This window comes from Stetteria hydrogenophila (assembly GCF_054657575.1).
Genome location: NZ_BAAHYL010000001.1, coordinates 56339 through 113205, shown reverse-complemented (window position 1 = coordinate 113205; position 56867 = coordinate 56339). Strand labels below are relative to the sequence as shown.

At 65.9% G+C, this 56867-nt stretch carries 54 protein-coding genes and 2 tRNA genes (2 of these 56 running past the window's edge); 22 read left to right on the top strand and 34 right to left on the bottom strand.

All coding sequences use genetic code 11. The features are described 5' to 3' along the window. Positions 1 to 746, top strand: partial view of a hypothetical protein gene (locus ACYQ3J_RS00560; protein WP_460123021.1) — the 3' portion only. It extends 670 nt beyond the left edge of the window; only the last 746 of its 1416 coding nucleotides appear in the window; its start codon lies off the left edge, out of view; the stop codon is at positions 744 to 746. 43 nt (positions 747 to 789) lie between these two features. On the opposite strand, the gene ACYQ3J_RS00555 is transcribed toward ACYQ3J_RS00560, so the two are convergent. Next, positions 790 to 1281, bottom strand: a complete 492-nt coding sequence (locus ACYQ3J_RS00555; RefSeq protein ID WP_460123018.1) for an SEN2-like domain-containing protein — start codon at positions 1279 to 1281, stop codon at positions 790 to 792. Positions 1282 to 1346: 65 nt separating this feature from the next. On the opposite strand from ACYQ3J_RS00555, the gene mtnA reads away from it, so the two are divergent. The 4 genes from mtnA (at position 1347) to gcvH (ending at position 6075) form a co-directional block, all read left to right on the top strand. After that, the gene (gene mtnA, locus ACYQ3J_RS00550; protein ID WP_460123015.1) at positions 1347 to 2426 is read left to right on the top strand and encodes an S-methyl-5-thioribose-1-phosphate isomerase; all 1080 of its coding nucleotides are present in this window, start codon (positions 1347 to 1349) and stop codon (positions 2424 to 2426) included. Positions 2427 to 2539: 113 nt separating this feature from the next. Beyond that, positions 2540 to 3805 carry an NADP-dependent isocitrate dehydrogenase gene (locus tag ACYQ3J_RS00545; protein WP_460123012.1) on the top strand — a complete coding sequence of 422 codons (1266 nt, stop codon included), beginning with the start codon at positions 2540 to 2542 and terminating at the stop codon, positions 3803 to 3805. Positions 3806 to 4501: 696 nt separating this feature from the next. Then, a complete protein-coding gene (locus ACYQ3J_RS00540; protein WP_460123009.1) occupies positions 4502 to 5623 on the top strand; it encodes a glycine cleavage system aminomethyltransferase GcvT in 1122 nt (373 codons plus the stop codon). 20 nt (positions 5624 to 5643) lie between these two features. Beyond that, positions 5644 to 6075 carry a glycine cleavage system protein GcvH gene (gene gcvH, locus ACYQ3J_RS00535; RefSeq protein ID WP_460123006.1) on the top strand — a complete coding sequence of 144 codons (432 nt, stop codon included), beginning with the start codon at positions 5644 to 5646 and terminating at the stop codon, positions 6073 to 6075. Here gcvH and ACYQ3J_RS00530 read toward each other — a convergent pair. Both ACYQ3J_RS00530 and ACYQ3J_RS00525 read right to left on the bottom strand, forming a co-directional pair. Continuing rightward, the gene (locus ACYQ3J_RS00530) at positions 6072 to 6728 is read right to left on the bottom strand and encodes a FumA C-terminus/TtdB family hydratase beta subunit (RefSeq protein ID WP_460124524.1); all 657 of its coding nucleotides are present in this window, start codon (positions 6726 to 6728) and stop codon (positions 6072 to 6074) included. The two genes, gcvH and ACYQ3J_RS00530, sit on opposite strands and share 4 nt — an antisense overlap. Positions 6729 to 6756: 28 nt before the next feature. Next, a complete protein-coding gene (locus tag ACYQ3J_RS00525; protein WP_460123003.1) occupies positions 6757 to 7662 on the bottom strand; it encodes a fumarate hydratase in 906 nt (301 codons plus the stop codon). Between the two features lie 278 nt (positions 7663 to 7940). Between ACYQ3J_RS00525 and ACYQ3J_RS00520 the strand changes: the two genes are divergently transcribed. Continuing rightward, positions 7941 to 8576: a class II aldolase/adducin family protein gene (locus ACYQ3J_RS00520; protein WP_460123000.1), complete on the top strand. Its 636-nt coding sequence runs from the start codon at positions 7941 to 7943 to the stop codon at positions 8574 to 8576. Here the strand turns inward: ACYQ3J_RS00520 and ACYQ3J_RS00515 are convergent. Then, the gene (locus tag ACYQ3J_RS00515; protein ID WP_460122996.1) at positions 8573 to 9106 is read right to left on the bottom strand and encodes a class I SAM-dependent methyltransferase; all 534 of its coding nucleotides are present in this window, start codon (positions 9104 to 9106) and stop codon (positions 8573 to 8575) included. The genes ACYQ3J_RS00520 and ACYQ3J_RS00515 overlap by 4 nt on opposite strands. Before the next feature lie 136 nt (positions 9107 to 9242). Between ACYQ3J_RS00515 and ACYQ3J_RS00510 the strand changes: the two genes are divergently transcribed. Beyond that, positions 9243 to 10637 (top strand): MATE family efflux transporter, encoded by a 1395-nt coding sequence (locus tag ACYQ3J_RS00510; protein WP_460122994.1) that lies wholly within the window; start codon positions 9243 to 9245, stop codon positions 10635 to 10637. Here the strand turns inward: ACYQ3J_RS00510 and ACYQ3J_RS00505 are convergent. From ACYQ3J_RS00505 to ACYQ3J_RS00495, 3 genes are all read right to left on the bottom strand, one after another. After that, positions 10580 to 11215 carry a hypothetical protein gene (locus ACYQ3J_RS00505; RefSeq protein WP_460122992.1) on the bottom strand — a complete coding sequence of 212 codons (636 nt, stop codon included), beginning with the start codon at positions 11213 to 11215 and terminating at the stop codon, positions 10580 to 10582. The two genes, ACYQ3J_RS00510 and ACYQ3J_RS00505, sit on opposite strands and share 58 nt — an antisense overlap. A gap of 150 nt (positions 11216 to 11365) precedes the next feature. Further along, a complete protein-coding gene (locus ACYQ3J_RS00500) occupies positions 11366 to 11674 on the bottom strand; it encodes a hypothetical protein (protein ID WP_460122989.1) in 309 nt (102 codons plus the stop codon). A 62-nt stretch (positions 11675 to 11736) separates the two neighbouring features. Continuing rightward, positions 11737 to 12261 carry an NUDIX hydrolase gene (locus ACYQ3J_RS00495; RefSeq protein WP_460122986.1) on the bottom strand — a complete coding sequence of 175 codons (525 nt, stop codon included), beginning with the start codon at positions 12259 to 12261 and terminating at the stop codon, positions 11737 to 11739. Between the two features lie 207 nt (positions 12262 to 12468). Between ACYQ3J_RS00495 and ACYQ3J_RS00490 the strand changes: the two genes are divergently transcribed. Continuing rightward, a complete protein-coding gene (locus ACYQ3J_RS00490; RefSeq protein WP_460124521.1) occupies positions 12469 to 14109 on the top strand; it encodes a P-loop domain-containing protein in 1641 nt (546 codons plus the stop codon). Here ACYQ3J_RS00490 and mgtE read toward each other — a convergent pair. From mgtE to ACYQ3J_RS00455, 7 genes are all read right to left on the bottom strand, one after another. After that, positions 14092 to 15681 (bottom strand): magnesium transporter, encoded by a 1590-nt coding sequence (gene mgtE, locus ACYQ3J_RS00485; RefSeq protein WP_460122983.1) that lies wholly within the window; start codon positions 15679 to 15681, stop codon positions 14092 to 14094. The genes ACYQ3J_RS00490 and mgtE overlap by 18 nt on opposite strands. Positions 15682 to 15868: 187 nt before the next feature. Next, entirely contained in the window at positions 15869 to 16810 is a 942-nt protein-coding gene (locus ACYQ3J_RS00480; protein ID WP_460122980.1) for a 2-oxoacid:ferredoxin oxidoreductase subunit beta, read from the bottom strand. Continuing rightward, the gene (locus tag ACYQ3J_RS00475; RefSeq protein WP_460122977.1) at positions 16800 to 18737 is read right to left on the bottom strand and encodes a 2-oxoacid:ferredoxin oxidoreductase subunit alpha; all 1938 of its coding nucleotides are present in this window, start codon (positions 18735 to 18737) and stop codon (positions 16800 to 16802) included. Before ACYQ3J_RS00475 ends, ACYQ3J_RS00480 begins: the two co-directional genes overlap by 11 nt. A gap of 236 nt (positions 18738 to 18973) precedes the next feature. After that, the gene (gene mobB, locus ACYQ3J_RS00470; protein WP_460122974.1) at positions 18974 to 19408 is read right to left on the bottom strand and encodes a molybdopterin-guanine dinucleotide biosynthesis protein B; all 435 of its coding nucleotides are present in this window, start codon (positions 19406 to 19408) and stop codon (positions 18974 to 18976) included. A 171-nt stretch (positions 19409 to 19579) separates the two neighbouring features. Further along, on the bottom strand, positions 19580 to 20749 hold the full coding sequence (locus ACYQ3J_RS00465; protein ID WP_460122971.1) for a radical SAM protein: 1170 nt from the start codon (positions 20747 to 20749) through the stop codon (positions 19580 to 19582). Between the two features lie 25 nt (positions 20750 to 20774). Beyond that, on the bottom strand, positions 20775 to 21743 hold the full coding sequence (locus tag ACYQ3J_RS00460) for an Lrp/AsnC family transcriptional regulator (protein WP_460122968.1): 969 nt from the start codon (positions 21741 to 21743) through the stop codon (positions 20775 to 20777). Between the two features lie 6 nt (positions 21744 to 21749). Beyond that, positions 21750 to 22982 (bottom strand): TIGR04053 family radical SAM/SPASM domain-containing protein, encoded by a 1233-nt coding sequence (locus tag ACYQ3J_RS00455; protein WP_460122965.1) that lies wholly within the window; start codon positions 22980 to 22982, stop codon positions 21750 to 21752. 193 nt (positions 22983 to 23175) lie between these two features. Between ACYQ3J_RS00455 and ACYQ3J_RS00450 the strand changes: the two genes are divergently transcribed. Next, positions 23176 to 23853: a precorrin-2 dehydrogenase/sirohydrochlorin ferrochelatase family protein gene (locus tag ACYQ3J_RS00450; protein ID WP_460124518.1), complete on the top strand. Its 678-nt coding sequence runs from the start codon at positions 23176 to 23178 to the stop codon at positions 23851 to 23853. Here the strand turns inward: ACYQ3J_RS00450 and ACYQ3J_RS00445 are convergent. The 8 genes from ACYQ3J_RS00445 to ACYQ3J_RS00410 all read right to left on the bottom strand — a co-directional run bounded on the left by ACYQ3J_RS00445 (position 23815) and on the right by ACYQ3J_RS00410 (position 31492). Further along, entirely contained in the window at positions 23815 to 24420 is a 606-nt protein-coding gene (locus ACYQ3J_RS00445; RefSeq protein ID WP_460122962.1) for a hypothetical protein, read from the bottom strand. The two genes, ACYQ3J_RS00450 and ACYQ3J_RS00445, sit on opposite strands and share 39 nt — an antisense overlap. Positions 24421 to 24451: 31 nt before the next feature. Further along, positions 24452 to 25426, bottom strand: a complete 975-nt coding sequence (locus ACYQ3J_RS00440; protein WP_460122959.1) for an AbrB/MazE/SpoVT family DNA-binding domain-containing protein — start codon at positions 25424 to 25426, stop codon at positions 24452 to 24454. A 97-nt stretch (positions 25427 to 25523) separates the two neighbouring features. Beyond that, positions 25524 to 26315, bottom strand: coding sequence for a uroporphyrinogen-III synthase (locus ACYQ3J_RS00435; protein ID WP_460122956.1), 792 nt, complete (start codon positions 26313 to 26315; stop codon positions 25524 to 25526). Next, a complete protein-coding gene (cobA, locus tag ACYQ3J_RS00430; protein ID WP_460122953.1) occupies positions 26279 to 27031 on the bottom strand; it encodes a uroporphyrinogen-III C-methyltransferase in 753 nt (250 codons plus the stop codon). Before cobA ends, ACYQ3J_RS00435 begins: the two co-directional genes overlap by 37 nt. Beyond that, complete coding sequence (gene hemC, locus ACYQ3J_RS00425; protein WP_460122950.1) at positions 27028 to 27930, bottom strand: hydroxymethylbilane synthase; 903 nt, start codon at positions 27928 to 27930, stop codon at positions 27028 to 27030. The genes cobA and hemC overlap by 4 nt, the downstream gene beginning before the upstream one ends. Before the next feature lie 6 nt (positions 27931 to 27936). After that, entirely contained in the window at positions 27937 to 29214 is a 1278-nt protein-coding gene (gene hemL / locus ACYQ3J_RS00420; RefSeq protein ID WP_460122947.1) for a glutamate-1-semialdehyde 2,1-aminomutase, read from the bottom strand. Positions 29215 to 29229: 15 nt separating this feature from the next. Beyond that, positions 29230 to 30267 (bottom strand): porphobilinogen synthase, encoded by a 1038-nt coding sequence (hemB, locus tag ACYQ3J_RS00415; protein ID WP_460122944.1) that lies wholly within the window; start codon positions 30265 to 30267, stop codon positions 29230 to 29232. Positions 30268 to 30274: 7 nt separating this feature from the next. Next, on the bottom strand, positions 30275 to 31492 hold the full coding sequence (locus ACYQ3J_RS00410; RefSeq protein WP_460122942.1) for a glutamyl-tRNA reductase: 1218 nt from the start codon (positions 31490 to 31492) through the stop codon (positions 30275 to 30277). A gap of 194 nt (positions 31493 to 31686) precedes the next feature. Here ACYQ3J_RS00410 and mpgS point away from each other — a divergent pair, with 194 nt between their 5' ends. After that, positions 31687 to 32859 carry a mannosyl-3-phosphoglycerate synthase gene (gene mpgS / locus ACYQ3J_RS00405; protein WP_460122939.1) on the top strand — a complete coding sequence of 391 codons (1173 nt, stop codon included), beginning with the start codon at positions 31687 to 31689 and terminating at the stop codon, positions 32857 to 32859. A 17-nt stretch (positions 32860 to 32876) separates the two neighbouring features. Here mpgS and ACYQ3J_RS00400 read toward each other — a convergent pair whose 3' ends face one another. Both ACYQ3J_RS00400 and ACYQ3J_RS00395 read right to left on the bottom strand, forming a co-directional pair. Then, positions 32877 to 34103 carry a methionine adenosyltransferase gene (locus ACYQ3J_RS00400; RefSeq protein ID WP_460122936.1) on the bottom strand — a complete coding sequence of 409 codons (1227 nt, stop codon included), beginning with the start codon at positions 34101 to 34103 and terminating at the stop codon, positions 32877 to 32879. A gap of 83 nt (positions 34104 to 34186) precedes the next feature. After that, positions 34187 to 34495 (bottom strand): hypothetical protein, encoded by a 309-nt coding sequence (locus ACYQ3J_RS00395; RefSeq protein WP_460122933.1) that lies wholly within the window; start codon positions 34493 to 34495, stop codon positions 34187 to 34189. A gap of 87 nt (positions 34496 to 34582) precedes the next feature. Between ACYQ3J_RS00395 and rqcH the strand changes: the two genes are divergently transcribed. Then, complete coding sequence (rqcH, locus tag ACYQ3J_RS00390) at positions 34583 to 36556, top strand: ribosome rescue protein RqcH (RefSeq protein WP_460122931.1); 1974 nt, start codon at positions 34583 to 34585, stop codon at positions 36554 to 36556. A gap of 11 nt (positions 36557 to 36567) precedes the next feature. Here the strand turns inward: rqcH and porB are convergent, their stop codons facing one another. The 6 genes from porB to ACYQ3J_RS00360 form a co-directional block, all read right to left on the bottom strand. Next, positions 36568 to 37533, bottom strand: coding sequence for a pyruvate synthase subunit PorB (porB, locus tag ACYQ3J_RS00385; RefSeq protein ID WP_460122928.1), 966 nt, complete (start codon positions 37531 to 37533; stop codon positions 36568 to 36570). After that, entirely contained in the window at positions 37533 to 38690 is a 1158-nt protein-coding gene (locus tag ACYQ3J_RS00380) for a ferredoxin oxidoreductase (RefSeq protein ID WP_460124515.1), read from the bottom strand. The genes porB and ACYQ3J_RS00380 overlap by 1 nt, the downstream gene beginning before the upstream one ends. A gap of 52 nt (positions 38691 to 38742) precedes the next feature. After that, positions 38743 to 39063, bottom strand: a complete 321-nt coding sequence (locus tag ACYQ3J_RS00375; protein ID WP_460122924.1) for a 4Fe-4S binding protein — start codon at positions 39061 to 39063, stop codon at positions 38743 to 38745. Positions 39064 to 39066: 3 nt separating this feature from the next. Continuing rightward, positions 39067 to 39696 (bottom strand): 2-oxoacid:acceptor oxidoreductase subunit gamma family protein, encoded by a 630-nt coding sequence (locus tag ACYQ3J_RS00370; protein ID WP_460122921.1) that lies wholly within the window; start codon positions 39694 to 39696, stop codon positions 39067 to 39069. 200 nt (positions 39697 to 39896) lie between these two features. Beyond that, a tRNA-Tyr gene (locus tag ACYQ3J_RS00365) sits at positions 39897 to 40015 on the bottom strand. Positions 40016 to 40326: 311 nt separating this feature from the next. Further along, entirely contained in the window at positions 40327 to 40848 is a 522-nt protein-coding gene (locus ACYQ3J_RS00360) for a hypothetical protein (protein WP_460122918.1), read from the bottom strand. 79 nt (positions 40849 to 40927) lie between these two features. On the opposite strand from ACYQ3J_RS00360, the gene ACYQ3J_RS00355 reads away from it, so the two are divergent. Continuing rightward, positions 40928 to 41479: a hypothetical protein gene (locus ACYQ3J_RS00355; protein WP_460122915.1), complete on the top strand. Its 552-nt coding sequence runs from the start codon at positions 40928 to 40930 to the stop codon at positions 41477 to 41479. Positions 41480 to 42239: 760 nt separating this feature from the next. On the opposite strand, the gene ACYQ3J_RS00350 is transcribed toward ACYQ3J_RS00355, so the two are convergent. Then, on the bottom strand, positions 42240 to 43613 hold the full coding sequence (locus ACYQ3J_RS00350; RefSeq protein ID WP_460122912.1) for a 4Fe-4S binding protein: 1374 nt from the start codon (positions 43611 to 43613) through the stop codon (positions 42240 to 42242). Between the two features lie 208 nt (positions 43614 to 43821). Here ACYQ3J_RS00350 and ACYQ3J_RS00345 point away from each other — a divergent pair, with 208 nt between their 5' ends. The 5 genes from ACYQ3J_RS00345 (at position 43822) to ACYQ3J_RS00325 (ending at position 49924) form a co-directional block, all read left to right on the top strand. Continuing rightward, positions 43822 to 46386: a molybdopterin-containing oxidoreductase family protein gene (locus ACYQ3J_RS00345; protein ID WP_460122909.1), complete on the top strand. Its 2565-nt coding sequence runs from the start codon at positions 43822 to 43824 to the stop codon at positions 46384 to 46386. Between the two features lie 14 nt (positions 46387 to 46400). Further along, complete coding sequence (locus ACYQ3J_RS00340) at positions 46401 to 47051, top strand: 4Fe-4S dicluster domain-containing protein (RefSeq protein ID WP_460122906.1); 651 nt, start codon at positions 46401 to 46403, stop codon at positions 47049 to 47051. A gap of 6 nt (positions 47052 to 47057) precedes the next feature. Continuing rightward, positions 47058 to 48242 carry an NrfD/PsrC family molybdoenzyme membrane anchor subunit gene (gene nrfD, locus ACYQ3J_RS00335; RefSeq protein WP_460122903.1) on the top strand — a complete coding sequence of 395 codons (1185 nt, stop codon included), beginning with the start codon at positions 47058 to 47060 and terminating at the stop codon, positions 48240 to 48242. A gap of 259 nt (positions 48243 to 48501) precedes the next feature. Beyond that, on the top strand, positions 48502 to 49359 hold the full coding sequence (locus ACYQ3J_RS00330; protein ID WP_460122901.1) for an ABC transporter substrate-binding protein: 858 nt from the start codon (positions 48502 to 48504) through the stop codon (positions 49357 to 49359). Positions 49360 to 49411: 52 nt separating this feature from the next. Next, complete coding sequence (locus tag ACYQ3J_RS00325) at positions 49412 to 49924, top strand: 50S ribosomal protein L11 (protein ID WP_460122898.1); 513 nt, start codon at positions 49412 to 49414, stop codon at positions 49922 to 49924. A gap of 159 nt (positions 49925 to 50083) precedes the next feature. Here the strand turns inward: ACYQ3J_RS00325 and ACYQ3J_RS00320 are convergent. Then, positions 50084 to 50159 (bottom strand) — tRNA-His (locus ACYQ3J_RS00320). A gap of 228 nt (positions 50160 to 50387) precedes the next feature. Between ACYQ3J_RS00320 and ACYQ3J_RS00315 the strand changes: the two genes are divergently transcribed. The 3 genes from ACYQ3J_RS00315 (at position 50388) to ACYQ3J_RS00305 (ending at position 53575) form a co-directional block, all read left to right on the top strand. Then, complete coding sequence (locus tag ACYQ3J_RS00315; protein ID WP_460122896.1) at positions 50388 to 50843, top strand: hypothetical protein; 456 nt, start codon at positions 50388 to 50390, stop codon at positions 50841 to 50843. Then, positions 50809 to 52422, top strand: coding sequence for a DEAD/DEAH box helicase family protein (locus ACYQ3J_RS00310; RefSeq protein ID WP_460122893.1), 1614 nt, complete (start codon positions 50809 to 50811; stop codon positions 52420 to 52422). The genes ACYQ3J_RS00315 and ACYQ3J_RS00310 overlap by 35 nt, the downstream gene beginning before the upstream one ends. A 112-nt stretch (positions 52423 to 52534) precedes the next feature. Beyond that, positions 52535 to 53575, top strand: coding sequence for an asparagine synthetase A (locus ACYQ3J_RS00305; protein WP_460124512.1), 1041 nt, complete (start codon positions 52535 to 52537; stop codon positions 53573 to 53575). Between the two features lie 113 nt (positions 53576 to 53688). Here the strand turns inward: ACYQ3J_RS00305 and sucD are convergent, their stop codons facing one another. After that, positions 53689 to 54561: a succinate--CoA ligase subunit alpha gene (gene sucD, locus ACYQ3J_RS00300; protein WP_460122890.1), complete on the bottom strand. Its 873-nt coding sequence runs from the start codon at positions 54559 to 54561 to the stop codon at positions 53689 to 53691. A 14-nt stretch (positions 54562 to 54575) separates the two neighbouring features. Further along, positions 54576 to 55751, bottom strand: a complete 1176-nt coding sequence (sucC, locus tag ACYQ3J_RS00295; RefSeq protein WP_460122887.1) for an ADP-forming succinate--CoA ligase subunit beta — start codon at positions 55749 to 55751, stop codon at positions 54576 to 54578. 238 nt (positions 55752 to 55989) lie between these two features. Here sucC and ACYQ3J_RS00290 point away from each other — a divergent pair, with 238 nt between their 5' ends. Then, a complete protein-coding gene (locus tag ACYQ3J_RS00290) occupies positions 55990 to 56562 on the top strand; it encodes a hypothetical protein (protein WP_460122884.1) in 573 nt (190 codons plus the stop codon). 41 nt (positions 56563 to 56603) lie between these two features. After that, a protein-coding gene (locus ACYQ3J_RS00285) for a hypothetical protein (RefSeq protein WP_460122881.1) crosses the window boundary here: on the top strand, positions 56604 to 56867 show its 5' portion. The gene runs 39 nt beyond the window's last position; 264 of the gene's 303 nt are visible here — the first part of the coding sequence; the start codon lies at positions 56604 to 56606; its stop codon lies off the right edge, out of view.

Here is a 56867-nt window from a genome sequence, read left to right as displayed (position 1 = left end):
CCCTAGCCCGCGTCGACCCCTCCCTGCTCTCCTTCATCCTCGCAGCCCCGCCGGCGCTCGCGCTGGTGCTCGCAGCCGCCCAGCCCACGCTGGGGCTGCCGCAGACCAGCCTGGCCCTCAGGGTGGCGCCGCTCGCAGCCGCCTGGCTCGCCGGGCTCCTCGTCGCCGAGGGCGCCGGCTACGCCGCGCTCGCTTTCCTCGCCGTCGCCGCGGTTGCAGTCGAGGCCTACGCCAGGGCGCAGTCGGCAAGGCAGTCCAGGGCGTGGCAGAGCCTCGCCAGGGCGATGGAGAAGGCCAGGCTAGGCCTCAACGTTGAGGAGGAGCTAGCCGACGCGGAGCCGGTGGCGCCGGGGGTGCTCAGCGCCCTCCTGGAGGCTTCTAAGACCGCCGGGGGCAAGGGGCTGACGAGAGCGATCCAGGGCGTCTACAGGGTCATAGCCGAGGCTAGGAGCCTGGCCAAGTCGTACTCCACCCAGTTCGGGGTGCTCGCACTAGTATCCGTGGCCTCAGTCGCAATCGCCGTCTACTCCATCGAGGCAATCGCGCAGCTCGCCGGCGAGGGCTACGAGCTAGTCAACCCCTCAGTGATGGCGGCGGTTGAGAGGATCCTCCTAGCCACCGCCCCCCTCGTGCCGCTGCCGGCAGCCGCAGCCGCCAGGCCCTGGGCCCCCACGCTCGCCCCGAGCCTGGCCTCGCTCGCCCTAGCCCTCTACACCAGCGGAGCTCTGAGGATCCCTCTAGGCTAGCCAGCCCGCCCCCGCCCACGGGGGCCTCCCCGGGGGCTGGCTGCTATGAGAGGCTCTTCACCGCCCTCGCCTCGTAGTAGGTCACGTCTCCGTTCCTGTCCACTATCGCTATCACCGGCTGCCTCCCATCCGCCACGGCGGACCGGCTCCACTCCGCGAGGAAGCCGTACGTCGTGGTCTCCCCCTCCTCCAGTATGAGGACCTCGTAGACCTTCTGCCCCCTCGCCACTTCAAGCGTCCCCGGCCTCACCCCCCTCCGGGGCAGCCTCCCCCTCCTCCTGAGGTCGAGGTACGTGATGAAGGCCTTAAAGGGGACGTCGCAGGCCTCGACGACTGCGAGCGCGGCGGACCAGCCGGTGAGGCCTTGGAGGCTCAGCCTCCCCGCCACGGCCTGGTAGAATGCCTCCAACCCGTCGAGGACCCCGTTCTCGATGTAGCCCCTCTCCTCGAGTAGCCTGCACACCCTGGGATCCCCGCAGCCCGTGATCCTCACGCCGCAGCCCTCCAGCACTCCCTCAATCGCTGCGCCCGGCAACCCAGCCTACACCTCGATTTAACCCTCCCCGCAGCCCGCGCCTCTAGGCGTCGGGGTGCAAGAGCTTGAGCCTCCCACCCGAGCTTGAGAGGTTCGTCAAGATAAAGCCTCTCTACTGGGACCCGGACGCTAAGGAGTTCCACTGGCTCGACACGAGGCTCATACCCTTCAAGGAGGTCTACAGGAGCACCAGGGACTACAGGCGGGTCGCCCAGGCGATTCGGGACATGGAGATCAGGGGGGCGCCCGCGATAGGCGTTGCGGCCGCCTTCGGCATGGCCCTCGCAGCCGTCCACTCCAAGGCGTCCAGCCTCGAGGGCCTCATGAGGGACCTCCGGGAGGCCCGCGACACCCTCGCATCCACGAGGCCCACAGCCTACAACCTCTTCTGGGCGCTCGACAGGGTGATGAAGGCCGCCGAGGAGGCGGCGGCCCGGGGAGACCCCGGCGAGGTGAGGGCCCGCGTCGAGGAGGAGGCTGTGAGGATCTACGTGGAGGACGTGAGGGCTAACGTTGAGATGGGCAGGATAGGCTCCAAGCTCATAGAGGACGGGGACACGGTGCTCACCCACTGCAACACCGGCGCCCTCGCCACGGCGGGCTTCGGCACGGCGCTGGGCGTGATAAGGTACGCCTACTACGAGGGCAAGAACGTGAGCGTGATCGCGACCGAGACCAGGCCGCTCCTCCAGGGGGCCAGGCTGACGGTTTGGGAGCTCAAGAAGGAGGGGATCCCCGTCAAGCTGATAACTGACAACATGGCGGGCCTCGTCCTCAGCAGGGGGATGGCTGACGAGGTGATAGTCGGGGCTGACAGGATAATACTCACCGGCCACGTCGCCAACAAGATCGGGACCTACATGATAGCACTGGCGGCCTGGCACAACTCCAAGCCATTCTACGTCGCCGCGCCCACGAGCACCATACAGGCCACCAGCAACCCCGAGGAGATAGTGATAGAGGAGAGGAGCCCCGACGAGGTCAGGAAGGTACTGGGCCAGCACCTCATAACGGTTCCAGACGTCGACGTCTACAACCCAGCCTTCGACGTGACCCCGCCGAACCTCGTCACAGCGATAATAACCGAGAAGGGGGTGGCGAGGCCGCCGTACGAGAGGAGCCTCAGGAAGCTCCTCCAGCAATAACCCGGCGGGGATCCCTGGGGCGCCCACGCTGGTGGAGGGGGTTACACAGATAACCCGCCCGCCGAGGAGGCGCCTAGGGATCCCTGAGGGCATGGCGGTGGGGCGGTTCCGGCTTGGCTAGGCCTCCCTGCAGCGTGGGCGAGGTCAGGCCTCCCCCCGAGGGCGGGCTGGTGGAGGTCCGCGACGGCAGGCCCGTCGCCCCCGACAACCCGGTCGTGGCCTACATTGAGGGGGATGGCATCGGGCCTGAGGTGGTTAACGCCGCGAGGCAGGTCCTCGACGCTGCGGTGAGGAAGGCGTACGGGGGCAGGAGGAGGATAGTCTGGTGGGAGGTCGTCGCGGGATCCAAGGCGGTAGAGGTCTGCGGCGAGCTCCTCCCCCAGGCGACTATTGAAGCCATCAGGACGGCTAAGGTCGCCCTGAAGGGGCCCCTCGCAACCCCAGTCGCCAGCGGGCACAGGAGCGTTAACGTCGCCCTCAGGCGGGCCCTGGACCTCTACGCTAACATCAGGCCCGTCAAGTACTACGGGCAGCCTGCCCCCCACAGGTACGCCGACAAGGTTAACTTCGTCATATTCAGGGAGAACACTGAGGACGTCTACATGGGGATCGAGTGGCAGGCGGGGAGCAGGGAGGCGGGGAGGGTGAGGGAGTTCCTGAGGAGGGAGTTCGGCGTCGATCTCAGGGAGGACGCCGGCATCGGGGTCAAGGCGATAAGCAGGTTCGCGACGCAGAGGCTGATGAGGAAGGCGCTGAGGTGGGCGATCGAGCACGGGAACAGGGTGGTGACGATAATGCACAAGGGCAACATTATGAAGCACACCGAGGGCGCCTTCATGAAGTGGGCCTACGAGGTCGCCACCACCGAGTTCAGGGACTACGTGGTGACGGAGCAGGAGCTCTACGAGAAGCACGGGGGACGCCTCCCAGAGGGCAAGATCCTGGTCAACGACAGGATAGCGGACAACATGCTGCAGCAGATAATAGTGAGGCCCTGGGACTACGAGGTCATAGTGACGCCGAACCTCAACGGGGACTACCTCAGCGATGCCGCCAGCGCCCTCGTTGGAGGCGTGGGCATGGCGGCCGGGATGAACGTTGGAGACGAGGTCGCGGTAGCCGAGCCCGTCCACGGCACAGCACCCCAGATAGCCGGCATGAACAAGGCGAACCCGACGGCGGCGATACTCAGCGGCGTCCTACTCATAGGGGAGCACCTAGGCTGGAGGGAGGTGAAGGAGGTAGTGGAGGAAGCCGTGAGGAGGGCCATGAGGGACGGGAAGGTGACCGAGGACCTAGCCATACACATGCCCGGCGCCACGCCGCTCAAGACAGACGAGTACACCCAGACCCTAATAGACTACATCGAGTCAATGTAGAACGCACCCCCAGAAGCCCCCCGGGAATAGGAGTAGCCCCCGAAGACGGGGCTGAACCCCTCAAATACTATCCCACCCCAAACACGTACCCCCGGGGGCCGCGGGCGCGGGAAACCCTACAGGGGAACCGCAGCAACCCGCTGCGCGCAGGCGCCCAGGCAGCCTCGAACCCCCAGGCCCCACGGGAGCCCGCCGCAGACCCTGCGCCCGCCAGGGAGGCAAGGCCCGAGACGCGGGGATCACCCGCGTCAAGGCCCCCAGGGAAGGGCGCCGCTGAGGCCCTGAGCCCAGGGCGGCCCTGAAGAGTCCGAAATGGAAACCCACGGCCAAGCCACGCCCGGGGGTGCTCCCCTAGGCGGGCAGCGCCGTGGGGGAGGACTCTAGGGGTCGCCCGGGGGCCCCAGTCGGCCCCTTCCCTGGAGGGCGTGCCTGGGCCTTGCTCTCCCAGGCGCTGGCGCCCTGGGTTGCGGCGGCGCCTCCCCGGGGGCTGGTGGGGGTGGACCGGGCCCGGGGGCTGCCTGGGCGTGGTCCCCGGGGCCGGGTTGCTGGCCTGGTTCCCCTGCAGGGGCCCGGGGCGCCCAGTCGGCCCCCTTCCCTGATTGCTGCCTTGTCCTGCCTCCCTCCGGGTGGGTGTCCTTGGGCTCTGGTGCTTATTAGCTGGGGCGGGGCGTTCCTCGTGCGGCGCGGGTGGCGGGTATGGTTAGGGATTCCCCCCTCCTGTCCTTCCACGTTGAGAGGCTTGGGGCGGTCGTCGGTGAGTTTGCTGGGTGGCGCGTGCCGATGTCTTACACTAGCACGCTGGAGGAGCACATGGCCGTCCGCACGGGGGTTGGGGTTTTCGACATAAGCCATATGGGTAGGCTTAGGGTGAGGGGTGCCGGCGCGCTCGAGCTCCTCGAGTATGTCTTCACTAGGAGGATTTCGAAGACTAAGGAGTGGTTCATGAGCGGCCCGGCCCTAGCGTTGAACGTGTACGCCAGGGTTAGGGATGACGAGATGCCGTATAAGGTCAGCGATGAGGAGTGGCTGCTGGTCCCGAACGCCGCCTACACCGAGGCGATGAAGAGGCACCTGGCCAGTAAAGCCAGGGAGCTCGGGCTGCAGGTCGAGGTCGAGGACCTCACCGAGAGGTACGCGATGATAGCGATCCAGGGCCCGAAGGCGGTGGATGTCATGGAGAAGCTCGGCGCCCCGTGGGCGGCTGACTTGAAGCCCCTCGAGTTCCGGCTCAACGAGAAGCTCGCCGGGGTCGACGTTTACCTCGTGAGCAGGAGCGGCTGGACGGGGGAGGACGGCTTCGAGGTCTGGGCCGAGCCGGGGGCCATGGCTAGGGTGATCGAGGAGGCCGTGAAGGCCGGGGCGAAGCCTGCGGGTATAGCGGCGAGGGACACGCTCAGGATAGAGATGGGGTTCGTGCTCGGCGGCCACGAGTACGGGGAGGACCCCGTGAGGTACCCCTGCGCCCTCAGCCTGCGCTACGGCATGGGGGCGATAGACTGGTCGAAGAAGGGCTTCGAGGGGGAGGAGGCGCTGAGGGCCTGCAGGAGGGAGGGCGTCAGGTGGATCAGGGTAGGCCTGGTGATGAAGAAGAAGCACGCTAGAGTGATACCGAGGCAGGGCTACAGGATCCTCGTCGAGGGGGAGCCCGTTGGCTGGGTGACGAGCGGCACCTTCAGCCCAGTACTCAAGAGGGGGGTGGGCATGGGGTACATAGACGTCAGGTACGCTATAACCGACGAGCCAGTCGAGGTCGAGGCGAGGGGGAGGGTGGCCGAAGCCAAGATAAGCGACTTCCCCCTAATACCTGGGAAGAGGTAGAGCGGCAGGGGTGCGCGGTTGTGGCCAGGTACAAGGTCGAGGTCAAGGGGCTCACCGTGGAGGTGGACGATGAACTACTCTACACCGAGACCGACGAGTGGGCCAGGAGGGAGGACGGCAGGGTCAGGGTGGGCGTCACCGACTACGCCCAGAAGATGCTGAAGGACGTGGTGGGCGTCGATCTCCCTGAGGTCGGGGACGAGGTCGAGAAGGGCGGGGTGGTGGCGACGCTGGAGTCGATAAAGGCCACGGCTGAAGTGTACGCCCCAGTCTCCGGCAGGGTGGTCGAGGTCAACGAGAGGCTGCTGGAGGAGCCGGAGCTAGTGAACAAGGACCCCTACGGGGACGGCTGGATAGTCGTGATCGAGGCCAGGGACGAGTCCGAGCTGGAGGGCCTCCTCGACCACAAGGCGTACGTGGAGAAGCTGCGCAGGGAGGGCGGGGGCCACTAGCGCCCGCGGGCCCCTACCCCCCTCGCCCTCCCGAGTATTTCCTCGATCCTAGCCGCGAGCTCCTCCGCCACCCTGGGAGCCCTGGCCCTCACCTCCCTCATCCTCTCCTCGTAGTAGTTCCGCCCCGTCGAGTCGATCACCACGGTGAGGGGGCCGAAGTCCCTCACCTCGAAGACCCACATGGCCTCGGGGATCCCGAGCTCCTCCAGCCAGTACACGCCCACCACCCTCTCTATCATCTCAGCCGCCAGCGCGCCCGCGCCCCCCGTGAAGACGGCGTAGGCCGCCTTGTGCCTCCTCAACGCTTCAGCGGTCCTCCCGCCCATGCCGCCCTTGCCCACGACAAGCTTCACCCCCGTCCTCGCGATGAACTCCGCCTCAACACCCTCCATCCTCATGCTCGTCGTCGGGCCCGCCGCGACGACCTCCCACGACCCCCCGGGGCCCCTCCGGACGACGGGGCCACAGTGGTAGAGCACGAGCCCCCTCAGGTCCACGGGGAGGGGCTCCCCGGCGTCGAGTGCTTCGAGGACGCGCCTGTGGGCCTCATCCCTGGCAGTGGCCACGAGCCCCGTAACGTAGACTACGTCCCCAACCCTGAGGCGCTCGACGTCGGAGTCGCTCAGGGGGGTCCTCAGCCTGTGAACCCTCACCGCCACCCTCAACACCCTCCCCGGGGGCTCAGGGCCTGCACTCGCCTGGGGAGAGGTGCTTGGAGGTTATCTCCCACGACCCGTCGCTCCTCACCACCAGGGATCCCCGCCTCGTCGCCCAGCAGCTGACCACTACTCCAATGGCGAACGTGGCCGGGTGGCGGTGGGCGTACTCCATCTTCACGTCCAGCACCGTGTGGCGGCCGCCGAAGCCGTGGGGGCCCACGCCGAGCCTGTTCAGGTGCTCCAGGATAGCCTCCTCCAGCTCCGCCACGACTGGGTCCTCGTGCCTGACCCCGACCGGCCTGAGGAGGGCCCTCTTCGCGAGGGCCAGCGCCATGTCAGCCCCCGCGGCGACTGCGACCCCCACGATGAGCGGGGGGCAGGGGAGGGGGCCAGCCTCGGCTACGGCCTGCGTGACTGCCCTCGCAAGCTCCCTCCACCCTGAGAGCGGCGGGGCCATCCTCAGCACGGCGGGGGCCTCGCTCCCCCCGCCCTTGCTCATGTAGTGGACCCTCAACTCGTCCCCGGGGACGAGGTCCCAGTGGATCCAGGGGGTGAACCTGCCAGTGTTGTCCCCGCTGTTCCTGAGCCTAACAGGGTCGACGGCGTTCGGCCGGAGCAGCCCCTCCCGAGTCGCCCGCCTCAGCGCCGAGGCGAAGGCCTCCGCGACCCCGCTCCTCACCGGGAACCCGTCCCCGAGCTCGACGTAGACGTAGGGGGTGCCCGTGTCCTGGCATATTGGCCTTGACCTGGCGCAGGCCACCTCCATGTCCCTCAGTATAGCCCCGAGCTGCGCCTTCGCGGGGCCCTCGTCCTCCTCCTCATACGCCCTCCTCACAGCCATGTACACGTCGAGGGGGATCCTCGTCGCCGTGACCCTCACCAGCTCGTAGAAAGCCTCCTCCAACACGTTGAGCGTGACGCCCGGCAAGGGAGGAACGCCGTCCCGGCTAGCCGTGGCATTCACTGCTTTTACCCTTTCGCCACGGCCAGCCTTCCCCCTCCCATCTTCACCGGGGGCTTTCGGGGGGAACGGTGCTCCCCACATCCTCGGCTTCCGGGATCCCGCGCCCATTCGGGCTTAGCCCACCCCACATACCGGGCGCGGGCCGCATATCATCATTCACGAAAATATCGTATATGTCTGCCCCCGTGGCGGCGCTGCCTGCTTAAAACGCGAGGCCCCACGTATCACCGTGAGGCTCTCGAGTGCCGGAGGGCGGCCTAGCCTTGGCCGAGGCCTGGGATCCCAGGGAGCAGGTTGCTGAGGTCATGCAGCTCCTCTACCGGAGGGGGCTCGTTAGCATACTCGGTGGCAACGCCAGCGTCATCGACAGGCAGAGGAGGCTGGTCTACATCAGCCCCACCGCCAAGCCCAGGACTAGGGTGACCCCGCGCGACGTGGCGGTGATCAAGCTTGACGGGAGCGTGGTTGAGGGGAGGCCGAGCAGCGAGTGGAGGATGCACGTCGAGATCTACAGGAGGGTGGCGGAGGCCAGGGCGGTGGTCCACGCCCACCCGCCCTACACGCTCCTCGTCTCTAGGCTCGCCCCCAGGGGGCTCGCGCCCAGGCTCGGCGACGCCATCAGTGTTCTCGCGGAGGCGGGGGTCAGCGCTGGGGGCTGCATAGCCGAGGCCCCCTGGGCGCCCCCGGGCACGTGGGAGCTGGCCGAGAGGGTGGCGGAGGCGCTCGCGGGCAGCGGGTGCAGGGTTGCGGTTATGGAGAGGCACGGGGTAGTCGCCTACTCAACGGAGTCCATCTACAGGGCCCTCGACGCCGTAGAGGCAGTCGAGGACCTGGCGCGGATAGTCTACGCGGAGGCCCTGGCGTCGAGGCTTGGCTAGACGTTCGACTTCCCTATCACGTAGACGTAGATCGTCCTCTGCCACCCGGCCCCGTCGCCCAGCACCCTCACAGGCTTCCAGCCGGGTATGCTGAAGTCGAGGGTCACCACCCTAGTGCCGGGCCTCAGCTCCCTCTCCAGCTTGGGCTTCAGCCTCTCATTCACACTCGTGAGGAGGTACATGTAGACCACCGTCGCCTCGGAGATGTCCTCCTGGAAGAAGTCGCCGTGGATGAACACGAGCTTATCGTAGACCCCGGCCTCCTTGGCCTTAGCTATCGCCTCCTTTATCAGGTGCTCCCTGGCCTCGATTCCGACGCCCTTCTTTATCGGGTACCTCTTGGCGGCCTCTATCAGGATCCTGCCGTCGCCGCAGCCGAGGTCGTAGAGCACGTCGCCTTCCCGGAGCTCCATGGCTTCGAGGACGGTGTTGATCACGTGCTTATTGGTAGGGACGTAGGGGACGACGATGTTGCCGGCAATCCCGTAGGGCCAGGTGAAGTTACTGCTATACCTTCCCCCCTCAACCATGCGTCCAACGCCCGGCCTAGGCTACATCGACCGAGACCTAAAAACGATGCCTCGAACCCCCGGCGTTAGCCGCGGCCATCCACCGGCTCTAGCCATGGCCACGACGTAGTCGAGGCAATGGGCTCGGTGGGCTCCATTGGAGGGTCTCAAGGGCAGGGTGTGGAGGGAGGCCCTGGGGATAGCGGTACCCCTAATGCTAGCGGAGTCCGTGGACAGCGTGCTCTGGATAGTGGACGCGTACTTCGTGGGCAGGCTGGGGGAGAAGGCTTTAGCCGCGGTGTCCCTAGGCGGCTACCTGAGCTGGATGATGTTCGTCCTCGGCTTCATGTTCTACGTGGGCGTCTTCGTACTGGTCTCCCAGGCGGTCGGGGCTGGCAGGAGGGGCTTAGCTGTCAGGGTTGCGGGGGAGGCGCTCTCGGCCAACCTGCTCCTGTCGGTGCCGATCTCGCTGGCGGCCTACGCGGCCTCACCACTGCTCGTCGGCACGCTCGCGGGCAGCGGGGCGTCCGCAGAGGTTAGGGAGCTGGCGGTGGAGTACTTCAGGGCCAGGCTTGCAGGCCTGCCGCCCGCGTACGCCGGACTAGTCCTGGGGGCGGCGTACAGGGGGTTCGGGCTCACGAGGCCCGTCCTGGCGTCGACCGCCGCGGCGGCCGTGGTCAACGCGGTCCTCGACCCAGTGCTGATCTTTGGCTGCCTAGGGGCGCCGGCGCTGGGCCTGGCGGGGGCTGGCTACGCCTCGGCGATAGCCAGCGCTGTGGATGCGGCGATCCTCCTAGCCCTAGCCCCCCGCTACCTGGGGGTTGCGGTGAAGCCCGCGCTTTGGGGGAGGTGGGCGGCGAAGGCGGCGTCCGTGGGGGCCCCGTACCTCGCGGAGAGAGTAGCTACCGTGGCGGCGCACCTAATCTACGTGGGCGTGATCGCGCGCTGCGGCGACGTAGCCCTGGCGGCTCACACCATAGGGGTGAGGATTGAGTCGCTAGCCTTCCTCCCGCTATTTTCCATGGCCGAGGCCTCGGGCAGCCTTGTGGGCCAGCGCCTGGGCGCCGGGGACGTGGAGGGCGGGGAGAAGACTGGCTGGCTCGTCTCCCAGCTATCTCTGGCCACCAGCCTCGGCGTGGCGGCCGTGCTGGCCGCAATTTCGGGCCTGGCACCTAAAGCGTTCACGGACGACCCTAGAGTAGCCGGCCTGGCCCGCCTCTACCTGCTAATAGCCGCGGCGACCGAGCCCCCCTACGCCGTCTCGGAGGCCCTCCTCATGTCGATCAGGGGGGCCGGGAACACGCTCATACCCACGCTAGCCAGCACCGGCAGCATTTACGCCCTCAGGATACCCGTAGCCGTGGTGCTCTCGAGGAAGCTGGGCCCAAGCCACTGCGCGGTGGGGGCCTGGCTGGGGATGGCCGCGGACATGGCGGGCAGGCTAGCGCTGGCCCTGTTCCTGTACAGGAGGCTCTTCAGAAAGCTGGCCCGGCTCTACTTCACTCCCGAGCCGTCCCCTCTCGCCGCGGAGTACGGGCACACCGTCGAGTAGGGGCACGCCCGGCACTTCGCCGGGGACGGCCGGGGCACTGGGCCCCTCTCACCCCTCCAGTAGGCTAGGAGCCGCCCGACCCTCTCGAGGGCCTCCTCGCGGTTGAAGAGCCACGTGGAGACCGCCCAGCCGCTCCCGAGCGCCGGCCGGGGGCTGCGCTTGAGCCTCTCAACCGCCTCCCGGAGCCCCTCCACGCTCCCCGCGGAGATGAAGGCGAGCACCGCGCTCTCCACCCCGACGGCGAGCGCGGAGGCCTCAAGGTAGACCCTGTCGCGCAGTCCCGGCCTCCGCAGCCCGCCGAGGCTGGCCCTAACCACGACCGTGGAGCCGGCGGCCTCGAAGACGGCGTGCGGCCTCGCGACTATAGTCACTCCCCCAACCTCCGCCCTGTAAGTGGAGCGGGGGACGCCCAGCATGAGCGACACAAGCTCGCCCACGTCGCTAGCCCCGCCCCTCGCCTGCATCCTCCCGCCGCTCTGGACGTCGAGGTGGACCCTGTACTCGCATACAGCCTGGGAGGCCAGCATGGAGGCGCTCACGGAGCCCACGAGGTCTACAGGCCTCAGCCTCAACGGCAAAGCCACGCACTCTCCCCGGGCCGGCGAGGGTCATGAAGCCGTCTAACCGGGTCAGCGGTGCACGTAGTACCACTTAAACCTCGTGCTGGGGCAGCCGCTGGTCCTGGGAACTGGCGGCCCCCGGCCCACCGGGGTTGCCCTGATTTGCTGCTATGCCTTGCCCTGCTCGACTTTGATCGTGATGCCGTACTCCGCGTCTTCCAGGAGCTTCCCAGCGAGGGCCTCGACCAGCTTCGGCTCGAACTCTATGCCGGCCTCGCTGAGCCTCCTCACAATGCTGGAGGCACCGTTGAGGGCGTCCTCGACGAGGCCCCTCAACTCCGTCGCGGTGCTCACGATGCTCTCGAGGTCCAGCTCCACCGTAGCGCAGGCGCTCGCCTTAATGACGGTGTCGCCCTCCCTCACGGAGCCGGTCGAGCACACCTCAACCTCCCCGCTCTCCTCGTTGTACCTAGCCAATGATTTAACCTCCGCCACTAGAGGTCCACCTCTACGCCTATCCCGTAGGGGGGCTCCACTATTTAAGAGTGGTAGAGCCGGCCCTCGACGAGCTCCCTGGCCCTGCAGAGGAGGAGCATCGTCTTCAAGTCCCTCACCCTGGCGAGCGCCTCCCGGAGGGGGAGCCTGACCGCCTCTATAACCTCGTACTCCTCCGGCCTCGCCTCGGACTCCTCGGGGTCCAGGGCTATGAAGAGGCTCATCACCTCCGTCGAGTAGCCCGGGCTCACGTACCCCTCCCCGACCTCTATGAGCCTGCCGGGGTCGGCCCTGAGCCCGGCCTCCTCCTCTAGCTCCCTAACCGCGGCGCTCCTGGGATCCTCGCCCGGCTCCACCGTCCCGGCTGGGGCCTCTAGCACCCAGTCATCCACCGCGGGCCTGTACTGCCTAACCAGCACCACGCTCCCATCCCTGAAGACGGGGAGAACGGCGACGCTACGCGGGAACTTGACCCTGTCAACCCTCACACGGGCACCGTTGGGGAGCCTGATCACCCCGCTCCAGAACTCCACCCTCCTACCCCTACACGAAACCTCTCCGCCCTCCAAGGCCCCGATTACACCCCGCAACAAGCTGGATGAGGCGCCCCGCGTTTAAGACGAGCACCCGCCGCCCGCAGGGCCCCGGCTGCCCGGGAAGCCCTCCCCACCCGGGACCCGGAGGGTCCCTCTCGTGGCGCCTGCACGGCCCGGAGCCCCCGCGGGGCTGCGGGGGCAAGCTTAAGGCCCGGTTGGGGGGGCCGGCTAGGGGGGTGGCTGGGCCTGGCTAGGGTCAGTGATGTCCTCAGGAGGATTAGGGGGAGGGGCTTCAAGGCTTACAAGGAGTTGAGGGGCGCCGAGGAGGTCGTTGACGGCGTCAAGCTGAGGGTGGTCAGGGTTCAGGGGGATCCCTTCGCGCCCCCGAGCGTGGTGAGGGTTGAGACCCAGTGGAGGGGGCCTCGTGGGGCGCTCGAGTACCCCGTCCCCCTCGCCGACTGGATCGCCCGGAGGCTCTACGCCTCGCTCAGGAGGAGGTCTAGGAAGCTTGGTGAGGGTCACAGCGGCCTCCTAGCAATACCGAGGCCGGGCCCCGTGATCATTAGGAGGAGCAGCGTGGAGGTGAAGGGGGCCAGGGTAGTGGCGAGGGTCTGGGTTGGCCTGCCGAGCAGGGGCAGGAGGGTGCTCGCCGACCGCGCCGAGGAGCTGCTCCTAGAGGCGCTCCCCGAGGCGGTGAGGGAGGCCCTCACGCCCCTCGACGGGCTGGAGGAGCACGTGTACGCTTGGAGGCTCCAGGAGGCCCTGCGCTCCCAGCTCAAGGCGAGGGGGCTGGTCTCCTTCATCGGGGACGGGAGCATCCTGCCGCGGAGGTGCGGGGGCTGCGAGGACCCCCTCCCCGGTGCGGTCCCCTTCGAGTCCCCGCCCAGCCTCAGGGTCTCCCTCGAGGGCCCCCGGGGGGAGGAGGTCACGGGCATGGGGATCCCCCGCGGGTTCACGGTGATAGCTGGGAGCGCCTTCCACGGGAAGAGCACGCTGCTGGAGGCCATCGCCGCCGGGGTGTGGAACCACGTCCCCGGCGACGGGAGGGAGAGGGTGGTCACCATCAGGAACGCCATGTACGTGAGGGCGGAGGACGGGAGGTTCGTCTCATGCGTCGACGTCAGCCCGATGATCCACGACCTCCCGAGCGGGGGGGACACTAGGTGCTTCACCACCACCGACGCCAGCGGGGCGACGAGTACAGCTGCGTCGATACAGGAGGCCGTGGAGGCCGGGGCGGAGCTGGTGCTGCTCGACGAGGACACCGCCGCCTCAAACATCCTGTACATGGATGAGAGGGCGAGGCCCATCACCGAGGCCCACACCGTCACGCCGATCTCGATGCTGGCCCGCTCCCTCGCCGAGAACGGGGTCTCGGTGGTCGTGGTGTCGAGCGGGAGCCTGCCGCTCCTGGCGGTGGCCGACACCGTGGTAGTGATGGAGGCCTACAAGCCCCGCGACGCCACGGAGGTCGCGAGGAGGCTCGCGGAGGAGCACGGCGTGAGGATCCCCCAGGAGGAGTACAGGAGGCCCACGCCGCGGGTGATAGTGGACGTGCCCCGCCTCGTTAAGCCCAAGCTTCGCGGGGGCCGCCTCGAGGACAGGGCCCTCCCAGCCCCGGTCGACCTGAGGCTCAACATGCACCTCGCCGAGGAGAGCCAGTTCAACACCCTCCTCCGCATAGCCGCCGAGGTGGAGAGGTTCAAGGGCAAACCCGTGGCGCTCGAGGCGGCCAGGGTGGAGGAGCTCATCGAGAAGGGCTTCGAGAACCTCGGCGGGGAGCCGGGCCCGGCCCTCGGCGAGGTCAGGGCGTTGGACGTTGCATTCCTCGTCAACAGGATACCGGGGGTTAAGGCCAGGCTCTCACGGCCGGCCTCCTAGGAGGAGCTTCGACACTACAGCCATGTAGATGAATGCGACGCTCACATCCATGATCGTCGTTATGAGCGGGCCCGAGATGGTGGCCGGGTCTATCTTAAGCTTCCTGGCAGCGACGGGTAGGAGGGCGCCCGTGAAGTCCGCGAGTATGGTGACCGCCACCAGGGCGACTGCGACCGCGCAGGCGAGCTGGGTGGAGCCGCTCATAGCCAGCGCGAACGCGAAGCCGAGGACCCCCATCACCAGGGCTATGATTAAGGCGGACACGGCCTCCTTCGCGATGATCCTGAAGACGTCGCGCCTGCTCGCCTCCGAGACCTCGCCCAGTGCCAGGGCGCGGAGGACGAGGCTCGCCGCCTGGCTGCCCACGTTGCCGCCCATGTCCATTATCAGAGGGATGAACGCCGCCACCAGCGCAACCCTCTCAATAAGGCTCTCGTAGCTCTTGATCACGCTCGCAGTAACGCTCTCGATGAGGTATATCATGACGAGCCAGGGGAGCCTGCTCCTCACGAGGTCGAGGGCCTTCACCGCTATGTACCTCTCGCTCGGCTTTATACCACCCAGTATGCCTCCCAGCTTCGCTATGTCCTCAGCCGCCTCCTCGGCGAGGACGTGGGCCACGTCCTCTATAGCCACCAGCCCGAGGAAGGACCCCTTGCTATCAGTGACGGGGAGCCTGCTCGCGTCGTACTTAACCATGAGCTTGGCCGCCTCCTCCCTGTCAGTCATGGGGTTCACGGTGACCCTCGGCTTCTTCGCTATCTTTCCAAGCTTCTCGCCGGGCTTGTAGAGGAAGAGCTCGCTCACCGGTATGATCCCCACGAGCCTCCCCTCATCGTCTACTACCACTATCACGTCTCTGATCTCGTAGTCCATGCTCCTCACGGCCGACAGGGCGTCCTGCACCGTCGCATCGGCCTTCAGCACCGGCACGCTCGTGGTCATAATGCCGCCCGTGGACTCGGGCGGGTAGGCTATGAGCCTGAGCACGTGCCTCCTAACCTCGTGCGGGAGCCTCGCTAGCACCTCCTTCCTGAGCTTGGAGTCGAGCGCCTGGAGAACGTCCACAGCCTCGCCGGGGTCCATGTACTCCAGGATCCTGGCCAGCCAGTGGGGCCCTATGGACTCGGCTATCTCCCTCGCCGTGTGCTCGTCCGCCTCGGAGAGTATCCCGGCGAGGCCGTTCACGGAGAGGAGCCTGTAGACCTTCCTCCTCTCCTCCTCGGGGAGCCTAAGGATGACGCCGAGCAGGTCTGAGGGGGGCAGGTACAGCTCCAGCATCGCGATGATGGCCGGCCTCTCGGCGACAAGCTTCGCCAGCTCGTCGACTATCTCGGGGCCAAGCCTGCCCGCTATCACCTCCGCCTCGTCTTTCTTGAGCATCTCCTCCATCTCGGCGGCGAGTTTTGACGGGTCCTCGTCAGTCTCGACTATGAGGAGGAGCCTCGCCTTGCCGTCGACGGAGTAGCCGAAGTTGGCGACGATGTTAGCCCCCAGAGACCTAGCGACGTCGGCGGCGTCCCGCAGGAGCCCCGGCCTATCCCTGGCCTTGATTATCACCACTGCATGCATCCTGCCACCTCTCGAACACTAGGCGCCCGCTCTCCGAGCGCAGAGCTTCAGGCACCGGCAGGGCTCCCGCGGGTAGCGCTCCCGGCTTAATACAGCCAGCCCCTGCCCCTCCCACTAGCCGCCGGGGCAGGCCTGCAGCGTGCGGCGGGGGAGGGCGGCGCGAGGAGTGGTGAGGGCTCTCCGGCGGCTACCTCCTCTTGACGCGGACCAGGTAGTCTCTAAAGACGGCCTTCAGCTCCTCCTCGCCCACCACGGGCCTGCCCTGGTTTTCGATGACCGCTAGGCCTGGGGGTTGCCTCTTGTATGATGGTATCCTGGCTGCTATCCTCTCCTCCAGCGTGTCCCTCGTGGTGTCCTGGTAGAACACGCCTACGGGCACCCTGTCGCCCCACTCGAGCGCCTTCTCCAGGGCGGCCGCCATCTTCGCGGGCCTCTCGCCGGGATCCCTCACTAGGGGGTCCCAGCCCTCCTCCTCAAGCTTGTAGACGTGCTCCCTGTACCAGTCCGCGGTGTAGACGTCGTTGTAGGTCACGCATGGCTGGAGGACGTCGACGAGCGCTGAGCCCTTGTGCCTCACGGCCGCCTTTATGACCTCCTTGAGGTGGTTGACGTCCATAGCGTAGGCTCGGGCCACGAAGGTGTAGCCGGAGGCCAGGGCGAGGGCTAGGGGGTTAACTGCGTCCTGGAGGTTCGGCTTCGGCAGCGCCTTCGTCTTCACGCCGTAGGGCAGCGTGGGGGACGCCTGGCCCTTGGTGAGCCCGTAGACCTGGTTGTTGTGGACTATCACCGTTATGTCGAGGTTCCTCCTCCCAAGCGCGACGAAGTGGCCGGCCCCTATGCCTAGGAGGTCGCCGTCCCCACCCGTCACGATGACCGTGAGGTCGGGCCTCGCCAGCTTGATGCCCGTCGCGAAGGGTATCGGCCTCCCGTGGAGGGTGTGGACCCCGTTGGCGTAGATGTAGTGCGGCGTCTTTCCGCTGCAGCCTATGCCCGAGACTACCACCACCTCCCAGGGCTTGAGCCCCAGCTCGCGCAGCGCCTGCCTCAGCGCGGCGAGTATGCCGTAGTTGCCGCAGCCCGGGCACCAGTCGACCCAGACGTCGGTCCTGTAGTCGAGCCTAAGCCCCATACTCGAGCACCTCCTCCACGCTCCCATCCTCAACAATCCTGACCACGGCCCTGGCGAGCTCCTCCACGTACACCGGGCGGCCGGTCCACTTCACTATCCTCCTCCCTATCCTGTAGCCGGTGTTCATGGCCACGAGGCCGGCGGCCTGAGCCAGGTAGTTGGCCTCCACCGCTATCACCCTATCCTCCGGGAACGACTTCAGGACCTCGAGCACGTACCTCGAGGGGAAGGGGTTGAACACTCTGAGGTGCAGGTAGGATCCCCTCAGCCCCTCGCCCTTGAGCAGCTCCAGGGCCTCGAGGGCGGCGCCCTTAACGCTCCCCCAGCCTACTAGCAGGAAGTCTCCCCCGTCCCCGTAGAGGGCTGCCCTCTCGCCCTCCTCGGGTATCTCGCTGTCCGCCAGCCTGAGCTTCTCCATCCTAGCCCTGTGCATGTTGAGCCTGGTAACGGGGTCCTCCGTCGTGTGGCCGCGCTCGTCGTGCTCGTTGCCCGTGTGCCAGGACACGACGCCCTCCTGGCCTATGAATGCCCTCGGGCTCACCGGGCCGCCGCGCTTGTCGAACCTCTCATACCCCGGCCCGGCATCCCGGGCGAGGAGCCCCCTGTCAATCCTCACCCCCCTTAGGCTCGGCGGCTCCATGGTCACGATGCTGTTGGCAAGGAACTTGTCGAGGAGGTGTATGACCGGCAGCTGGTACCTCTCAGCCCAGTTCAGCGCCTTCACCGAGTCGTAGAAGGCCTCCACGTGGTCGCCGCTGGCGAGCACTATCCTCGGGAACTCCCCGTGGCCGCTGAAGAGAGCAGCGTACAAGTCCTGCTGGCCGCCCCTCGTCGCCATGCCCGTGCTCGGGCCCGCTCTCTGGTAGAACGTCACGACGATGGGGGCCTCGATCATCCCCGCGTAGCTCAGGCCCTCGGCCATCAAGTCGAAGCCTGGCCCGCTCGTCGCGGTGGCCGCCCTGGCGCCCGCCAGGGCCGCGCCTATAGTGGAGGCTATCGCCGCTATCTCGTCCTCCGTCTGGAACACTACGACGCCCCCCAGGCTGGCCTCGCCAGCATCGAGGTTCTCGTGCGCCTCAAGCGTCATGCTCTCGTCGGCGGCCGGAGTTATCGGGTAGTAGGCCTGGAACCTGAGGCCCCCCACGACCTTACCCATGGCGACGACGTCGTTGCCGCTCGCGATGAAGTACTCGCCCGGGGGGTCCTCGGGGTCGTCGAGCCTGAGGGACCCCTTCAGGCCCTCAAGCATCTCGTAGACCATCCCCGCCAGGGCCATGTTGGCCTCGACTACGCCCCGCCTCCCCCTGAACCTCCTCTCGAACCCCACCCTCAGCTCGTCCAGCCCGAGCCCCGTCAGCAAGGCGATGGCTGAGACTAGTATGGTGTTAGTGAGCCTCCTAGCCCTAGCCCTGGGGATCCCTAGCTTCTCGGAGAGGCTGGATAGGAGGCCGTTGAAGTCGAGGGGGAGCAGTTTAGCCCCCAGCACGTCGCGGGCGTAGCTAGCCGCCCCTTCAACCGTCGCGGGGTAGCCCCCCTCCTCCAAGACCCCCTTAACCCTCAGCTTGGCCTCGGGCTCCATCGAGTGTATCTTGTCAACGCCGACCCCAGCCTGGCCGGAGTCGTAGATGAGCAACGTGCCCTCGACGGCCTCCGGGAAGTGGGTTAGAACAGTTTCAGCGTCAAGCGCGGCTATGATGTGCGGGCTCTCCCTCGGAGCCCAGAGCTGCCTGCGAGAGGAGACCCTCACTAGGATGTATGAGTGCCTGCCTATAATGTTCGAGTGGTACTCCCTCGTAGAGTAGACCCTGTACCCCCTAACAGCGTAGGCTGAGGCCAGCACCTGGGCAGCTGCCTCGAGGCCCGAGCCCTGGGGGCCGCCGAGCAGGAACCTCGCCTCCTCCATGAAGAACACGCTCTGCCAGAGCAAGCCCAGACGCTGCCTGCGCAAGATTAAACCTTATCCCGGCTGCTACCATAAAAGGGCGTGCCGTGTCTTTTAACTGCCGGGAGGTACTCGTGCAACGCCAAGATGGCCTAAAGCGGGCCCGGTGAGGCTTAGGGCACTCCTTGAGTGATACGTGACGGGTGGCTCGGCGTTCTAACAGGGCATGCACTCTAGTCGTGGGGGGTGCTCAGAGCTATAGCCGGTGACGAGGTCAGCGGCTAGCCGCTGGCCTGGGCTGGGGCTCCCCGGGATCCCGTGCACTCTAGAATCTTGGATATTACTGCCCTGCAGGCCTCCCGTGGGCCTAGCACTTCAACGTCAACCACGCGCTCATACTTCTCGGCCGCGCTCCTGAATCCCTCAACGATGACGGCGTCGTAGAAGCTTGAGAGGGCCTCCAGGAGAGCCTCTGGCTCCAGCTTCCTCGTGAAGACTGCCACCTCCCCCGGGCCTAGGGCTAGGACTGCAACTGCTCCAGCCTCGTTGAAGCGCCACGTATCCTTCCCCTTGACATCCACGCCGTGGTACGTGTGCTTCACCGCCAGCACTCTGACCCCCATCGACGCTAACTCCCTTAAGGCGCACTCAATCGCCGAAGTCTTGCCCGAGCCAGACCTACCGGTCACAGCCACAATACACGCCACTCTACTCACCAAACCCCCCGGGGTTCCGGGAGATTGTTGAAGCCTGCCTTTTGAAGAGAGGGTCCTCTAGGCTGGCCTGCCGGCTTGAGGATTCCCCCAGGGCGCCGGCGTTGTGTGCTGCGCGAATCCTGCAGCTCCACCCGGTTGGCTTGGCGGGCTAGAGTCTTGGGGGTGGCGTGGTTAGAGGTTGAACTTGGCGGCTATCTTCTCGTAGTCGACTATGCACGTTGGGTCGTCGCCCCAGAAGTCCCGGTTGAAGACTAGGGCCCTGTTCCTGCTGCCGCCGCCGCAGTACTCCTTGAAGGGGCACTTGGAGCACCTTGGCCCCCTGAGCATTGCGGGTATGTTGAGGAATGGCTTCAGCTTCGGGTTATCGGGGGTTAGGATGTCGCGGAGCCTCTGCTTCCTCAGGTCCCCGATGACGACGTAGTCTATGAACTGGCACGGCCTCACGGTGCCGTCGGGGTAGATGCTCACCGTCTTCCTCCCGCAGTCTCCCTGGGCCTGTATGGCTTCCAGGTACTGCTTCAAGTCCTCCTTGTCCCTCGCCAGCTTCGTGGCTATGTATATCCCGCCCCAGTTCATCCTGACGAGCAGTATCTCCAGCGTGCCGGCGTACTCCCTCGCCTTGACTATTACCTCGTCCAGGAACCTCCTGAGCTGGTCGTGGGTGGGCACTGCTTCCTTTATCTCCGCGCCCCTCCCGATTGTGTCTAGGAGGTAGTAGCTGACCCTCACCGCCCCGAGCTTCGCGGCGAAGTCCACGACCTCCGGGGCCTCCCCGATGTTCCACCTGGTGACAGTGTACCTTATACCCGCCGGGATCCCGGCCTCGACGGTGTTCTTGATGCCCTCCACGGCCCTCCTCCAGGCCCCCTTGACTCCCCTGAACTCGTCGTGCTCCTCTGGGTTGAGGCTGTCAATGCTTATGCCAACGTAGACGAAGCCGAGCTTCTTGAGCCTGCCCGCGACCTCCGGGGTTATGAGGGTCCCGTTGCTGCTCAGGCTCAGCTTCGGCCTCGGGCGGCCCGCGAGCCTCTCTGCTGCCACCCAGAACTTGTTGGAGACCAGCGGCTCGCCCCCGGTGAAGACTACTAGCGGGATCCCGATCTCTGCTATCTCGTCGGCCACCCTTACTATGTCCTCCTCCCCCAGCTCCGGCAGGTTCACGTCGGGGCCGGCGTTTATGTAGCAGTGCTTGCACCTCAAGTTGCACTTGTACGTCACGTTCCAGAACACGACGGGCCTGAGCTCGCTGGTGAACCTGCTGGGCCTGCCCTTCCCGTACCTCCCCTTAACCCTCTCGGAAACCGTTCCCTTACCCGTGACGAGGACGCTGACCGGGATCAAGGCTCACACCACCACGTGAACCGGGTCACCTGACCACGCCCGGCTTGAGGTCCGCCAGGCTCCTGATTACTAGGAGGCTTTTAGGCTTGCATATGGACCTGGCAGCGTCGACGGCCCTAGCCACGAGCGGCTTGGAGACCGCGTGAACCATGAAGTAGCACGTGTGCCTCCACGCGTGCCTGGGCTTGGGGTCCCTGAGGACGACGTGCGTCGTGAAGGGCAACCTGGAGACGCACTCGCACAGCTCCTCCTCCGAGCCCGCCGGCTCCATCACGACCATGGCGTTCTCCCTGAACCCGATCCTGTGGCCGTCGAGCGCCGCCCCCGGGTCGCCCAGCACGCCCTTCTCAAGCATAGCCCTAGCAGCCTCCACCACCTCGCCCTCACTCATGCCGATGCGCTGCGCGATGCCGCGGTAGGGCCTCGGCTCGAGGGGGAGGATCCTCAGGAGCCTCGCGAGGCTGAGGGGGTAGCCCAGGTCCTCCGGCCTCGGCGGCGAGGGGTTGACCCAGGCGTACCTCCCGGCCCGCGAGAGGCCGGTGTAGACGTCGTACTTCACGCTGAGCTTGTACGTCCTCTTACTGTAGAGGATAACGTACTCCACGCCGAGCTTCCTCGAGACCTCCTCGATGTGGGCCTCCAGCTCCTCCCTCGACGGCCTCTTGACCACGACCCACACGTCAAAGTAGGGGTGGTCCCTGAGGTACACGTGGGTAGCCAGGTCGTCGGTTTTATAGTACTCCGCCAGCTCCCTGAGCCTGCCGCCGCTCCTGTACGCTACGAGCGTGGCGCTGAGGCCGGTGGAGCGGTAGTTGAGGTAGAAGCCCACCCTCTTCAACGCCCCGGCCCCGGCGAGCCTCCTCGCCCTGCCGAGCAGCTCGTCGACGCTGACGCCCACCGCCTCCGCGGCGTCACGGTAGGGGTCCTCGCTCAGGGTGAACCTGTACTGGAGGGCCATGAGGACCGAGGCGTCCACGGGGTCCAGGCCGGGCACGGCGGGTCACCTCCACTCCAGGGCCTCGTCGAGCAGCCTGGGGTCGAGGCCCCCCTCCTCGAGGATGCGCCTGTAGGATCCCGGCTCGTAGGGGCACTGGGGGTCCTCAGCCATGACCCTGCCGTGGTAGGCGAACGCCTTCGCCCTGCTGCCGCCGCAGATGTGCCTGAACTCGCACCTGCCGCACCTGCCCTCCAGGCCCTCGCTGCGGCGGAGCTTCTTGAAGAGCGGGCTCTCGGTGTAGATCTCCCTGAGGCTCTTCACCCTAATGTTCCCGGCGGGGACGGGGAAGAAGCCGCTCGGGTAGACGTCGCCCTTGTAGTTCACGAACACTATGCCCCTCCCGTCCCTCGTGCCCGTGGTGTGCGCCAGCGCCGGCCCCCGGGGCTCGCCGAGTAGCTCCCTGAGCCTCGCGGTGAGCCTCTCGTAGAGCCCGCCCAGCCCCCTCGTGAATAGGTCGGGCCTCCCCAGCTTCTCCGCGAGGGTCCTGGCTATGGTGACCCTCCTGAACATCGGGCCCTCCGTCGTCCTCACCCTCAGCCCGTACTTGCTCGCCTCGTAGAGGAAGTGGGTCACGTCCTCCCACTCCTGGGGGGTGAGGTCCTCCTCGAAGCCCGCCCTGCCCACTGGGACGAGGTAGAAGACCTCCCACACCCTGACGTCGAGGTCTAGGAGTAGCTTAACCATGTCGGCGAGCCCGTCCACCGTGCTCCTCATGACGACGGTGTTGACCTGAACGTTGATCCCGGCGTCCTTGAACCACTTCAACGCCTCCAGGGTCCTCCTCCACGTGCCCGGGATCCCCCGGATCGAGTCGTGGACCTCCTCGAACGGGGAGTCGAGGCTAATGCTAACACCGCTCACGCCTATCCTAGCCATCCTCTCCACGGCCTCGCGGGTGAGGAGGGGGGTCACGCTGGGCGCTACCGCGGCCCTAACCCCCTGGGAGACGGCGTACTCGAGCAGGTGCCAGATGTCCCCCCGCTTTAGGGGGTCCCCGCCGGTGAAGACGAGTATGGGGCTCGGCTTGCCGAAGGAGGCCACCTCGTCTATCAGCCTCTCCCCCTCCCTCGTGCTCAGCTCGCCCGGGAGAGGGTTCTTGATGGCGTTTGCCCGGCAGTGCTTGCACACCAAGTCGCAGGCCTTAGTGGTCTCCCAGAAGACTATCAGAGGCTTCCTGTCGAAGGGCCAGCTCATGGCCCCGCGGGCGTGCATGCGCGCAGCGCTAGCTGCATCCATGCCGGCAACCGCCCTAGTGGCCCTGAAGGTCTGTGAAGGCAATAAGCACGGGTATATGAAGCCCAGGCCCGGAGGCCCAGCCCGTACTTACGCCCATATACCTCGAATTAAAACGTCCCCGGAAAACGGCCAGCCCCACCCGAGTACTCCCCCCGGGGCCCCCGGCGCCCCTTGGGGCTGCTTGGTGAGCGTGATGGGCTGGATCCCGCTCTACGTGAACCCGGAGGGGTTCAGGGTCCTCGTCGTGGGAGGGGGGCGCGTGGGCGAGGGTAGGGCGCTCCTCTTCTCGAGGGCGGGGGCTCGGGTGAAGGTCGCGGCCATGGACTTCACCGAGGGCCTGAGGGCCGAGGCCGGGAGGGGATCCCTGGAGCTGGTGAGGCTCAGGCTCCCCGAGGATTGGGGGAGGCTTGTTGAGCTCATAGAGGAGAGCGACCTAGTCGTCGTGGCGGTGTCGGACCCCGGCATTGCCCGCCGGGTCGCCGAGGAGGCCCTCTCCAGGGGGAAGCTCGTGAACAACGCGGTGGACTACAGGCTCGGGAACGTCGTGGTGCCCTTCAGGGGCTCCACCAGCTACGGGCTCCACTACGCGGTGACGAGCCTCGGCAGGACCGGGATAGCGGCGAGGGCTGCGGCGGAGAAGATCAGGGAGTGCCTGGAGCGCGACGAGGAGCTGAGGGCGCTCTACTACTCCATGGCGAGGCTTAAGGAGTGGCTCAAGGCCAACGTGCCGAGCCCGAGGAAGAGGATGCCCATATACTTCAAGGTGGCGGGGGACGAGGCTTACCGGCGGGCGGTCGCGCGGGGCGACGCGGAGGAGGCCCTCAGGAGGGCGCTAGAGGTCGCCAGAGCCGAGCTCGCCGAGGATCCATGAGAGCACCTCCCTGAACCCCTCCCCCGAGGAGAGTATGCTCTCCGCCGCCAGCCTCCACCCAGCCCCCCGGAGGGCCTCGGCGAGCCTCCCGGGGAAGAGGGTGAGGGGGAAGGCGCAGCCGCCACCGCCCGGCGGGGGCGAGCCGAAGTCGAGGCCCGCCGCCGCCACCGGGGCCCCGTGGAGCCTCGAGGCGAGCGAGGCGATTGAGGACACCCAGGCGTCCTGCTCCCGCTTAAACCTCTTAGCCCTCCAGTAGAAGACCACGCCGCCCCTGCAGCCGCTGGAGTCAAGCGCTCTAGCCACGACCCTGGCCTGGACCCTCCAGTCTATGGGCCCCGAGACCCTGCAGCCGCCCATGGAGCCGGCTCTAGCCTTGACTTGCTCGAGGTGGCCGCCGGGGGCTGGGAGGACCGCCACGGCGTGCCTGCAGCCCCTCGGGAGGCCCTCGTCGACCTCCACAACCTCCACCCTCCTGCCGGTAGCCAGAGAGACCCGCCTCGCGAGCTCCTCCACAACCCTGAACCCGTCGGGGGAGCCGGGCTTGTGGTAGACGAGCGCGACCACCATAAGCAGCCACCGCCCCCGGGGGAGGGGCCTGCTAGCCGCTCCCGCCGTGGCTGACGCTTGAGAGTATGGACTTGCAGGCCGCGATGTAGAGTGTGATGTTGACTATTCTCAGCACGGTGTGGAGCCTCGAGAGCAGCACCGCCACCTGGGCGTCGCCGCTGGATGCCATCATGGACTCGAGCCGCTCCCTTACCTCCTGCAGGGAGTCGAACGCCTCCTTCAGCCTCCTGTGGCTGGGGGAGACGATGAGCCTCGCGGAGAGCTGTATGAGGGAGCCAATGTCCTTCATTAGCTTGAAGTGCTCCTCCCCCAGGCTGGGGACCCCGATCCTGCGGAGCAGCGTTATGGTGCTCCGGAGGGTGTCGTTAGCGAAGCCCAGGTAGCTGGCCCCCAGGCTGGCGTGGATCAAGTCGGCCATCGTGAGCTTGCTGAGCTTCTCCATCGTAAGGTACCGGATTATCGTGTGCTGGAGCCTCATGAACTCCCTCCCAAGGAAGCCCGCCTCCTCGAGGTCCTGCTGGTCGATGCTCCCCTTCGACGTGACCCTCTCCAGGAGCTTGAGGAACCTCACAGCGTTGAAGCCGAGGGACCGGATGAGGCTGGCGACGTCAACCTTGTCGGCATCCAGGAGAATCCTCACCCTGAGGGAGTCCCCGCCGTCAATCGACACGTCGACCATCGAGAGGCTCTCCGACCCCTTCCTCATGAGGTACGCCGCCTCCCCGGCGTCGCCTGAAACCCTCACCGTGACGTCGCTGAGGCCGGCGAGGTAGATGCAGCTGGCAACCCTGGCGAGCATGCCCGGGTCGAGCCTGGTCAGGTCGAGCGAGGCGCTCGCCTCCTCCATCCCCGGGAGCCTGGGCATTATCTTAATGCTGTCCCCCTCGTCGACCAGGTAGACCTTGCTGCCCGCCTGGATGCCGAGCCTGGAGGCCCACTCCTTGGGGATCGTCACGACGAGGCTCGAGCTGCCCAGCCTCTGGACCCTCCTAACCTCTATGGACATGCAGGGTTACCCCGGACACCCCAGGGGGTAATGGAGTCCGCTCGAGTCTTTATTAGGCTGAGTTAAAGCGTCCCTCGCCGCCCTGCAGGGCGCCGGTTTAGCCTTGAAGGTGAGCTCCGCCGCGCCGGGCCGGGGCGTCGGGATCCCGCGGGCCGCCGCCTCCCAGGTAGCCCTCGATGCAGGCTGCTAGGCCCTCCAGGCTGTACTCCTCGGGGACGCAGTAGTTGAACGCCTCGACCCCGTACTCGAGCGCCTTCCTCAGCGTGGTCGGCCCTATGACGAGGACCGCCCGCTTTGGGGGATCCCTGAGCCTGGGCAGGACGAGCGAGGCTATGAGGGGGCTCGTGAGCGCCAGGAAGTCGTGGCGCCCGGCCTCCCTGGCTGCCTTCTCCGCGGCCTCCTCGTCCGCGGTGATCCTGTAGGCTTCAACCTCTACGAGGGCCGCGCCGCTGGCCTCGACGACGGACTTGAAGTCCCTGTTGTAGACGCTGCCCCTGACCCACGCGACCCTCCCGGCCTCCCTCGATGCTGCGAGGAGCGCGAGGTCCCTGCCGGTGTACCTGGCCGGGGTGACGGGCTCGACTCCAAGGGCCTCCCTGACGGCGCGGGCGGTCCTGGGGCCTACCGCTCCGACCACGGCGCGGGCCGCGAGCCTCCTCAGCTCCCCGAGGACCCCGCGGGCCCTCGCGTCCGCCTCGAGCGCCCTCGGCGCCCTGGGGCTGGTGAACGCTATGAAGTCGACCGGCCCCGCCCGGAGGAGGTTGAGGGAGCAGCCTGGGACGGGGTCTGCCCTGAGCACTGGTACCCACGCCGCCCTGCAGGGGCCCAGCCTGGGCGGCGGGGGGTCGGGGCCTAGTAGTAGCGCGGTGCAGGGGGCCTCCTCAGCCAATACTCCTCCCTCCACCGGACCTGGGGGCCCGCTATTATCACCGCCGGCGGGTCGACGCTCGGGTGGGCCTCGGCGAGGCTGAGGGCTGTGCCGGTGTAGACCCTCTGCTGGGGGGTGGAGGCCGAGACGACTATGGCCGCGGGGAAGTCGGGGCCCCTGACGCTCGCTATCTCCCTGAGCACCTCCCCGGCCCTGTGGGCGGCCATCAGGACAACCACGGCGTCCACCGCCGAGGCGATCGCCCTCAAGTCGGAGCGGCCCGGGGACCCCTGGGCCCTCGTCCCCGTGGTGACTGCGAAGGAGGAGGCGTATTGCCTCCCCGCGAGCGGGATCCCGGCGTAGGCTGCGGCTGCGACGAAGCTCGGGACGCCTGGGACTATAGTGCAGGGGATCCCGCGGTCGATGAGGTAGGCGCACTCCTCCTCGCCCCGGCCGAAGGTCAGTGGGTCCCCTCCCTTGAGCCTCACCACCACCCTGCCCTCCATCGCCTTCTCCGCTAGGAGCCTGTTGATCTCCTCCTGCGTCATGGCGTGGCGCCCCCTCTCCTTCCCGGCGTAGACCAGCTCCGCCCCCGGCTTCGCCTCGGAGAGCACCTCCCTGGGGGCGAGTCTGTCGTAGACTATCACGTCGGCAGTCTTGACGAGCTGGAGCCCCCTAACCGTTATGAGGCCCGGGTCCCCCGGGCCGCCGCCGACTATTGCGACGAAGCCCGTCAACCCCCTGTCACCTCGCTGAGCAGGGTCCTGGCCACGCTAGCAGCCTCCTCGCCCAGCTCGGCGGGATCCCTGCCCCAGAGCGTCGCCCACGCCCCGCGGCTGCCGTCGGGGGAGAATGCTGAGACGTGGAACCTGAGCGCCCCGCCCGAGAGCCTCGAGACCCCGCCCACCGGCGTGCTGCAGCCGGCTTGGAGCCTCTCCAGGAACACCCTCTCCGCCACCGCCTCCGCCTCGGTAGGCTTGTGGCTCGCCTCCCTCAGCGCCCTCGCCCCGCTCCAGTCCCTCAGGCCCACGACCGCTATCACGCCCTGCCCCGGCGGGGGGGTGTAGGGGATGAGGGGGAGCACCACCCTGGGCCGGTCCACGCCGAGCCTCCTCAGCCCCGCCTCGGCTGCGAGGAGGTAGTCCGCGGCGCCGGAGTCGAGCTTCCTGAGCCTCGTGTCCAGGTTTCCCCTGACAATCACCGGCTTAACCCCCGGGTTGGCGTTGAGGATCATCGCCCTCCTCCTCGGGCTCCCCGCGGCGACCACCGAGCCGGGCGGGAGCCCCTCGGGATCCCTGGGCTCGAGCCCCCTCCGGGGGACGAGTGCCTCGTTGGGCGCCTCCCTGGGTGGGACTGCTAGCAGGTCCAGCTCCTCCGCCATCTCGGAGGGGAGGTCCTTCATGCTGTGGACCGCCACGTCCGCCCTGCCCTCAAGGACGGCGAGGTTTACCTCCTTCTCGAACACCCCCTTCCTCCCGAGGAGGTGGAGGGGCCTGTCCTGCACCCGGTCCCCCAGGGTCTTGACCACCACCACCTCGTAGGTCAGCCCCGGGATCCTGGACTTGAGGTACTCCATGGCGATCCTTACCTGCTCCAGGCTGAGCCTGCTCCCCCTCGTGGCTACCCTCAAGTGCATGCGCCGCTACCCCAGAGCCTCCCTTGCCGCCTCCCTCAGGGCTCTCCGGAACGCCTCCACGTCCTCGCCGGTGTGGGCTGTGCTGGGGAAGAGGGCCTCGAGCTGGCTCGGCGTCACGAGGATCCCCCTCCTCCTGAGGGCCTCGTGGAGCCTCGCGTAGGCCGCCTTGTCGGCCCTCCTCGCGTCCGCAGCCGTCTCGACCCTGCCTACCCCGAGGTAGAACTGGAGCACTCCGCCCGCCCTGTTCACGGTGTACTCCACGCCAACCCCTCTGAGGGCCTCGTGCACCGCCTCCTCCAGCTCCCTCGCCCTCTCCGCCACGATGCCGGGGGCGTTGATCCTCTCCGCGACCCTCACCGTCGCGAGGCCCGCGGCGACCGTGACGGGGTGCCCGTTGAAGGTGCCGGCGTTGAAGACCTTCCCCTCGGGGGCTAGGTGCCTCATAACCTCCCTCCTCCCGACCACGGCCCCCACGGGGAAGCCGCCGCCGATCACCTTGCCCATCGTCACCAGGTCGGCTTCGACCCCGTAGACCTCCTGGGCGCCGCGGAGGTGGAGCCTGAACCCGGTCACCACCTCGTCGAAGATGACGAGGGCCCCGTGGCGCCTCGCCGTCCTCGCTACGAAGTCGAGGAACCCCTTCCTGGGCGGTATGACGCCGATGTTGGCCATCACGGGCTCCACTATCACGGCTGCAATGTCGCCGCCGTGCTCCTCGAAAACCCTCTCCACGGACTCCTCGTTGTTGAACTCTGCGACTAGCGTCTTCGAGGCGCACTCCGCCGGGATCCCTGGGCTCGAGGGGACCCCTAGGTGGCCGGCGGCGCTGCCGGCGGAGACGAGGACCGCGTCGTGGGCCCCGTGGTACGCGCCGTCGAACTTCACTATGTAATCCCTGCCGGTGTAGCCGCGGGCCAGCCTTATCGCGGTCATAGTCGCCTCCGTGCCGCTGTTCACCAGCCTAGCCATGCCGCCCGGCTTGTAGAGGCTGACCAGCCTCTCAGCCAGCTCGACCTCGGCCTCGGTGACCGCCGCGTAGAGCCACCCCTTCTCCAGCTGCTCCGCCACCGCCGCCGCGACCTCGGGGTGGGCGTGGCCGAGGAGGAGGGGCCCATAGCCCATGATGAAGTCTATCAGCTCCTCCCCGTCGACGCTCCAGACCCTCGACCCCCTAGCGCGCTCGACCACGAGGGGGTAGGGCTTGACCAGCGCCCTCACGGGGCTGTTCACGCCGCCGACGAGGACGCGCCTAGCCCTCTCGAGCACCTCCAGGCTCCTAGCCAAGCCCCTCCACCCCGCCTAGAAGGGGTTGAATCCCTCCCTGAGGAGCCTTGCGGCTTCGACGGCGTGGTAAGTTATGATTATGTCCGCGCCAGCCCTCCTGATAGCGGTGAGCACCTCCATCATCAGCGCCGCCCCCTCCGCGATGCCCTCCCTGGCGGCCAGCTTTACCAGTGCGTACTCCCCGCTCACGTTGTAGGCGGCGAGGGGGGCGTAGGGGAAGCTCTCCTTCACCAGGCTGATCATGTCGAGGTACGCCAGGGCCGGCTTAACCATGACTATGTCGGCCCCCTCGGCGAGGTCGTTGTAGACCTCCCTGAGCGCCTCGAGCCTCCTCCGCGGGTCCATCTGGTAGCTCCTCCTGTCCCCGAACCTGGGCGCGCTGTCCATCACGCTCCTGAAGGGGCCGTAGAAGCTGCTCGCGTACTTCGCGGAGTAAGCCATTATCGCGACGTCGCTGAACCCCTCTCCGTCGAGGGCCTCCCTTATCGCCGCCACCTGCCCGTCCATCATGCCGCTGGGGGCTATGATGTCCGCCCCCGCCTCGGCCTGGCTCACCGCTATCCTCCTGTACACCTTCAGCGTCTCGTCGTTGTCTATGTAGGCGCCCCTCCTCCCCTGCCTGGGGATCCCGCAGTGGCCGTGGCTGGTGTAGCCGCAGATGCAGAGGTCCGTCGCGACCACCGGCTCCCAGCCGAGCTCCCTGCGGATGTGCCTCAACGCCGCCTGGACCGGGCCGTCGCGGGCGTACGCCCTGCTCCCCGTCTCATCCTTAACGCTCGGGATCCCGAATAGGAGGAACGACTTTACCCCAAGGTCCATGGCCTCCTGGATGAACTCCACCAGCTCCCTCGACTCGGGCGGGTAGCGCTTGTGACCCTCGAGCCCGGGGGCGTCCTCGGGCCTGGTAATCCCCTCCCTCACGAAGACGGGGAGCATGAGCATCGAGGGGTCGAGCCGGGCCTCGGCGACGAGGTCCCTGAGAGCCCTCGACGCCCTGAGCCTCCTCGGCCTGTCCCTGGGGAACCCGGGGGTTGCAACTATCAAGCGAGCCACCCCGAGCCTAGCTGCTTTCCTCGAGCCTCTTAAGGTACTCTCCCCTAATAGCCTCGGCCAGCCCCGGGGGCACGCTGCCCTCCCGCGCCGCCCTCCTAAGCGCGGCGTAGAGGGGGTGGAGGAGCCTCCTGTAGAAGGAGCGCAGCTCGACCCTCAAGCTTTCAGCGTCGACTCCGAGCCTCGACGCTATCCTCGAGGCCTCCACTGCCGCCAGCGCCTCGGCGTAGGAGTTGACCGCCTCCAGGACGGGGGAGATGGAGCGCCACCTAAGCTTCGCCATGAGCTTCTCTAGCTCCTCCTCTATGATCGCCTCGGCCTGTGGCACGTGGCGCGCCCTCATCTCCACGGCCTCCCTCACGACGGCCTCCACCTCCTCCAAGCCGTAGGCGTCCCTGACCGCCCTCGGCGTGGAGATGTCGACCACGACCCGGCCCACGCTCGAGAGCCAGGAGAGGTCCGGGGCGCCCGAGACCGCTACGAGGACCGCGTCGTAGCGGCCCTTAATGGAGTCGGGCGAGAGTCTGGTGGCGGAGGCCGCGCGGCACCTCGACGCGACGCGGGCCGCGGCCTCGAGCCTCCTACCGGCAACGGTCACCATGGCCGGCTCGTACTTGCTGCAGAGGTAGGCCACCATCCCCTCGGCGGCCTCCCCCGTGCCCGCGACGAGCACCCTGGCGCCGTCGAGGCCGCCGAGGAGCCTCGCCGCGAGCTCCACAGCCGCCGTGGGATAGCTCGCCGTCCCCTGGGAGAGCCCGGTCTCCTCCCTAACCCTCTTCCCGGCCAGTATGGCGGCGTGGAACGCCTCGTCGAGGAGGGGGGTAGTGTAGCCCGCCCCCCTCGCCTCCAGCCACGCCCTCCTCACCTGCCCCAGTATCTCGGGCTCGCCGAGTATCGCAGACTCGAGCCCGGCGGCGACCCGGAGCAGTCTCCTCGCAGCCTCGGCTCCGCGGGCGAGCCTGAACTCGCCGGCGAGGCCGCCGACGGCCTCCCTGAGGCCCCTCAACGCCTCGCCCTCCCCGCCGTCGACGTACACCTCGAACCTGTTGCAGGTGGACAGCACCACGACGCCGGACACCCTGGGGTAGACTGCGTCGTAGACCCTCCCCTTCAAGCCCTGGAGTCTCGACACCACCTCGAGTCCGGCGTCCTTGTGGCTGGCGTAGAACACCTTCAAACGGCCGAGCTGGCTGCAGCTGGAGTACAGGCCCTCTCCGCGGGCTTGCATGAGCTAGCACACCACAAGCTACCCTATAATATTGGGGCCTGCTTTTCCGCCTGAGCACTGTCCGGCACTTGCAGGCGGAGAGAGGCGTATAGTCCGGTATATACGCCCCGCCGAGCCGGGGGCATCCGCCGGCCGCGCCCGCGTGCATGGAGATAATTGCCACGGCAGCCCCCGCTTTCCATGGGTGCCGGGGCGTGCTCTGGGAGTACCCTTCGAGGTTCGAGGACTACGGAGCCGTCAGGATATACGACGTTGTAAGGGTGCTTGAAATAGACGCCGTCGGGTACAGGGGCGGGCCCCGCGGCGTCGTGTGGCTGGACACGCACGAGATGGAGGAGGTGGCCTACAGGACGGGCATAGTCATACCCGCCAAGAACGAGGACCTCCTAACCCTGGAGAACGTTATAGCCGCGGTCCCGCACGCGAGCACGATCATACTCGTCTCGGCCAGCGACCGGGAGCCGGCCGACGCCTACGCCGGGGAGTTGGAGCTAGTCAAAGCCATACACGCCGCCTCGGGTAGGAGCATCATAGCGTTCCACCAGAGGGACCCGGCGTGGGGCGAGGCCCTGAGGGGCACCCCCCTCGAGGCCCTCCTGGACGAGGAGGGGCTTGTGAGGAAGGGCAAGGGGGAGGGCATGATCCTGGGCGTCATAGCAGCAGCCGCCCTCGGCCTCGACTACGTCGGCTTCATTGACAGCGACAACTACGTCCCCGGGGCGGCGCACGAGTACGCCCTAGCCTACTACACGGGGTTCAGCCTCATCCCGAACAACCACGTCATGGTCAGGGTCAAGTGGCCCTTCAAGACCAAGCTCCAGACGGGGGGGATCTACCTCAGGAGGAGGGGGAGGGTCTCCCAGCACACAAACGCGGTGCTCAACTACGCCCTCTCCCTCGAGAGGAGGATCGAGACGGAGGTGATAAGCACCGCCAACAGCGGCGAGCACGCCATGGACGTCAAGACTGCGCTGAGCATGGAGTGGGCCGGGGGCTTCGCGGTGGAGAGCTACCAGCTCGTATACCTCCTGGAGAAGTGCTGGCTCGGCCTCCAGCAGGGCGAGTGCCCGTTGAGCCCTCCAAGCATTAAGATATTCCAGGTGGAGACGAGGAACCCGCACATCCACGCCGAGAGGGGGAGCGACCACATAGCCGACATGGTTGCGGTGAGCATGGGGACCATCTACTACTCCAGGCTGTCCAGGCCTGAGGTGAAGAGCAGGATCCGCGAGGTGCTCGAGAGCTACAACTACCACGGGGAGCCGCCGAGGCCCAGGGTCTACCCGCCGCCCGGCAGCGTGGACCCGTCTAAGGTGTTCACGGCCTTCGTCGCGTCGAGTAAAGATGCCGCCGTGCTGGGCGGGTAGGCCCGTGGTGGGGGAGGCTAGAATAGCGGGGCCTCGCCGCGGAGTATCTTCTCCGTCAGCTTGTTTATGTTAGCTAGGTAGTCGTCCACTATCGAGTATATCTCGTTCTTGACGTCGCTCGTCAGCTCAACACCCGGCTCCAAGTTGACCTTGACGTCGGCGATGAGCGGGTCGTCGATGGGCCTCCCGATCTGGCTGAGGAGTTCAACGTAGACCTCTCTGACGCCCTTGACCTCCCTGTACACCTTGTCAGCTATCTCCATCGCCGCGACGTTGTAGAGCTTGCCGACGTGGCTGACAGGGTTCTTCCCGCCCGTCGCCTCGAGGCTCATGGGCCTGAAGGGCGTTATGAGCCCGTTCGCCCTGTTCCCCCTGCCAGTCGCGCCGTCGTCGCCGTGCTCCGCGCTAGTGCCGGTGACGGTAAGGTAGATTATCGGGTTCTCCTTCCTTATCACGTCAGCGACGTTAACATGAACCTCAACGTCGTAGTCTGGGGCTAGCTTGGCGGCCAGGTCTAGCACCGCCTCCCTGACCTCATCCTTAACGCTGACATACTCGTCGAGGTCCCTGACGAGGTGGCTTATGACGGCGTTTGCTACCGTGAGCGTTATCTTCCTCCCCCTCCTGAGCCCCATAACCTTCACGTCCTCGCCGGAGGCGGGCACCCTGGACTTGAACTCCCTGCTGTTGAGCAGCCTCTCCGTCTGGAAGACCAGGTTCTCGAGCGTTGAGAGGGGTGCGAAGCCGCTACCAAAGCTGGTGTCGTTCGCCAGCGGCATCTTGCGGGACTCCTCGAAGACGCCCACGAGGTCCGCGCTCCCCCTCCCAATCCTGTAGTCTATAATGACGTGGGTGTCGGGGTCTAGGAAGCGGAAGTTCTCCCTGAGCCACCTCCGGGCCGCGCCAAGGATCAGGCTCCCCACCGGCACCTGGACCCTGCCGTCGTCGGTGCGCACGTCCGTAGTCGCCCTCCCCGAGACTAGTATGAAGATTGGGTGCAGCACCTCGCCGCCGCCGAAGCGCGGCTGAGCCTGGCCGCCCACGAGCAGTACCTTGTCCAGGTTGTGGTGTAGTATGCGGCCGAACTCCTTGAGGTAGTAGAGGCTTAGGGCCCTGCTCGCCTCCTCGGCGATGGAGTCGCTTATGTAGTCCGGGTGCCCGGTGCCCTTCCTCTCCACGAGCTCAATCTCAATCTCGCTCACAGGCGGGTACGGGTACTTCTCGATGACTATGTTCCTAGCCACAGCTCCACCACCATGGTCTCCTACCGCAGCTCCGCTACCGCCCTAGGGGTCTCCCGAGCCCCGGGACTTTTACGGTTGCCCCCCTACCGGGTGAACGCGTTGTAGAAGCCCACCCACGCCGGCAGCATTGCCAGGTAGAACGCGGCAAGCGACTCCAAGATCTCAGCGAGCCTCATGAACCTGGCCGCGCCGCCCGTCAGGGCGGAGGCGGAGTACCACAGCGCGTAGACGATGAACCCGACCGCCAGCCCCGTTACGCCCCTGAGCCTAGCGTCCAGGGACGCCAGGGGGCCGTGGAGGGTGAGGAGGGCTAGCGCCAGCCCCGTGAGCGTGCCGAGAGCCCCCGCGACAGCCACGTGCCCCCTAACCCTGGGCTCGGCCACCTGGGGCACCCCCACGGGGCCCTGGCTTGGGCGCGAGATTAAGCTCTGCAACGCCGAAGCCACCCCTAGGGGCCCGTTCGAGGGGTGGAGGATTGCATGGCTAGGAGGTCGATGAGCAACATAGACCTGCACGCGGTCACAGCGAGGCTCTCCCGGCTCTCGGGGGCGAGGCTCGCCAACTTCTACGAGGAGCAGGGGGTCTACCTCGCCAGGCTCAAGGGCGCCGGGGAGGAGCTCGTGGTGATCGAGCCCGGGGTTAGGATGCACGCGACGCGCAGGCTGAAGCCGTCGGGGGGCGTTCAGAGGGACAGGCTCTCCCTCCTCGCGAGGAAGTGGCTGAGGGGGCTCAGGCTGGAGGGTGTGAGGCAGCTGGACTTCGACAGGGTCGCGTTCCTCGAGTTCAAGGGCGGCTGGAGGCTCTACGTTGAGCTGGTCCCCCGCGGGGTCGCCGCGCTTGTCTCGCCCGACGGCGTCATAGTGGGGGCCAGCAGGTACGTCGAGATGAGGGATAGGGCGGTGAGGCCGGGGGTCAAGTACGAGCCCCCTCCCCCCAGCGGCTCCGTCCTACCCGACGTGGACCCGGGAGTGCTGCGCGACAGGCTCAGGGGGCAGAGGGACGTCGTCAGGGGGCTCGTGAGGGGCCTGGGCCTCCCCGGGGAGGCTGCGGAGGAGGCGGCGTTCCGGGCCGGCGTGGAGCCCCAGCGCTCCCCGGAGGAGCTGTCGCCCGGGGAGCTGGAGGCCCTCGCAGAGGCGGTGGCCTCCCTCATCAGGGAGGCCGGGGAGGGCAGGGGCTACAGGGCGGTGAGGCGGGGCGAGCCCCTGGAGGCCGCCCCCTTCAGGCTCACCAAGTACGAGGGGAGCGGGGACGTCGAGGTCTACGAGTACCAGAGCATAGACGAAGCGCTGGACGACCACTTCTACCACCTGGCGGCGGCCGGCGGCGCCTCGGCGGGGGGCCAGGACCAGGAGAGGGCTAGGCTCGAGAGGGCGCTCGAGGAGGCGAGGAGGACCGCTGAGTCCTACAGGGAGAAGGCTAGAGAGCTGAGGGCGGCCGCAGAGGCGGTGGCCTCGAACTACCACGCGGTAGCCGAGGCCCTCGAGTGCGCTAGGAGGGCGTGGCGCTCCCGGGGCGCCGGCGAGTGCCCCGGCGTGGCTGAGGCCGACTATGGCAGGGGCGTGGTCACCCTCGACGTGGCGGGGGTGAGGGTTAAGGCGAGGATAGGCGAGTCGGTGGACAAGCTGATAGTTAGGCTCTACGCGGAGGCTGGGGAGTACGAGGCGAAAGCGGAGAGGGCGCTGAAGTCCGTGCAGGAGGCGGAGGCTAGGCTCAGGGAGCTGGAGCGGAGGGCGGAGCTGAGCAGGCTGGCCGCCAGGGTGAGGGCGAGGAAGCGGTACTGGTTCGAGAAGTACCACTGGATAGTCACCAGGAACGGGTTCCTCGCCGTCGGCGGCAGGGACGCCAGCCAGAACGAGAGCGTGGTGAAGAGGTACCTCGGCGAGAAGGACATCTTCATGCACGCCGACATCCACGGGGCTCCCGCGGTGGTACTCCTGACCCGCGGGAGGACGCCGCCGGAGGAGGACCTGGTCGACGCCGCATACATAGCGGCGGCCTACAGCAGGGCGTGGCGGGCGGGGCTCGGGAGCGTGAGCGTCTACTGGGCCTGGGGCAGCCAGGTCTCGAAGAGCCCGCCCTCCGGGGAGTACCTCGCCAGGGGCGCCTTCATGGTCTACGGTAGGAAGAACTACCTGCCACCCATCCCCCTCCAGCTGGCTGTGGGCCTTGCAGTCGACAACGAGCAGCAGCTACCCATAGTCATAGCGGGCCCCGAGGACCTCGTGGCCCGGAGGTCCCTGGCCTACGCCCTGCTAGCCCCAGGGGATGAGGGCGTGGAGGCGGTGGCCGGCAAGGTGAAGGAGGCGTGGGCCTCGAAGCTTGAGTACCCCGACTCGCTCCTAGCCGAGGCGATCCCCCTCGACGAGGTGAAGCAGAGGATCCCGGGCAGGAGCAGGGTGCTCAAAATCGCGCGGGGAAGGGGCGAGGGGTTCAACCCGCCGAGCGAGGCGTGAGAGGGGGAGGGCTAGGCCTGAAGGGGGCCGATCGCCTCCTCCCCGGCGAGCTTGTTGACCCTCTCCACCTCCGAGTCGACGATCTTCTGTATGAACTCTATCTCCTCGTCCGTCAGGTGGCGGAACCTGCCCTGGAGCTTGAGGTACTCCCTCACCGGCTTCCTCCTCCGCACCTTGACGGTGACCCTGAACTTGCCCTTCTCGACCTCGTAGAGGACCCACATGCCGGTCTCGACGGCGAGCCTCGCAATCTTGATGCCCAGGGATGGGTCGAACTTCCAGCCCGCGGTGCAGGGTATTATCACGTGGACGAAGGTCGGCCCCTCTCTGGTGTAGTAGAGCGCCTTCTCGAACTTAGCGGCCATGTCGATTGGGTGGCTCGGGCTCGCAGTCGCGGCGTAGGGGACGCGGTGGGCTAGCACGATGCCCATTATGTCCTTCTTCCACCTCCACTCTCCCCTCCACTTACTGCCCACGGGGGTGGTAGTCGTCCATGCCCCCCATGGGGTTGCGCCGCTCCTCTGTATCCCAGTGTTCATGTAGGCCTCGTTGTCGTAGAGCACGTACATCACTTTGTGGCCCCTCTCGAGCATGCCGCTGAGGGACTGGAGGCCGATGTCCACCGTGCCCCCGTCGCCGCCGACGGCGATTACCTTGATGTCCCTGTCCAGCACTCCCTTGGCTTTGAGCATCCTCAACGCGGCCTCTATGCCCGAGGCGACCGCGCCGGTGTTCTCGAAGGCCGAGTGGATCCAGGGGTTCATCCAGCTCGTGTAGGGGTAGGGGGTGCTGGAAACCTCGAGGCAGCCTGTGGCGTTGACTATGATGGCGTCCTTCCCGGCAATCTTGGTCAGTATCCTCATCACCGTGCCTACCGGGCAGCCTGCGCATAGCCTATGGCCGCTTACGAACCTCTCCTCGCGGGGGAGGTCGAAGACCCCCCGGATCCTCGGCTTGAACTCCTGGGCCTCCGCCACTACTCCCTCACCCCGTAGAATATGGTCTCAGGGTACTTCCTGCTCCTCGCCTCCCAGGCGAGCCTGATTAGTGCCTTGAAGTCCTCGTTCCCCATCGTCCTCTGGCCTATCCCGGCCACCACGTTGACCAGGTTGAAGGGGAGGTCCTCCTTGACCTTGATGGCTGCGACCTCGTTGGCGAGCGGGCCCTGGTAGGGGGCCCCGTAGCTTATCGCCCTATCCATCACCAGCAGGCTTGAAGCGTTGGAGGCGTGGCTCAGGAACTCCTCCATGGGGAAGGGCCTGTAGAGCCTGAGCCTGAGGAGCCCGACGCGGTAGCCCTCCTTCCTCGCCTCGGGCAGTATAGCCTTCAGGCTCGCGGCGTAGCTGGCGTTAGCCATGATCAGGGCCTCCGCGTCCTCGCACATGTAGCACTCCATCACGCCGTAGCCCCTGCCGAACCTCCTCGCGAACTCGGCGTCGGCCTCTCTGGCCTTTTCGAGGGCCTTCTTCATCGCCTGGACCTGCTGGTACTTGAACTCGTAGTACCAGTCGGGGTCGGCGACGGTTCCAATGGAGACGGGCTTGTCGGGGTCCAGCTTGTATGGGAACTGCCTCTTGGGGGCGTAGGAGAGCACCGCCTCCCTACCCTCAACGGCCACGGGCTCGATGGTGTGGCTCATCACGAAGCCGTCGTAGGCCACCATGACGGGTAGCAGCACGTCCGGGTCCTCGGCTACCCTGTAGGCTTGTATGATGGTGTCGTAAGTCTCCTGGGCGCTGTGGGCGAAGTATATCACCCAGCCGGCGTCCCTAGCGTTCATCACGTCGCTCTGGTCGTTCCAGATGCTCAGCGGAGCCGAGAGGGCCCTCATGGCGACGCTCATAACCACCGGGAGCCTGAGCCCGCTCACGATGTGAAGGATCTCGTGCATCAACTCAAGCCCTTGGCTGGCGGTGGCGGTGAACGCCCTCGCCCCCACCGCAGCGGCGCCCATTGCTGCCGAGAGGGCGCTGTGCTCGCTCTCGACGTGGATCATCTCAGCCAGCAGCTCCCCGTTAGCTATGTACTCAGCTATCTTCTCCATCACCGTCGTCTGGGGGGTTATCGGGTAAGCCGCCACGACGTCGACGTCAAGGTCCCTGACCGCGGTGGCTACCGCGGAGTTAGTGGACATAGGCTTGAGCCGGGCCCTCGCCTCGGTGACCGCCTCCACCACTCTTCACCCCCTACTGGTGCTCGGGCACCATGTCAATAGCTTTGACAGGGCACTCGGCGGCGCAGATGCCGCAGCCCTTGCAGTAGTCATAGTTTATTATGTAGGTTCTATTCCACCTCCTACCCTTGCTGTCAACGTACTCCTCGTCGGTCTCGAGTATGGCGGCGTCGGGGCAGTAGAGCCAGCACAGCCTGCAGCGCACGCACTTGTCCTGGTTTATGACGGGCCTTACCACTCTCCACGTGCCAGTCTTGTACTTCAAGCTGCTGCCGGGCTCCACTATTATGCCTCCAGGCGGGAGGCTCTTCCAGCCAGGCTTAGCCTCGGCCAAGGCTCACGCGCACCCCCCTACGGTTAGCTCGGGCTTAGCCTCAGCGATAAGGGTGGACTCGTAGGCGTCCCTCACCGCCTGAACGTTAGCCTCGCCGAGCTTGCCGGGGAACCTCTCGGCGACCAGCCTCACAACGGTGTCGAGGCTGACTATGCCCGTCGCCCTGACGAGGGCTCCGAGTATGGCAGTGTTCACGATCGGCCTACCAAGCCTCTTAATCGCAATACTCGTGGCGTCGACCACCGCAACCTTGGCCGGAACCGTGAGCTTGAGGATCTTGGCCACCTCCTCCGGGGTCCCACTATGGTTAACCACGACCACGCCTCCAGGCTTCAAGCCCTCCACTACGTTCAACTCCAGAAGGCTGGGGTCGAGCACCACCACGATGTCAGGGTTCACTATGGGCGTCCTCGGCACGAGCGGGCTGTCCGAGATCCTAGTGTAAGCCTTAACCGGGGCGCCGCGCCTCTCGGCGCCGAACTCCGGGAAGGCGAGAGCGTACTTCCCCTCCAGGATAGCCGCCGCGGCAACTATCTCGCTGGCGGTAACCGCCCCCTGACCCCCCCTCCCGTGCCAGCGGATCTCCACACAAGCCAAAGCCAGGCCTCTCCGCGCCCATCCGTTGGGGCGCATGTATTCCATTAGAAGCCGCCAACCGAGTCTTAAATATTCATTGTATGAATAAAAAATATAATTATTAAACTATTGACGAAAACCCCATTAGTCTATAGGCTTAGAACGCGCAAGGTGCTGGACTCCAGCCCCACACCGCCCAAGGAGATGCAGGGAGCAAGGAGGTCGAGGAGGTGGAGGCGGGCACCGGGCCCGCCAGGTGGTCCCGCCGCGGGGATTCGAACCCCGGACCACCCGGTCTCCGCAGCCCCAGGCCCCTAGGCAGGGGCCTGGGCCCGTCCCACTACAGCCGGGCGCTCTGCCGCTGAGCTACGGCGGGCCCCAGGGATGGGGGCCGTCAGTGACTGGGGCCCGTGGAGGGTTTAAGCGTTTAACGTCGGATACGGCCACACTCGTCACCCTTCAGGTAAGCCCACCTCTCCTCATCCGCCCCTGCTAGCCGCAGGCAGCCCTCTCCCCCAGGCCCAGCTTCCCGCCACGGGGCACGCCCAGGTGGGCGCCGCGCCCCTTCGGGGTTGCACGCCACACGCGGGGCGCGCGGGATCCCGGGGTACTAGCGGGGCGGGCGCATATAAGCACTACCCGGGAAGCCCGGGGGCGTGCGGCGCGGGAGGAGGGGGGCTGTGCTCGTCAGCCCTCCTCGAGCTTGCTGGCGAGGTGGCTTATGTACTCCCTCAGCTCGTCCAGTATGCCGAGGGCCCGGGCTTTTGAGAGCGCGTGCTCCAGCATGCGTTCAACCTCGTCTAGGAGCCTGTCATCGCCCGGGTTCCTCATGGCTAGCTTGAGGGCGTACGACGCCCTGTAGAGTGGGGCGAGGACCTCAGCCTTCTCCCTCGGCTTGAGCCTGTGCCACTTCTCGGTGCACTGCATGAGGTACGCGCTCGCGACGAGGGCGCTCAGCAGCTCAAGCCTAGACCCCCTGCCCGGGGCTAGCTGGGCTCTCTGCGCCGCGTACGCCAGCGACGCCAGTATCGAGGCCGCCCTCGGGGCGTCGCCGCAGAACTTCCTCCTCTGCTCGAGGAGCACCTCCCTCAGGTCCGGGTCCATTGACTCGATGTACTCGGCTAGCTTAGCCACCGCCTCCTCCATCGACTCGACCCAGTACAGCTCAGCCATAACCCTCTCGAACGCCTCCTCCATGAGCCTCGCCACGAGCCCCCGTGCCCGCTCCCAAGGGTAATAGGGTGCCTTGGGGTTTAGCCCTTAAACCCGCTCGTGGAGCACGGGCCCTGTGGAGAGTGGCGGCGCGGCTATGTCGAGCCTGAGCAGCGCTGAGAGGATCCTCACCCTCCCGCCCAGGATAAAGGTGCTCGAGGCGGCTGGGGCGATAGCCGACGGGAGGGTTGTGATCACCAGGAGGAGGAACGGGCTAGTAGTCGCGAGGGTGCTCTCCTCAGAGCCACCGCCCGGGGAGAAGAGGAGGGAGTACAAGGTAATCATTCTAAGGGCGAACAGGGAGGTCTTCAGGGTTTACAGCGACGACAACGGGACAAGGTGGAGGAGCTACGTGGGGTACCCCATCATAGCAGTGCTAATGCTGGAAGGCGTGCTCCCCAGAAGGCCCGACATAGAGGAGGCGTTGAAGGGCCTGAAGTGGAGGGAGCTGAACGAGAAGTACAAGCGCTACGCCATCGTAGAGAGAATAGCCCTCTCTAGGGCAGAGTCCAAGGGCATACCTAGCAGTGAGGTCAACGAGTTCGTATCCGACGTGATGTCAAGACTCTCAGGCCTCAGGGTAATCTACGACCCAGCACTGCCGAGAAAGCTAGTGATGTGGATGTAGAGGAGGGGCAGGCCCCGCACAGCGCCTGGACGACGGGGCGCAAGATAGTTACTATTATTGCCAACTAATTTAACTTAACCTAACCTAATATTAATGTCTACATTAAGCTGATTAAGCTGTTTCCGTACTTCTGCCAGTATCCCTCTGAATTCATGCTCGGATAACTCAGCGATCCCATAACCGTCGACGTAGCTCTCAATCCTAACAAAATGCGAAATGAAAGGCTTCTCCGAATAAATTAGATTGCAAAATGAAACTTTCCAGGGGAAGAGAACACGTCCATGCTTTTGTTCCTCCGGCCAAATGATTGTTTGATCATCGTAATAAGTCTCTTTCACTACGCCAATAGCATGTATTCCTCCATTTTCAACTAATTGGAAGACTGCGACGTCAAAAGGCTTAATTCTATTATAGAGCCTAATAAAGCTCCTCCAATTACTTTTTTACTTTTCCCTGCGTCTTTGAGCCAAAACCCCCATAACAACCTATTCTTGGCTATTTCAATATTCTTAATGCTATTAGATGAAAAAGCCATGCATTCACTTCAGTCCACCATTTCTTTAGTTGCAGGTTCTTTCTGGTTTAACTTTTCTCTTCTCTCAAGAGCTGCATTGTTAGATAAATTTTTTAGTAATAGTTGGATATTGCCGGCAGAGAAGGGTCCCCTGAGGGCCTTTCAAGGAGGAGGCGTTGCCCGGTATTCAGGTGTTCGGGCTATCAGGCCTGGGCGGGCTTGGGGCGCCGGTAATCATTTTGGGAGTCATTGTTGTGGCTGCGAGCGCCAGGCCTCCTTGGCCTTGCAGCTCGGGCATAGGTAGGCCTTCCTCACCACGGGCTCTGGGAGGCCTGCCTCCCTGAGCTTGCGGGCTATGGCTTCGACCTGCTTCTTGGGCCCTACGACGGCGCCGCAGCTGGGGCATCTGTGGATCTCGCTCCAGGCAAGCCTCCTCCACGATTCTCCTTCGGGGCGTGTGACCCAGCGGACTTCCACGGCGTCCTCGGGGCAGGCGGCGGCGCACTCCAGGCAGCCGGTGCACTTGGCTTCGTTGAAGAGTAGCTCGACCGCTTCTCCGGACTCCTTGACGGCCAGGGCCCCCGTGGGGCACACATTGGCGCAGGCCCCGCACACCGTGCACTTTCCAGGGTCGACTACAACCCTGCCTGCGAAGGCGTAGGTGGACTCGATGCTCCCGGCCCCGGGTCCCGCCAAGCCTCCGGCTGCGGCTTCCGCGAGCGTCTCCAGGCTCGCAGCCCTCACGGCGAGGCCCGAGGCTTCAGCCTCCAGGAGCCACCCCGGCGACCTGCCCTCCGGGTCATAAGCTACCAGCGTGATCCCCCTGCCCGCGGCCTCCACCGCGAGCCTCGGGTGCACGTGGAGCAGCGAGTGGACCGGCAGGACCGCGACGCCCTTCAAGCCCTTCCCGGCCAGGGCGTATAGGTCCGCGAGCCTCCCATACTCCACCACCGCCAGGACCCCCTTGAAGCCCTCCCGCGCTAGCCCGTCGAGGTAGCCGGTGAGCCCCTCCCTCGACTGGCCCGGGGGGTAGAGTGCCCAGGCGGGGCAGGAGTAGACGCACTCCATGCACCCGGTGCACGCCGACGCGTCGATGCTGGGTGGCTTGCCGTCCACAGCGTTGACGGGGCAGGACTCGAGGCAGAGCCTGCAGTGGGGGAGCCTCGCGCACGCCCCAGAGTCGACCAGGGGGGTTGGGAGGTACACCAGCAGGGAGGCCAGGGGGTTCCTGAGGAGGTCCCTGCGGCTAACCCTCTTGGAGGGGGAGAGCCTCGCCCTAGCCCTAGCCGCGCCGCCCCTCAGGAGCCTCTCCAGCCTGAGCTTCACTATCACCTCCAAGCCGAGCCCCGAGAGGCCGGCCTCCACGCTGTCAACGAAGTCCAAGATGTACTGGTTGAGCCCTGAGCCCCTCGCGGCCTCGAGGACCCTCGGCGCTAGGCGCCAGGCGCCCTCCCCCCAGAGGACCAGTGCGTCGGCGCTTCTCCACGAGGCTAGGAGCCGCTTGAGCCTCTCGAGCGACTCCAGGGACTCGGGGCCGCCAAGGCTGGCCTCCACGGCGGCCCCGTTGGAGTATACCGTCGCGTGAACCCCGGCCACAACCACTTCGCCCACGTCCTTCACCCACGGCGCGCTGCAATAAACCTTACAGCACAAGCCAACACGCGTTAACGGCAAAGCCCCCCCGGTGTGGCGCCGCGGAGCCGAGCCCTGCTCCGGCGAGTGTGCTCCTGGTTTTATGGGGGGTCAATGGTCCTTTTGAATGGCTCAAAAGACTTGGAGAGACTCATTTCCTCAAGCTGTTCTATAGATTAAAGTGAATGATCCAAGCGTGGTGGTGCCCTTGAGGCTCAACAGGAGGGAGTTCCTGAAGCTCGCCTCGCTGACAGCTGCGGCGGCCTCAATGCCCATGGGAGAGCTAATCCTAGAGCGCAGGAAGGCGGACGCCGGCGCCGCCGTGGAGAAGCTTCAAGCCGTAGGGGTTGGAGGAACCAGGGTGGCCAGGCTAGCCTGCACGATATGCGTGAAGTGCCCCCTCGTAGTCGAGGTTGAGAAGAAGAATGGAGCGGAGAGGGTTAAGAGCATCAGGTTCAACTACATCAAAGGATTGGAGGGGGAGTACGCCACCTGCGGGAGGCCGCAGACCATCTTCGAGGCAAGGCACCTGGAGCAGAGGATCAAGAAGCCCCTCAAGAGGGTTGGGGAGAGGGGCTCGGGCCAGTTCGAGGAGATATCCTGGGAGGAGGCCCTGGACCTGATCGCCGAGAAGCTGAAGCAGTACGCCCCCGATGAAATAGTCGTCTTTAGGCACGTGATCCCCGAGGGAAACGTTGTAACCTACTTCTTCCAGAAAGTCCTCGGAATCCCCAACATCACTAACCACGCCGACACCTGCCACCCCGCCTTCAACCATGGTATATGGTGGATCTCCGGTAAGAGCATGGGGCCAGCCGCCGTGGTGGCGGATTACCCCAACGCCAAGCTAGCAGTTTTCATGGGAAGGAACCCGACGGACGCCATAGTGGCGACGTCCTGGGATAAGCGTTTCGCCGAGGGTAGGAGGAGGGGGCTTAGGGTAATCGCGTTCGACATAAGGAAGTCCAGGCTAACCCAGCTAGCCGATAGGTACTTCATAATACCGCCAGCCACCGACCTGGCGATACTGCTCGCTGTAACCCATACGCTGATAAAGGAGGGCTGGTACAATGAGGACTACCTGAGGAAGTACACGAACGCGCCCATGCTAGTGTACCCGGACACCCTCGAGCCCGTCGGCCTGCTGGACCACCCCAAGTGGAAGGGGAAGAAGGACTACCTAGTCCTAGACGAGGCTGACGGCAAGGTTAAGCCGAAGACCCAGGCCGAAAAGCCCGCCCTCCGCGCCACGGTCGAGGTCAACGGGAGGAAGGCGATCACCGTCCTAGACCTGGTCTGGGAGGCAGTCAAGAACTACACCCCCGAGTGGGCTGAGGGGATCACCGGGGTGAAGGCCGAGGACATAGTATGGTTCGCCAGAGAGCTCGCCGAGAACGCTCCGAGGGCATTCATCCACCCAGGCTACAAGACTGCTAGGTACGCGAATGAGGCCATGAAGACGAGGATGATCTTCATCGTAAACGCCCTCCTAGGAGCCATAGGTGCCAAGGGAGGCATAGTCTGGCCGAGGAAGGTAAAGCTCAAGAACCCGATGTCCATACTTGGAATCAAGGGCAGCGGCCCCAAGGCCCCGCCTCTCTACAAGTACTGGGAGGAGCAAGGCGTCAAATTCATCATCGAAGAGTCCTACAGCCAGCTCGCCATAAAGTCCATCCTCGAGGAGAAGCCTAAGAAGATAAAGATGATAATCGTGATAAACGAGAACGTGCTAGGGCACTCCCAGGGCGTGAAGGAGGTTGCAGAAGCGTTTAAGAAGGCCGATTTCGTGGTCGTGGCTGACAACGTCTTCAACGAGACCACGATGTACGCGGACCTAGTGCTACCTGTAAGCATGTTCTTCGAGTACGCCGCGCCAACGCTCATAACGCCCTCGAAGACTGCCGTAGGCCAGGTTATAGTGCACGAGAAGGCCCTAGATCCACCTCCGGGCGTTGACGCGAAGCCTGCATGGTGGATTGTGAAGGAGCTCGGCAAGAGACTTGACCCCGCGAATGCTGACAAGTACGAGAAGCTAGCTGACTACGAGTACATCTGGAGGAAGCAGGCCGAGGCTGCCGGCATAGACTATGAGGAGCTCAAGAAGTACGGTACAACAGCTATCGCCGACAGCCCCATATACCACCCGCTGAAGGGCAAGTTCCTCCCAAGCGTGACCGGCGAGATAGAGCTGGTCAGCGTTAAAGGCATGGAGCAGTTTAAGGACTACGCCTGGAAGCCCAGCATCCTCAACCCGCTGCCGGCGTGGGTCCCGCCTCGCTGGATGCAGTTGAAGGGAGGGGCGAAGCTCGCCGATAACGAGTTCGTGGCGGTTGATTTCTACCACAAGATGCACGTCCACAACATGTGGCTGCGCTACACGAAGCTCACGCAGAGCACCATGGTGTGGGAGGGTTGGAACTACGTGAACATTAACAGGGAGAGGGGCGAGAAGCTGGGCCTACGCGACGGCGACACGATCAAGATAATCGGGCCCGGAGGCACGATCACCGCCAGGGTCAGGCTGACCGACGACGTACACCCGTTCGTCGCTATGGCGCCGCACGGCACCAACTTTGGATACATACCCAACAAGGTCACCATCAAGTATAGGGATGGGAGGACGGAGACCATCACCCTGCTCCCCGAGGTGTATGCTGGGTTAAACACTGGCATGGTTTACAGTTTCAAGGACATTCTCCTCTACGAGGAGGGTGGAGGGACAGCCTTCGATGATGGAGTGGTTAGGATTGAGAAGGCTTGAGGGGGTGATGGGCGGTGGCTGAGGCTAAGGGTAAGCGGGTTGCCATGGTTATCGACATGAACTCCTGCGTGGGCTGCATGGCGTGTGTCGTGGCCTGCGTCAGGGAGAACGTTGCAAGGCAGAAGAGCGATGGGGTCGTGATGCCTGAACCCGAGAGGGTGGTGGCGCTCGCTAGGACGAAGCCCGTCACTCTAGGGCTGGAGTCAGGGGTGCCTGAGGACACGCCGGCCTTCATCCAGTGCCAGCACTGCGAGGACGCCCCCTGCGCCTTGGTGTGCCCCACTGGGGCGACGTACATAGACGACTACGGCGTTGTGAGGCTCGACCACTCCAAGTGCATAGGCTGCAAGTCCTGCATCATGGCGTGCCCCTACGGGGCCAGGACGATGCACCGCGGCGAGCTTGAGGGAGAGCCGCCCAACCCGTACGGCTTCATCCCAGGCTACCCGGACAAGTGTACATTCTGCATCCACAGGGCCGAGGAGAGCATCGGCGCCTGGACGCCGGCGTGCGTCGAGGCTTGCGCCTTTGGTGCGAGGCTCTTCGGGTTCATGGATGAGGAACCCATTAAGTCTATCATCGAGTCGGGTAAGGCCGTGCGCCTGCTCGCACACTGTAGGACTGAGCCTAAGATCTTCTACGTCCTGCCTAATAAGGGGAGGTGATGGATTATGGGTAGGACTCTCAGGCTAGCCCTCTGGGCTATCGCGGCCGTGCTCACGATCCTAATGGTGGTCGGAATAGCGGAGTACAGGGCCGAGACGGGGGATGAGGCGGCAGTATACCCGGCAGGCACGATGCTGCTCGGCTACACGTTCTTCGCCCTAATGTCTGGGGGCATAAACGACTCCGCCTTGATATGCGCCTACATCCTGGGGAAGCCCGAGGAGTACCGCGGGCTCCGGAGAGACCTCCTCACGGCCCTGGCAGTGCTCATCCCAGGCGTTGTGCTGATATTCTCCGAGATCGCTCACCCCGAGCACGCCCAGTGGCTGTACCTGGGCTTCAACGTTGAGTCGAGGATTGCCTGGAACGCGGTGCTCTACATAGTCTACGGCCTGTTCCTGATAGCACTCCTCCTCTACCTGATAGTGAGGGGCGAGGAGGCGGCTGGAACCCCGGCGGCGAAGACGCTGGCGTTCCTGGCGCTCGCTGCAAGCCTAATCCTAGAGGCAAACCTGGGCATGGCCTACGGCGCGAACGTGTCTATCCTACCGTGGTTCGGGGTATTCTCAAGCATGCTCACCGTAGCCGCGGCCTTCGCCCTGGGAGCGGCCTGGCTGGCCCTCACCGGCAGGATCAGGCTGGAGGGCGTCCTGGCCGGGGAGGAGGCTGAGAAGTGGTGCCGCAAGTGCGCCAAGGAGCTCATCATCACGCTCACCGCCCTAGCCTACGTGATCCTCTGGGGCCTCGTGGGACTCTACAGCTGGGGGATGACCAAGGACTACGTATCCATAGTGGTTAGTGGGGAGCTGGCGAGCTACTTCTGGCTGGGCTACGTGCTGGTGGGCACCATCATACCGATAGCCATAGCCGTCGCCGCGGCCAAGGGCAGGGCGAGGACGGCGCTCCCCCTCGCAGGGGTGCTCGCGGTAATAGGCATCGCGGCGTTCCTACTAGTACCGTACAACTACGGAGCCCAGTACTTCAGGGCCACGACGAACGAGTTCTACGCCACGCTAGCGGCGAAGCTTGGAGTAGCGGAGGAGTACACGGTCAGCCATTACCTGACGGGCCCGGAGACCCTAGCCTTCATAGGAGGCTTCGGCCTAGCACTACTACTAGACCTCATCGGAGAGTCACTGCTACCCCTCAAGCCCGGAGAGAAGCCCAGAAGGCTCTGGATACTCAAGTAGCCACGCAGCCACCCCCCACACGTCTTCCCCTTTCCCACCCACCCCCTCCTTCCCCTCTTTCCCCCACACCTAAGCCCCCGGGGAGGGGGTCCTCCCAGCAGGCTTGGCTGGGGCTTGGAGTGGTTGGAGCCGCACGACTCGGCTCTCCACGCCTTCCCGGGGAGGGATCCCGGGGGGTGCTGGAGGCTAAGACTTTAGACTAAACCGGGCGCGGCCGTCCTCCAGGGGCTCGCCTCGCTCTCCCCCGGGTGCCTGGGGCTTGCCTGGCCGTGTGAGGGTTTTCAGCGAGGTTCTGGGTAGGGATGTTGAGGTGCCCGAGAGGCCGGGGAGGATTGTGAGCCTCGCCCCCGCGATCACTGAGACCCTCTACAGGATAGGTGCCTGGGACCGGGTTGCCGGGGTTAGCGTGTTCTGCTTCAAGCCCGAGGAGGCCCGGGGGAAGCCTAGGGTTGGGAGCTACTATAAGGTGAACTATAGGCTGCTCGAGGAGATCAAGCCCGACCTGATCCTGGCCACGACGGGGGCGCAGAGGAGGCTCGTCTGGGAGCTCGTGGAGAGGGGGTACACCGTCTACCCCGTGCCGCTCCCCGTGACACTCTACGGGGTCCTCGACGGCATCGTCGTGGTGGGCATCGTAGCGGGGGCTGTGGGGGAGGCGAGGCGCCTCGCGGGGGAGCTCTCCGCCAGGCTCCCCGGGCTGAGGGGATCCCTCTCCGGGGTCAAGGTCTACTACGAGGTCGACCTGGGGGGCCCCGTCTCGGCGGGCGCGCACAGCTACATAGCCGACGCGCTTAACTACCTCGGCGCCAGGACCCCCTTCGACGGGCTCAGGCAGCCCTGGGTGGTCAACCCGGACCCCGAGGTGGTTAAACGCTTCGACCCAGACGTCGTCATCTACGAGTTCAAGCCCCTAGACAGGCCCAGCCTGGAGAAGGCGGTGAAGAGGCTGGAGGCTAGGGGGCTGGGATCCCTCAGGGCGGTCAGGGAGGGCAGGATCCTCCCCCTCCCCGGGGATAGCCTGGCCCACTACGGCCCCTCGCTGATCGAAACCCTCGAGGAGGTGGCCAGCAGGGTGGCCGAGCTGGCCGGGGTGAAGCCGCCCCGGGCATTACGGTGACCCTTTAAACCCGCCAGCCCCCGCAACCGCCTCCCCTTGGGTGGGCAGGGGAATGCCCGAGAAGGTTATCAAGATCCAGATTGAGGGCGGCAACGCCAGGCCAGGGCCCCCGCTGGGGCCGACGCTCAGCGCCCTAGGCCTCAACGTGAAGCAGGTTGTCGACGAGATAAACAAGAAGACCGCGCCCTACAAGGGCATGACTGTCCCCGTGGAGATCTACGTCGACCCGAAGACGAGGAAGTACAGGATTGAAGTCGGGATCCCGACCACCACAGCCCTCCTCCTCAGGGCGGTAGGCGCCAAGGAGCCGAGCGGGGACCCGATGCACCAGAAGATAGGAGACCTCCCCTTCGAGAAGATAGTCGAGATAGCGCTAATGAAGAAGCCCCAGCTACTCGCGAAGACGCTCAAAGCAGCAGTCAAGACGATCCTAGGCTCCGCCAGGAGCATCGGCATAACCGTGGACGGCAAGGACCCCAAGGAGGTCACCAGGCTAGTCGAGGAGGGCTACTACGACGCAATACTAGCCAAGTACGAGGAGCAGTGGGAGAAGGAGGAGGAGTAAACCGCCACACTCCCCCCAAGGCCAGGCGCTTCCGCTCCCCCCAGCGCTGGAGCCCGTGTTTCCCGCCCAAGAGCCCCGCGAGGGGATCCCCCTCCCCGGGCTTTGGGGGATCCACTTATTATTGACATTGAAGGCGGTAACGGGTGGTGGGTGATTGCGTGGGGCCCGGGCCGGGATTTGAACCCGGGACCTCCGGGTCCACAGCCCGGCGCTCTGCCAGCTGAGCTACCCGGGCCACCCTCTCGGGCCTTCAAAGGCCTGCCCGGCTAGCAGGTCACCCCCCGGCTCAGCCGGGGTCCCACCGGGCCCCTATGGAGCCGTGGCTTCTACCTGGCGTGCGGGGGCTTTAAAGGGTATAATCGCCCGCCGCCTCCGGGGTGCTAGGGGTTTTAGGGCTGACCGCGTCTTCACCGGTGCTGGGGATGACCTCGGTTTTAAGAGCCGACGCCCCGGGCGCCCCCGGGTGGGTGAGGTGGAACCCACGCAGGGACCCGTGCGGTGCGTTGACAGGGTCTTCGGCGTCGACTGGGGGCAGGTGCTCCACGGGCTCCTCTACCCGGTTGAGTACAACTACTTCGCAATGGTCTTCCCCCTGGAGGGGGGCGGAGAGGCCTGGCTCATCCTCTTCGTAGGAGTCGACTGCGTTGAGGCCGTAGCGTTGAGAGTGGTGGGCTGCGGGGAGGCGAGGAAGAGGGTTTATAGTATCACCGACTGGCCTGAAGTATCGCGGGTGGACGTGGAGGGGGACTGCGTCTACGCCATCGTACCCGGGGATCCCCCCTATAGGCTGAGGGCGGCCCTCGAGAAGCTTGGGGTGGGGACCCCCGACCCCGGGAAGGCGTCGAGGCTCGAGCCCCTCGACGACTTGGAGGTAGAGGAGTGGCTTGGCGCTGAGGTTCCGGGTCAAGGGGTGGCTTAGCAGGGAGGAGTTCGAGACGCTGACGGAGTTCGCCAGGTACGCCGGCAGGAGCGGGGGGCTGGCGGTCTTCGAGGTCGACCCGGAGAGGATGAGGAGGTCCGGCTACACCCTCGCCGACGTGGCCGCGGTACTCCAGGGCCTCGAGGGCGCCGAGGTGGTGGAGGAGGACCTCGAGGCCCTGAAGAGGGCGGCGTGGGAGGAGTCGAAGGCGACCGTCTGGCTGGGCGAGGACGGCTGGCTCTACGCCTCCAGCAGGAGGCTCCTGAAGCCCGTCTTCGAGAAGCTCGGCTTCACCCCCGCCTACGACAGGAGCCTCAGGGCCTTCCGCCTCCCACCCCACTGGTACGCTAGGCTAGTGGAGGCCCTCAAGTCCAGCGGGTTCCCCGTCGAGGACAGGGTGGGCCTCCTCGAGGGGGCGAGGCTGCCGAGGAGGATAGAGTTCAGGGGGCAGCTGAGAGAGTACCAGGAGGAGGCCCTCAAGGCTTGGGAGGCCAACGGTGGGAGGGGGGTGATAGCCCTCCCCACCGGGGCCGGGAAGACTGTGGTCGCCATAGCCGCGGCGGCCAGGCTCGGCGTGTGGACGCTGGTGGTGGTCTACACCAAGGAGCACATCCACCAGTGGATCCAGGCCTTCCAGAGGTTCACGGACGCCGAGGGCCTCGTGGGCGCCTACTACGGGGAGGAGAAGAGGCTCGCCCCCATAACGGTGACGACGTACCAGACCGCCTACAGGAAGACCAGGCTCTTCGCCCAGCGCTACGCCTTCCTAGTCTTCGACGAGGCCCACCACCTCCCGGCGGATAAGTTCAAGGCGATAGCCTCCTCGATGCCCGCCCCCTACAGGATGGGCCTCTCAGCCACGATCGAGAGGGAGGACGGGAAGCACGAGGAGGTGTTCCCCCTAGTCGGAGGGGTGGTCTACCACACCACCCCCGGGAGGCTGACGAGCGAGGGCTACCTGGCCCCCTTCACCATCCGCCTCGTGAAGGTCGAGCTCTCGCCGGAGAGGAGGAGGGAGTACGAGAGGCTGAGGAGGGAGTACCAAAGACTCGCCGGGGGCAGGTCGTTCCAGGAGGTCCTCGCAGCCGCCAGGAAGGGGGATCCCACGGCGGCGGAGGCGCTGAGGGTGCACGCCAGGATGAGGGAGCTGGTCCAGGAGGCCCCCGAGAAGCTGGAGGAGGTGGAGAGGATAGTGAGGAGCGAGCTCGCGAAGGGGTCCAAGATCATAGTCTTCACCCAGTACAGGAAGCAGGCGGAGGAGCTCGCCAGGAGGCTCGGCGCCCACCTCATCCACGGGGAGATGGACGCGGCGAGGAGGAAGCGCGAGCTTGAAGCCTTCAAGTCTGCAGAGAGGGGGGTCCTTGTCGTCACGACGGTGGGCGACGAGGGCCTAGACATCCCCGACGCCAACGTCGGAGTGTTCGTCTCAGGCACGGGGTCGAGGAGGCAGTACCTCCAGAGGCTGGGCAGGCTCCTACGCCCCAGCCCCGGGAAGAAGGCGGTCCTCTACGAGGTCGTCGTTGCGGGGACGAGCGAGGAGTACCAGGCGAGGAGGCGTAGGAGCCTGAGCCTCTACTAGCCCTCGGGGCTCGGGTAAAACTTAAATACCAGGCCCTCCTCCCACCGGGGCGCGGCCCCATGAGCAGTGGGAGGCTGGAGGGGCTGGGGTATGCAGGAAAACCGCGGCTAGGATACACCCGGCGGTCCTCGAGCTGGAGCGCATGACCCGGGACCGTGAGGGGTTCCTGTCCTTCCTGAGAGAGTGGCTCTCCCACTCGTGGAGGTGGGCCAGGGAGGAGAAGTACAGGCTAGTCTTCAAGGTCCAGGCGGCGGCGCTGAGGGCGATGAGGGAGTACCTCGACAGCCACGGCTTCACCGAGGTGCTCTCGCCGATCATAGGGCCGGCGACCGACCCCGGGATTAGGGGTGCGAGGCAGGCCAGCATAGACTTCTACGGCTACGAGTACAAGGTGATGAGTAGCGCCATACTCTACAAGCAGTACATGGCGGCGAGCCTGGGCAGGGTCTACTTCAACTCGCCGAACGTGAGGCTGGAGCCGCCTGAGAGCGTCTACACCGGCCGCCACCTGGCGGAGTTCTACCAGCTCGACGTCGAGATCTACGGTGCGAGCTACACGGAGGCCATGGAGGTGGCGGAGCAGCTCTTCTACCACACCGTCAAGAGGGTGGCGGAGGAGTACGGGAGGCTGCTGGAGGAGAAGCTGGGGAGGAGCCTCGAGGTCCACAAGCCCCCCTACCCAAGGCTGACCCACGCCGAGGCGGTGAGGCTCGCGAGGGAGCTAGGCTGCAGGCAGCCGGAGGACGGGGAGATCACGTGGGAGTGCGAGAAGCTGCTGAGCGCCGAGATAGGGAGGCCATTCTTCATCACCGAGTACCCGAGGGGCGCCAGGGGCTTCTACGACCGCGAGGACCCCGAGAGGCCCGGCGTGCTCCTAGACTTCGACCTCATCTACCCGGAGGGCTTTGGGGAGGCGGTGAGCGGCGCGGAGAGGGAGTACGAGCCAGGGAAGGTCGAGGAGAGGATGAGGGAGACCGGCGAGGACCCGGCGAGGTACGAGTGGTACCTGCAAATGCTCAGAGAGCTCTACCCGCTGAGGACGGCGGGCTTCGGCATCGGGGTGGAGAGGCTGACACGCTACCTCTGCGGCCTCCGGGGAGTGTGGGAGGCAAGGCCTTACCCGAAGCTGGCCGGCATAGCGCCGACGCCGTGAGGCGCGGCCCGCCTCCTCGGGTGGGAGGGCCCAGGGCGCGAGCCCCACCACCCAAGTTATTTACGTGATTATTTACCGTTACACCCGGTTGCCCCCCGGCTCTCGGCTCGGGCTTAGAGGGCTTCCTCCACCAGCCTGGGCACCTCCATGGGGGTCCTCGCCACCGCCACCCCTGCCCTCTCCAGGGCCCTCACCTTGTCCCGGTAGGACCCCGTGCCCATGGATATGATGGCGCCCGCGTGGCCCATCCTCTTCTCGGGGGGCGCCGTCCTCCCGGCCACGTAGGCTACGACGGGCTTGGTGAAGCGGCCCTCCTCCACCATCCTGGCCGCCCTCTCCTCCATGTCCCCGCCTATCTCGCCTATGAGGACCAGCGCCCTCGTCTCCGGGTCGCGCTGGAACAGCTCCATAGCCTGGGTGAAGGTCAGCCCGACCACGGGGTCCCCGCCTATGCCTATCACCGTGCTCTGCCCGAGGCCAGCCCTTGTGAGGCTGTAGGCGACCTCGTACGTGAGGGTGCCGCTCCTGGACACCACTCCCACGGGGCCGGGCTTGAAGATGTGGCCCGGCATTATGCCAACCTTCGCCTGGCCGGGGGTTATGATGCCCGGGCAGTTGGGGCCGATGATGACGGTGCCCCTCCTCCTGGCGTAGTTGACGAACCTGACGGTGTCGTGGACGGGTATGTGCTCGGTTATCACCACGACCACCCTCATGCCGGCGTCCACGGCCTCGTAGACGGCGTCCACGGCGAACCTCGCGGGGACGAAGACTATGCTCGTGTTCGCCTCGGGGTGCTCCGCCACCGCCTCCTCCACCGTGTCGTAGACCGGGACGCCGTGGACCTCCGAGCCGCCCTTGCCGGGCGTCACGCCCGCCACTACCCTGGTCCCGTACTCGAGCATGAGCCTCGTGTGGAAGGATCCCTCCCTCCCCGTTATGCCCTGGACAATGACCCGCGTATCCCTGCCAACGAGGACGGCCAACCCCCAGCCACCCCCTAGGCTGCCAGGCTCACCGCCCTCCTCACTGCCTCCTCTAGGTCCGTGTAGGCCTCGATGCCGTGCTCGCGGAGTATGCGCCTGCCCTCATCCTCGTTCGTGCCGGTGAGCCTCACCACCAGAGGCTTCACAGCGCCCCTCAGCCCCTGAACCGCCTCGACGATTCCCCGGGCCACCTCGTCGCACCTCGTTATGCCGCCGAAGACGTTGATGAGTATGCTCCTCACCCGGGGGATCCCGGAGAGGAAGGAGACCGCTGTCCTGACCCGCTCGGCGCTCGCGCCCCCGCCTATGTCCAGGAAGTTCGCCGGCCTGCCGCCGTACTCGTAGACGAGGTCCATCGTCGCCATCGTTAGCCCCGCCCCGTTCCCGATTATCCCCACTTCCCCGTCTAGCTCGACGAACGCTAGGCCCAGCCTCCTCGCCTCGACCTCGAGCTCCGTGTACTCCCCCGTCTCCTCCAGCCTGGAGGCCCTCAGCTCGGGGTGCCTGTAGAGGGCGTTGTCATCCACTATTACCCTGGCGTCGAGCGGGATCACCCTGCCATCCACCACCGTGAAGGGGTTCACCTCCACTAGCTCGGCGTCGTACTCCACGAAGACGTCGTAGAGCGCCTGGAGGAACGTGGAGAACGAGACGAGGGCCCGGCCTGTGAGGCCGATCCTCTTCCCCAGCGCCCTCGCCTGGTACCCCCTCAACCCCAGGAACGGGTCGACGTAGACCTTTTCAACACTCCCCGGCTCCTCCCTCGCAGACTCCTCCACCCTGGAGCCGCCGTGGCGCGACGCCAGGACAACAGGCCTCCCCTCCCCCCTGTCGATGGTGACGGCCGCGTAGAGCTCCTCATCGTGGGGTATAGCCTTCTCCACGAGCACGAACCTAGGCCTCAACCCCTTCACGGGGGTCTCGAGCAGCTCCCTCGCAGCCCTCACCGCCTCCTCGACGCTGCCCACAATCCTAACGCCCCCAGCCAGCCCCCTCCCCGCGACGAGGACCTGGCTCTTGACCGCCAGAGGAGGCTCAAGGCCCGCCCCCCTCACCAGGGCCTCGACGTCATCGCCCGCGCCGACCACGACGCCCGGGGGGACCTCGACCCCCCTCCTCCTCAGCATCTCCTTAGCCTCGAACTCGAACAGCTTCACCAGCCACAGCACCCACCCGAGTGGCCACGGCAACCCCCTTTAAAGGAGCCGGAGCGAGCCGCCCCCACCAACCCCTCCGGGCGATCAGCTTGGATGGATGGAACCCCGAGCCGCCTCATTAAGGGAGTTTTAGGATTTGATTCCTCCCCCCACCCCCGGGGATCCCGGGGGCCGTGAGCAGCCGTGTAAGGGCTGACTCGCCCTCCCGGCGGGGAGGGTGGGGGTGGAGAGCCAGGCGATGGCGAGCCCCCGGGGTGGGGGTGGAGCTGGGTTGCCTGCGGTTGGGCCGGGCTGGTTCCTGGTCGACGCCAGCGTGGTCGCCGGGCTCGGGGCGTCGGAGCGGGCTGAGCTGGTGGAGTGGGCGCTATCCTCGGGGGAGGTGGTGCTAGTCACCTCCCCCTCCCTGGTCACGGTCGAGTCTAGCGTTGGGAGGGTGGTCCTCTCGGCCGGCGTGGGGTCCCTGGTTTCCCCCGGCAGGCCGCCGGTGGAGGGCTGGCTCAGGGTCGCCCGGAGGGAGTGGGTTGACGGCTGCAGGGTGGCGGGGGAGCCCAGGGTTAGGCTTGGCTGGGGCGCCGAGGCTGAGGGGGAGGGGGTCGTCGTCGCTCTTGAGTGGCGGGATCCCGCGGCGTTGTTCGTCAACGGGGTGAGGGGGCGCTTGAAGTCGAGGGCAGGCGGCTACCCCCTCGCGGCCCTCGACGGCCCCCGCGGGATCCCGGTCCTCTCAGTGGACGAGGAGGGGTACTACGTGGTCAACGCAGTCGAGGGGCCGGCGGGCGAGAGGCTCTCCTACATCGCCCCCCTCGCCTCGGCCTGCCGGCGGGAAGCGCCCGCCTCCCCGCTTTAAGCGCCGAGCGCCACCCCCGGGCGCGGCCGAGGGTTGCAGTGTTGGCTCGCTCGCCCGGGGGGAGGTGGCCTAGGAAGAGGGAGGTGGCCGCCCTCTGGCTCCTCCACGAGAGGGGGCCGACGTTGAACCTTGGAGAGGCCCTGGGCGTCCTCAGGGAGGAGCTCTGCGTGACGAAGAGGACGGCATCCAACCTGCTGAAGAGGCTCCGGAGGCTCGGCGCGGTCAAGCTCGAGACCCGCGGCGGCGGAGTAGTGGTGGAGGCCGTCGACCCGGCGGAGTTCATCGGGAGGCTCGCCTCATCATAT

Excerpts from the sequence above, each read along its gene's own strand:
- ACYQ3J_RS00540 (WP_460123009.1), top strand. The coding sequence starts at position 4,502 with ATGGTTAGGGATTCCCCCCTCCTGTCCTTCCACGTTGAGAGGCTTGGG.
- ACYQ3J_RS00515 (WP_460122996.1), bottom strand. The coding sequence starts at position 9,106 with ATGGTTGAGGGGGGAAGGTATAGCAGTAACTTCACCTGGCCCTACGGG.
- mgtE (WP_460122983.1), bottom strand. The coding sequence starts at position 15,681 with ATGCATGCAGTGGTGATAATCAAGGCCAGGGATAGGCCGGGGCTCCTG.
- ACYQ3J_RS00480 (WP_460122980.1), bottom strand. The coding sequence starts at position 16,810 with ATGGGGCTTAGGCTCGACTACAGGACCGACGTCTGGGTCGACTGGTGC.
- ACYQ3J_RS00455 (WP_460122965.1), bottom strand. The coding sequence starts at position 22,982 with ATGGATGCAGCTAGCGCTGCGCGCATGCACGCCCGCGGGGCCATGAGC.
- ACYQ3J_RS00450 (WP_460124518.1), top strand. The coding sequence starts at position 23,176 with ATGGGCTGGATCCCGCTCTACGTGAACCCGGAGGGGTTCAGGGTCCTC.
- ACYQ3J_RS00445 (WP_460122962.1), bottom strand. The coding sequence starts at position 24,420 with ATGGTGGTCGCGCTCGTCTACCACAAGCCCGGCTCCCCCGACGGGTTC.
- ACYQ3J_RS00440 (WP_460122959.1), bottom strand. The coding sequence starts at position 25,426 with ATGTCCATAGAGGTTAGGAGGGTCCAGAGGCTGGGCAGCTCGAGCCTC.
- hemC (WP_460122950.1), bottom strand. The coding sequence starts at position 27,930 with ATGCACTTGAGGGTAGCCACGAGGGGGAGCAGGCTCAGCCTGGAGCAG.
- ACYQ3J_RS00410 (WP_460122942.1), bottom strand. The coding sequence starts at position 31,492 with ATGCAAGCCCGCGGAGAGGGCCTGTACTCCAGCTGCAGCCAGCTCGGC.
- rqcH (WP_460122931.1), top strand. The coding sequence starts at position 34,583 with ATGGCTAGGAGGTCGATGAGCAACATAGACCTGCACGCGGTCACAGCG.
- ACYQ3J_RS00380 (WP_460124515.1), bottom strand. The coding sequence starts at position 38,690 with ATGTCCACTAACTCCGCGGTAGCCACCGCGGTCAGGGACCTTGACGTC.
- ACYQ3J_RS00370 (WP_460122921.1), bottom strand. The coding sequence starts at position 39,696 with ATGCGCCCCAACGGATGGGCGCGGAGAGGCCTGGCTTTGGCTTGTGTG.
- nrfD (WP_460122903.1), top strand. The coding sequence starts at position 47,058 with ATGGGTAGGACTCTCAGGCTAGCCCTCTGGGCTATCGCGGCCGTGCTC.
- ACYQ3J_RS00325 (WP_460122898.1), top strand. The coding sequence starts at position 49,412 with ATGCCCGAGAAGGTTATCAAGATCCAGATTGAGGGCGGCAACGCCAGG.